The 57,671-nt window shown below is 50.0% G+C and carries 51 protein-coding genes (2 of these 51 only partly in view); 22 read left to right on the forward strand and 29 right to left on the reverse strand.

Annotation, left to right across the window (positions count from 1 at the left end; translation table 11 throughout):
- From rhaT to LQ777_RS03815, 9 genes are all read right to left on the reverse strand, one after another.
- Nucleotides 1-173, reverse strand: the start of a protein-coding gene (rhaT, locus tag LQ777_RS03775; RefSeq protein ID WP_232561189.1) for an L-rhamnose/proton symporter RhaT. It extends 862 nt beyond the left edge of the window; only the first 173 of its 1,035 coding nucleotides appear in the window; its start codon is at nt 171-173; its stop codon lies beyond the left edge, outside the window.
- A 342-nt stretch (nt 174-515) separates the two neighbouring features.
- Nucleotides 516-1,799, reverse strand: coding sequence for a serine hydrolase domain-containing protein (locus LQ777_RS03780; protein ID WP_232561190.1), 1,284 nt, complete (start codon nt 1,797-1,799; stop codon nt 516-518).
- Nucleotides 1,800-1,989: 190 nt separating this feature from the next.
- Nucleotides 1,990-2,550, reverse strand: coding sequence for a GNAT family N-acetyltransferase (locus tag LQ777_RS03785; protein ID WP_232561191.1), 561 nt, complete (start codon nt 2,548-2,550; stop codon nt 1,990-1,992).
- Entirely contained in the window at nt 2,551-3,684 is a 1,134-nt protein-coding gene (locus LQ777_RS03790; protein WP_232561192.1) for a mandelate racemase/muconate lactonizing enzyme family protein, read from the reverse strand.
- A 124-nt stretch (nt 3,685-3,808) separates the two neighbouring features.
- Nucleotides 3,809-4,927, reverse strand: coding sequence for an amidohydrolase family protein (locus LQ777_RS03795; protein WP_232561193.1), 1,119 nt, complete (start codon nt 4,925-4,927; stop codon nt 3,809-3,811).
- Between the two features lie 20 nt (nt 4,928-4,947).
- Nucleotides 4,948-5,427, reverse strand: coding sequence for a 2-C-methyl-D-erythritol 2,4-cyclodiphosphate synthase (gene ispF / locus LQ777_RS03800; RefSeq protein WP_232561194.1), 480 nt, complete (start codon nt 5,425-5,427; stop codon nt 4,948-4,950).
- Nucleotides 5,424-5,813 carry a HEPN domain-containing protein gene (locus LQ777_RS03805; RefSeq protein ID WP_232561195.1) on the reverse strand — a complete coding sequence of 130 codons (390 nt, stop codon included), beginning with the start codon at nt 5,811-5,813 and terminating at the stop codon, nt 5,424-5,426. Before LQ777_RS03805 ends, ispF begins: the two co-directional genes overlap by 4 nt.
- Nucleotides 5,810-6,118 (reverse strand): nucleotidyltransferase domain-containing protein, encoded by a 309-nt coding sequence (locus LQ777_RS03810; protein WP_232561196.1) that lies wholly within the window; start codon nt 6,116-6,118, stop codon nt 5,810-5,812. The genes LQ777_RS03805 and LQ777_RS03810 overlap by 4 nt, the downstream gene beginning before the upstream one ends.
- A 21-nt stretch (nt 6,119-6,139) precedes the next feature.
- Nucleotides 6,140-7,375: a M16 family metallopeptidase gene (locus LQ777_RS03815; RefSeq protein WP_232561197.1), complete on the reverse strand. Its 1,236-nt coding sequence runs from the start codon at nt 7,373-7,375 to the stop codon at nt 6,140-6,142.
- A gap of 109 nt (nt 7,376-7,484) precedes the next feature.
- Here LQ777_RS03815 and LQ777_RS03820 point away from each other — a divergent pair, with 109 nt between their 5' ends.
- A complete protein-coding gene (locus LQ777_RS03820) occupies nt 7,485-8,588 on the forward strand; it encodes a hypothetical protein (RefSeq protein WP_232561198.1) in 1,104 nt (367 codons plus the stop codon).
- 83 nt (nt 8,589-8,671) lie between these two features.
- Here the strand turns inward: LQ777_RS03820 and LQ777_RS03825 are convergent, their stop codons facing one another.
- A complete protein-coding gene (locus LQ777_RS03825) occupies nt 8,672-10,579 on the reverse strand; it encodes a DNA polymerase III subunit gamma/tau (protein ID WP_232561199.1) in 1,908 nt (635 codons plus the stop codon).
- Nucleotides 10,580-10,780: 201 nt separating this feature from the next.
- Here LQ777_RS03825 and LQ777_RS03830 point away from each other — a divergent pair, with 201 nt between their 5' ends.
- From LQ777_RS03830 to LQ777_RS03850, 5 genes are all read left to right on the forward strand, one after another.
- On the forward strand, nt 10,781-12,097 hold the full coding sequence (locus LQ777_RS03830; RefSeq protein ID WP_232561200.1) for an extracellular solute-binding protein: 1,317 nt from the start codon (nt 10,781-10,783) through the stop codon (nt 12,095-12,097).
- Nucleotides 12,098-12,150: 53 nt separating this feature from the next.
- Nucleotides 12,151-13,002: a carbohydrate ABC transporter permease gene (locus tag LQ777_RS03835; protein WP_232561201.1), complete on the forward strand. Its 852-nt coding sequence runs from the start codon at nt 12,151-12,153 to the stop codon at nt 13,000-13,002.
- 63 nt (nt 13,003-13,065) lie between these two features.
- Entirely contained in the window at nt 13,066-13,875 is an 810-nt protein-coding gene (locus LQ777_RS03840; protein ID WP_232561202.1) for a carbohydrate ABC transporter permease, read from the forward strand.
- A gap of 3 nt (nt 13,876-13,878) precedes the next feature.
- Complete coding sequence (locus LQ777_RS03845; protein WP_232561203.1) at nt 13,879-15,231, forward strand: hypothetical protein; 1,353 nt, start codon at nt 13,879-13,881, stop codon at nt 15,229-15,231.
- A gap of 15 nt (nt 15,232-15,246) precedes the next feature.
- Nucleotides 15,247-16,362 (forward strand): ABC transporter ATP-binding protein, encoded by a 1,116-nt coding sequence (locus LQ777_RS03850; protein ID WP_232561204.1) that lies wholly within the window; start codon nt 15,247-15,249, stop codon nt 16,360-16,362.
- Nucleotides 16,363-16,432: 70 nt separating this feature from the next.
- On the opposite strand, the gene LQ777_RS03855 is transcribed toward LQ777_RS03850, so the two are convergent.
- On the reverse strand, nt 16,433-17,764 hold the full coding sequence (locus LQ777_RS03855) for an MFS transporter (RefSeq protein ID WP_232561205.1): 1,332 nt from the start codon (nt 17,762-17,764) through the stop codon (nt 16,433-16,435).
- Between the two features lie 366 nt (nt 17,765-18,130).
- Between LQ777_RS03855 and LQ777_RS03860 the strand changes: the two genes are divergently transcribed.
- Nucleotides 18,131-18,841 carry a GNAT family N-acetyltransferase gene (locus LQ777_RS03860; RefSeq protein WP_232562792.1) on the forward strand — a complete coding sequence of 237 codons (711 nt, stop codon included), beginning with the start codon at nt 18,131-18,133 and terminating at the stop codon, nt 18,839-18,841.
- Nucleotides 18,842-18,917: 76 nt separating this feature from the next.
- Here LQ777_RS03860 and LQ777_RS03865 read toward each other — a convergent pair whose 3' ends face one another.
- The 4 genes from LQ777_RS03865 to LQ777_RS03880 all read right to left on the reverse strand — a co-directional run bounded on the left by LQ777_RS03865 (nt 18,918) and on the right by LQ777_RS03880 (nt 25,707).
- Nucleotides 18,918-19,904: an NAD-dependent epimerase/dehydratase family protein gene (locus tag LQ777_RS03865; protein WP_232561206.1), complete on the reverse strand. Its 987-nt coding sequence runs from the start codon at nt 19,902-19,904 to the stop codon at nt 18,918-18,920.
- A gap of 205 nt (nt 19,905-20,109) precedes the next feature.
- Entirely contained in the window at nt 20,110-20,874 is a 765-nt protein-coding gene (locus LQ777_RS03870; RefSeq protein ID WP_232561207.1) for a DUF4397 domain-containing protein, read from the reverse strand.
- A 62-nt stretch (nt 20,875-20,936) separates the two neighbouring features.
- Entirely contained in the window at nt 20,937-22,460 is a 1,524-nt protein-coding gene (locus tag LQ777_RS03875; RefSeq protein ID WP_232561208.1) for a SusD/RagB family nutrient-binding outer membrane lipoprotein, read from the reverse strand.
- A gap of 79 nt (nt 22,461-22,539) precedes the next feature.
- Nucleotides 22,540-25,707: a SusC/RagA family TonB-linked outer membrane protein gene (locus tag LQ777_RS03880; RefSeq protein ID WP_232561209.1), complete on the reverse strand. Its 3,168-nt coding sequence runs from the start codon at nt 25,705-25,707 to the stop codon at nt 22,540-22,542.
- Nucleotides 25,708-26,085: 378 nt separating this feature from the next.
- Between LQ777_RS03880 and LQ777_RS03885 the strand changes: the two genes are divergently transcribed.
- Entirely contained in the window at nt 26,086-27,228 is a 1,143-nt protein-coding gene (locus tag LQ777_RS03885) for a pyridoxal phosphate-dependent aminotransferase (protein WP_232561210.1), read from the forward strand.
- 82 nt (nt 27,229-27,310) lie between these two features.
- On the opposite strand, the gene LQ777_RS03890 is transcribed toward LQ777_RS03885, so the two are convergent.
- Together LQ777_RS03890 and LQ777_RS03895 are read right to left on the reverse strand one after the other, a co-directional pair.
- Complete coding sequence (locus tag LQ777_RS03890) at nt 27,311-28,219, reverse strand: manganese catalase family protein (protein ID WP_232561211.1); 909 nt, start codon at nt 28,217-28,219, stop codon at nt 27,311-27,313.
- 148 nt (nt 28,220-28,367) lie between these two features.
- Nucleotides 28,368-29,627, reverse strand: a complete 1,260-nt coding sequence (locus LQ777_RS03895; protein WP_232561212.1) for an MFS transporter — start codon at nt 29,625-29,627, stop codon at nt 28,368-28,370.
- Nucleotides 29,628-29,724: 97 nt separating this feature from the next.
- Between LQ777_RS03895 and aroB the strand changes: the two genes are divergently transcribed.
- Entirely contained in the window at nt 29,725-30,765 is a 1,041-nt protein-coding gene (aroB, locus tag LQ777_RS03900) for a 3-dehydroquinate synthase (RefSeq protein ID WP_232561213.1), read from the forward strand.
- 121 nt (nt 30,766-30,886) lie between these two features.
- Nucleotides 30,887-31,420 (forward strand): DUF4136 domain-containing protein, encoded by a 534-nt coding sequence (locus LQ777_RS03905; protein WP_232561214.1) that lies wholly within the window; start codon nt 30,887-30,889, stop codon nt 31,418-31,420.
- A 146-nt stretch (nt 31,421-31,566) separates the two neighbouring features.
- Here LQ777_RS03905 and gldA read toward each other — a convergent pair whose 3' ends face one another.
- The gene (gene gldA, locus LQ777_RS03910) at nt 31,567-32,487 is read right to left on the reverse strand and encodes a gliding motility-associated ABC transporter ATP-binding subunit GldA (protein WP_232561215.1); all 921 of its coding nucleotides are present in this window, start codon (nt 32,485-32,487) and stop codon (nt 31,567-31,569) included.
- Nucleotides 32,488-32,686: 199 nt separating this feature from the next.
- Between gldA and LQ777_RS03915 the strand changes: the two genes are divergently transcribed.
- Nucleotides 32,687-34,369, forward strand: coding sequence for an amino acid permease (locus LQ777_RS03915; RefSeq protein ID WP_232561216.1), 1,683 nt, complete (start codon nt 32,687-32,689; stop codon nt 34,367-34,369).
- Here LQ777_RS03915 and LQ777_RS03920 read toward each other — a convergent pair whose 3' ends face one another.
- The 4 genes from LQ777_RS03920 to LQ777_RS03935 form a co-directional block, all read right to left on the reverse strand.
- Entirely contained in the window at nt 34,370-35,191 is an 822-nt protein-coding gene (locus tag LQ777_RS03920) for an energy transducer TonB (RefSeq protein WP_232561217.1), read from the reverse strand.
- Between the two features lie 62 nt (nt 35,192-35,253).
- Nucleotides 35,254-36,039 (reverse strand): hypothetical protein, encoded by a 786-nt coding sequence (locus LQ777_RS03925; RefSeq protein WP_232561218.1) that lies wholly within the window; start codon nt 36,037-36,039, stop codon nt 35,254-35,256.
- 76 nt (nt 36,040-36,115) lie between these two features.
- A complete protein-coding gene (locus LQ777_RS03930; protein WP_232561219.1) occupies nt 36,116-36,838 on the reverse strand; it encodes a hypothetical protein in 723 nt (240 codons plus the stop codon).
- Between the two features lie 109 nt (nt 36,839-36,947).
- Nucleotides 36,948-38,156 carry a saccharopine dehydrogenase family protein gene (locus LQ777_RS03935; protein WP_232561220.1) on the reverse strand — a complete coding sequence of 403 codons (1,209 nt, stop codon included), beginning with the start codon at nt 38,154-38,156 and terminating at the stop codon, nt 36,948-36,950.
- Nucleotides 38,157-38,355: 199 nt separating this feature from the next.
- On the opposite strand from LQ777_RS03935, the gene LQ777_RS03940 reads away from it, so the two are divergent.
- The 3 genes from LQ777_RS03940 to LQ777_RS03950 all read left to right on the forward strand — a co-directional run bounded on the left by LQ777_RS03940 (nt 38,356) and on the right by LQ777_RS03950 (nt 40,161).
- On the forward strand, nt 38,356-38,787 hold the full coding sequence (locus tag LQ777_RS03940) for a WapI family immunity protein (protein WP_232561221.1): 432 nt from the start codon (nt 38,356-38,358) through the stop codon (nt 38,785-38,787).
- Nucleotides 38,788-38,932: 145 nt separating this feature from the next.
- A complete protein-coding gene (locus LQ777_RS03945) occupies nt 38,933-39,376 on the forward strand; it encodes a WapI family immunity protein (RefSeq protein WP_232561222.1) in 444 nt (147 codons plus the stop codon).
- A gap of 164 nt (nt 39,377-39,540) precedes the next feature.
- Entirely contained in the window at nt 39,541-40,161 is a 621-nt protein-coding gene (locus LQ777_RS03950; RefSeq protein ID WP_232562793.1) for a TetR/AcrR family transcriptional regulator, read from the forward strand.
- Nucleotides 40,162-40,243: 82 nt separating this feature from the next.
- Here LQ777_RS03950 and LQ777_RS03955 read toward each other — a convergent pair whose 3' ends face one another.
- Nucleotides 40,244-41,539, reverse strand: coding sequence for an aminopeptidase P N-terminal domain-containing protein (locus LQ777_RS03955; RefSeq protein WP_232561223.1), 1,296 nt, complete (start codon nt 41,537-41,539; stop codon nt 40,244-40,246).
- 134 nt (nt 41,540-41,673) lie between these two features.
- Here LQ777_RS03955 and LQ777_RS03960 point away from each other — a divergent pair, with 134 nt between their 5' ends.
- Complete coding sequence (locus tag LQ777_RS03960) at nt 41,674-43,266, forward strand: S8 family serine peptidase (protein WP_232561224.1); 1,593 nt, start codon at nt 41,674-41,676, stop codon at nt 43,264-43,266.
- Nucleotides 43,267-43,448: 182 nt separating this feature from the next.
- Here the strand turns inward: LQ777_RS03960 and rfaD are convergent, their stop codons facing one another.
- Entirely contained in the window at nt 43,449-44,414 is a 966-nt protein-coding gene (gene rfaD, locus LQ777_RS03965) for an ADP-glyceromanno-heptose 6-epimerase (RefSeq protein WP_232561225.1), read from the reverse strand.
- A 268-nt stretch (nt 44,415-44,682) separates the two neighbouring features.
- On the opposite strand from rfaD, the gene LQ777_RS03970 reads away from it, so the two are divergent.
- Nucleotides 44,683-45,099, forward strand: coding sequence for a 6-pyruvoyl trahydropterin synthase family protein (locus LQ777_RS03970; protein ID WP_232561226.1), 417 nt, complete (start codon nt 44,683-44,685; stop codon nt 45,097-45,099).
- Between the two features lie 112 nt (nt 45,100-45,211).
- On the forward strand, nt 45,212-46,336 hold the full coding sequence (lpxB, locus tag LQ777_RS03975; protein WP_232561227.1) for a lipid-A-disaccharide synthase: 1,125 nt from the start codon (nt 45,212-45,214) through the stop codon (nt 46,334-46,336).
- A gap of 8 nt (nt 46,337-46,344) precedes the next feature.
- On the opposite strand, the gene LQ777_RS03980 is transcribed toward lpxB, so the two are convergent.
- Both LQ777_RS03980 and hisB read right to left on the reverse strand, forming a co-directional pair.
- Nucleotides 46,345-46,911: a 1-acyl-sn-glycerol-3-phosphate acyltransferase gene (locus LQ777_RS03980; RefSeq protein WP_232561228.1), complete on the reverse strand. Its 567-nt coding sequence runs from the start codon at nt 46,909-46,911 to the stop codon at nt 46,345-46,347.
- Nucleotides 46,912-47,199: 288 nt separating this feature from the next.
- Complete coding sequence (gene hisB / locus LQ777_RS03985) at nt 47,200-48,348, reverse strand: bifunctional histidinol-phosphatase/imidazoleglycerol-phosphate dehydratase HisB (protein WP_232561229.1); 1,149 nt, start codon at nt 48,346-48,348, stop codon at nt 47,200-47,202.
- Nucleotides 48,349-48,602: 254 nt separating this feature from the next.
- Between hisB and LQ777_RS03990 the strand changes: the two genes are divergently transcribed.
- From LQ777_RS03990 to LQ777_RS04005, 4 genes are all read left to right on the forward strand, one after another.
- Complete coding sequence (locus tag LQ777_RS03990; protein WP_232561230.1) at nt 48,603-49,625, forward strand: NYN domain-containing protein; 1,023 nt, start codon at nt 48,603-48,605, stop codon at nt 49,623-49,625.
- A gap of 2 nt (nt 49,626-49,627) precedes the next feature.
- Entirely contained in the window at nt 49,628-50,953 is a 1,326-nt protein-coding gene (gene pabB, locus LQ777_RS03995) for an aminodeoxychorismate synthase component I (protein WP_232561231.1), read from the forward strand.
- Between the two features lie 240 nt (nt 50,954-51,193).
- The gene (locus LQ777_RS04000; protein WP_232561232.1) at nt 51,194-54,052 is read left to right on the forward strand and encodes a TonB-dependent receptor domain-containing protein; all 2,859 of its coding nucleotides are present in this window, start codon (nt 51,194-51,196) and stop codon (nt 54,050-54,052) included.
- A 42-nt stretch (nt 54,053-54,094) separates the two neighbouring features.
- Nucleotides 54,095-54,838: a GLPGLI family protein gene (locus LQ777_RS04005; RefSeq protein WP_232561233.1), complete on the forward strand. Its 744-nt coding sequence runs from the start codon at nt 54,095-54,097 to the stop codon at nt 54,836-54,838.
- Here LQ777_RS04005 and LQ777_RS04010 read toward each other — a convergent pair.
- A complete protein-coding gene (locus LQ777_RS04010) occupies nt 54,835-55,446 on the reverse strand; it encodes a GNAT family N-acetyltransferase (RefSeq protein ID WP_232561234.1) in 612 nt (203 codons plus the stop codon). The genes LQ777_RS04005 and LQ777_RS04010 overlap by 4 nt on opposite strands.
- Nucleotides 55,443-55,811: a DUF7674 family protein gene (locus LQ777_RS04015; protein WP_232561235.1), complete on the reverse strand. Its 369-nt coding sequence runs from the start codon at nt 55,809-55,811 to the stop codon at nt 55,443-55,445. The genes LQ777_RS04010 and LQ777_RS04015 overlap by 4 nt, the downstream gene beginning before the upstream one ends.
- Before the next feature lie 294 nt (nt 55,812-56,105).
- Between LQ777_RS04015 and LQ777_RS04020 the strand changes: the two genes are divergently transcribed.
- Nucleotides 56,106-56,813 (forward strand): hypothetical protein, encoded by a 708-nt coding sequence (locus LQ777_RS04020; protein WP_232561236.1) that lies wholly within the window; start codon nt 56,106-56,108, stop codon nt 56,811-56,813.
- Nucleotides 56,814-56,849: 36 nt separating this feature from the next.
- Here LQ777_RS04020 and LQ777_RS04025 read toward each other — a convergent pair whose 3' ends face one another.
- A protein-coding gene (locus LQ777_RS04025; protein WP_232562794.1) for a protein kinase family protein crosses the window boundary here: on the reverse strand, nt 56,850-57,671 show its 3' portion. The gene runs 219 nt beyond the window's last position; 822 of the gene's 1,041 nt are visible here — the last part of the coding sequence; its start codon lies beyond the right edge, outside the window; its stop codon occupies nt 56,850-56,852.

The raw sequence follows: 57,671 nt of genomic DNA on the forward strand, positions 1-57,671 counted from the left end.
CCGTTGACCGTCAGGCCGCCCATAACCCAGGGGACAATGATCCACGACGCAAACCCGCCCACGATCCAGGCACTTTCCCACGACCACTGCTTTACGTTACGGAAGGGCAAATAAAAACTGCCGGAAGCAAACCCGCCGACAGCATGATAGAAAACTCCCAAAATGGCATTCATAGAGTAATGGTTTAGGAACTACAATTAGTGACCTCTTGACAGGCCGACCGTGATTTGTAAAGATGAGGGTCAACGATGACAGAACTTTCCTGCTCTCTCCTGCGCCTGGAAAGTCAGTACGCTTCGTCAATCGGTCAGATAAGAATCGCAACGTGGAAGCCTACTCATCGGATTGCGCAACAGTGGATTTGCTTTTGGGGTACTAAAAAACAAAAGCTATCGATACGCTCGGTACCAATAGCTTTTTCGGATTTGATGGTCGTCGTTGTGGGGCTACGTAGCCGTGCGTTTCGATTCCTGAACTGCTTTACCCATCAATTCACTAAGAGACAAATCAGGCATTTATTCCAACGCCTGATAAACCGCAATACGGAATTTCTTTACAAAATCACTGTAGTACGCGTACGGCTGAACGTTCGTGAAAATCAAAAGAATGAGTTCTTCTTTCGGATCGATGGTGAACTCGGAACAATACATGCCGCCCCATGTAAACGAACCCGGCGTCGCCTGATCGCCGTAGTGGGAGTTGTCGGTAATGAGCTGAAAACCTAAACCAAATTTGTCGTTCCGGTCCCAGACTTCAGCCGCGCCAATCTGATTGCGCGTCATCAGTTCAATGGTTTTACGCCCAAGAATCCGTTTGTTATTGAATGTGCCACCGTTGAGCAGCATCTGACAAAGTTTCGCGTAATCTTCGACCGTACTAATCAAACCCGCACCCCCCGAAAAATACGTCTTTGCGCCCGTCGTTGCCGAGTGTCGGTAGGCTTCGTTGGTGTGCAGGGTTAAGGGTTTATCCAGACTCGCTTTGCTGTACAGTTCGACCAGACGGCTGGCTTTGTTGCTGGGTAGATAAAAATACGTATCGTTCATGCCGAGTGGGTCCAGCACGCGTTCGCGCATGGCAACGTCAAGCGGTTTACCCGACAAAATCTCAACCAGCCGCCCAATAATGTCGGTGTTCAGGCCGTAGGTAAAGCCCGCGCCGGTTGAGTCCGTGCCGGGGTCGCGCAATAACGGACGTTTGGCTAGCTTGTTGATCACGTCTTCGAGCTTGTCGGGAGCCGTCGAGTTGAAAAAAGGGACCTTGAATTCGGGTCGCTGGTCAAGCGGGTGCTCGTACGGAATGCCGGAGTTATGGCTTAGCAACTGGCGGATGGTGATTTCGCTCTTGGCAGGCCGTGTATCGTAACTACCGCCCACCGGATCTTTTTTGTCGTACTTGACCAGCACTTTCGGATTTTTGAATGCCGGAATGTATTTCGAGATGGGATCGTCCAGCAAAAACTTCTCTTCCTCGAACAAGGTCATTAAGGTTGTCGTCGTGATGGCTTTCGACTGGGACGCAATCCGGTACATGTCGTCGCGCTTCAACGGCGTTTTCTTTTCCAGATTGTTGTACCCGAACGCTTTGTAGTGGACGATTTTACCCCGGTGCGCCACGAAGGTTACGGCGTTCGGAGCAATATCCTGGTCGATCAAGCCTTGCAGCCAGCTATCGAGCCGTTTGAGCCGGTCCGCCGAAAAGCCAGCATCGGCAGGTGACTTTGCGGTCGAAAAGGTTTGGGGTACCGATTGGGCAAATAGTGAGGACGTAACTAGTAGGAGGAGTACAAGGAAGCGCATGGATAAGGGTGGAGTTTACATAACGGAAATTACAAGTTATATCAAGTAAGCGTGGGGCATGTTTTTGTCATCCCGACGCAGGAGGGATCTCTGGGGCAACTTCCGAAGATCCCTCCCGCGTCGGGATGACAAAAGAATCTTTACTCATACTTACGAACGACAAAGCTATAAATCAAAAATTGGGTACTTTTTACTTTTGCCAGTCCCACAGAACAACCACCCAGGTTTCACCGATAGCTGGATCGTGGAACTCGTGCAGTGGTTCGAAACCAACACGGGCGTGGGCGCGTAGGGACCGGCTATTATTAGCCGAGATATCGGTGATGAGTAGCTGGTAGCGGTTGCTGTACACATCGCGGTGATGTTGGTACATCCGGTCGAATAGCTGCTGCCCCCGATAGCCTTCGGCCACGCAAACCTGCCCCATCACGTAATACGCGTACTCCCGAACCGGCTTACCGTTGTAGTCGAGCGCATCAATCAACGAAAAGAGAGGAACCAGTTCGGGAACGTCAGCGCCGAATTCGGGTAGCATGGTTAGGCAGTAGCCTACGACGGTATCATCCGCTTTGGCAATGACGCTGGGTGCGGCCTGATTCATATGGGTTAGTACCGTCGGGTCATGTTCAACGGTCACGAATCCTTGGTTAGCCTGTACCTCGACGGGAACATTTTTACGAAGATTTGCTTGTTGCAGAGCCAGAATGCCCTGTACGTCTGCTTCGGATTGGACGGTGGTAATGGAAATCATCTAGGCAATGGTTTTACGTTCCGACTGAGCCAGAAAAGCAGCATCTACTTCGGCCCCAATGCCGGGGGTATCGGGTAGTGTAATCTGGTAACCGTTGTAGGTAATGCCTCCATAAATTGGGTCAAGAGCGTGTTCGAAACAGCCGTCCAGGTCGTAGAAACGTACGTTTTGGCGGGCAGCTGCAAAGTGGGCGTTGGCGGTTAAGGCCAGCCGCGACTCCGACATACAGCCGATCATGCAGGGAATGCCAGCCGCTTCGCCAATCGCGTTGATGTTGAGTGCTTCAAAAATACCCCCGCTTTTTGACAGTTTGATGTTGAAATAGTCAACGGCTTCTTCCCGCACTAATCGAATCGCGTCCGTCGCGTCGAACAGACTTTCGTCAGCCATAATGGGGACATTACCCTCGGATTTAAGTTTAGCTAAATGATGTAAATCCTGCTTACGTACTGGCTGTTCGCAGTATTGAAATTGATGGTCAATAAAACGAGTTTGATAGAGGACTGCTGAAGCCGTAACATAATCCCAGCCTTGGTTTGCGTCAATTCTATAAGGTACTTTATAGTAATCTCGACTATCATCGCCAAGCTCCATTAAAGCTTTTTCAATAGCATACAATCTGTCAATGTCAGCTTTAAGAGTCGTACCGAGTTTGATTTTGATAGCTTGAGCCCCGTTTTTGTAGATCCGTACAGCATCCTCAACCATCCGTTCGGGCGTATTGATGTAAATCGTTTCGTCGGTCACCAGCGTCCGTTTGGAGCCGCCCAGGAACTGGTAAAGCGGCATCCGGGCAGCTTTAGCGGCAATATCGTACAAGGCCATATCGAAAGCCGAGCGCGTCGTCGGGTGACCGGGTAGGTAGCGCGTCAGGATCGTCAGACAACCTTCGATGTCGAGTGGGTTTTGACCGATCAAAAGCCGGGCCATGTCCTCAGCAGCCGCCAGACCCGATGCCTGCGTTTCCCCGACGATCATCCAGAACGGCGACCCTTCGCCCCAACCCGTAATGCTTTCGTCGGTCTGAATTTCGATCAGGATGTTCCGGGCGTGTTCAATCGTGCCGAGAGAAATGGTGATGGGTACTTTGAGCGGAATGTTGAACGGATAGATACGTATCTGCGTGATTTTCATGGCAGGGAGTTAAACACAGAGAAACAGAGGTTTCACGGAGAAAACAGAGAAACGGTCTGATGACACGAAGGAAAACCTCAGTGACCGCTGTGTATCCTCCGTTTCTCTGTGTTCAAACCAGAACTTACTTTGGAAACTGACTCTTATCGAGTCCGGGAATAAGGCGCAGGGCGTTTTTATAGTATACCTTTTTCAACACCTCATCGGGAAGTCCCATGCCGTACATGCGCCAGAACGCGTGGTATTTTTTGTGATAAGGAAAATACTCGTCGTCGGTTTCGAGAACGCGGAAGTAAGTCGCATATTCGGAAGGCACCCAACTGTCTTTGCCAAATAGAATCCGGTCTTGATATTTCTCGAAAAACTTGCGGGCTGCGCGGGGTTGGCGACCTAGCTCCGCGATAACAGCGCCAATCTCAACGTTCATGTTTGGAAAAACCTTCATCAAACTGTCCAGCTTGTCCAGGTCGTTCGGAAACCAGCCCATGTGAGCCGCAATGAACGTTGTTTTGGGATGCTTCCGAAACACATTATGCTGCTCGGCAATGAGTTGTTCCCAGGGGACAGGATCGTTCGGTGAGCGTTTGCGGCCACCGTGGAGTTTCAGCTCAAGCCAGCGTTCGTTGTACCGGTCCATCGGGTCCCAGAACGATTTAGGGTCGGCAGTATGAATCAGTACCGGAATGCCTAATTCACCGCATTTGTCCCAAATCGCGTCCAGACGCGAATCGTCCACGCGAACGCGCTGGCCCGATTCGTCTTTGTTATTGATACCGAGGTTTTTGTAGATTTTCAGCCCACGGGCTCCTTTCTTAACGTCTGCTTCCAGCATCGTCACGGCGTCTTCCGTCCAGCCTTTTTTACCGATATCGTCGAAGTTAAGATTCGTAAACAGCACCAACCGTTTGGGATTGGTTTTGGCGGTGTTCGCTAAGGCGTTATCGAAAAACTTGGTTCCCTGTTCTACGTTGCCGAAACCGCGTCCGCTCAGGTTCACCATGATTCCCATGTTCAGACTGTCCATCTGGGCCAGGAGGGGACGTAAGTTCGCGTTGTCCATGTTCCACTGGTGGTTATGAACATCAATGAACGGGTACTTCGAGCGGGTGATTTTGTGCTCCGCCACTTTCAGGGTCGAAACGGGATCGTATTCTTCAAAGCCAAGCGGTTCGGCTGGTTTTGACTGACCAAAGGCAACGATTCCCATCAGCAGGAGCGCCGGAAGGTAAAGCAGTTTTTTCATAGACAGGTTGCGTTTACGAACTAAGCCTTAAAGATAAGCGCCACACAATGAGCCGCAATACCTTCACCGCGCCCGACAAAGCCGATATGCTCGGATGTGGTGGCTTTAATCGAAATATCGTCCTCGGGAATAGCCATTACATCGGACAGACAGGTTTTCATGGCCGGGATGTGCGGATTGAGTTTCGGTTCCTGCAAAACAACCGTCACATCGACGTTCGAAATCTCGTAACCCGCACCGCGCACCATGCGAAGTACCTCGGCCAGCAGCAGTTTACTATCCACTCCTTTCCAGCGCGGGTCTTTGTCGGAAAAATGGTAGCCGATGTTGCGCATGTTTGCCGCGCCCAATAGTGCATCGCACAGCACGTGGCAAACCACATCAGCGTCGGAATGGCCTACGGGACCAAATGTGCTTGGAATCTGAATGCCCCCTAGCCAGAACGGACGTCCTTCTTCCAGGCGGTGAACGTCATAACCTTGACCTACTCGTATTTTCATAAGGGAAAGCCGTTTTCTCGTAAATACGCTTCGGTTCGAAGCAAAAAGTCAGCAGCTTGGTGAACGGCTGATTGAGCATCATCAAGCGTGATCTCAAAATCGATTTCGTAATCACCACCTTGCCGTAAATTAAACAACTCTGAAATCGCCACACTTATCGACTCCGCAAACAAGCCTGTCTTTATGAATTGCCTACGAAATTCGGTGTGCGCACCCGTATGTGTCTTGGGTATGGGATGATTGGTGAAGTGCAGCAGGGCCAAAATAGTATGAAACAATGAATAGTAAGCTCTATTGCAGGTACCATCAGGATAGTTTGCTGACAAGAGAGTTTGTGCTTCTCCCAAATCTTCATGGGCAGATACCATCTTTTTGAACGGCTTCATAAAAGGAAGTGTGCCCCCAGCGAGGGGGGAAAGACGGATATATCAACGTCATATTTCAACGATAAAGGACCACTAACTTGCGACATCAACCTGACTTCTTGGCCCGCTTTCACCTCCGGATCGTTCAAAACGACCAGATAGTCGACGTCGGACTCGGCATGGAAGTCGCCCCGCGCGTAGGAGCCGTACAGGATCACCCGGTTCAGGCGGTCGCCGTACAGTTCCGTGAGCGCTTGTTTGACTTCCTGCGACAAAGCGTGCAGTGCGTCGGGCGTAAGGGCTTTCGGTTGATAAGTCGTTTCCATAGCCGAGTCCGATAAGGGTGGTTAAGCCGCCCGGTAGTACAGTGTCGAAGCGTTGTCTTTGCGCAGCACATTACGCGCTGCGGCCTGAATGGAGTCGGGTGTGGCAACCTGTATGTGGTCGGCCTCCTGATTGATTAGGTCCGGGTTTCCGGCATTGGCCGCATAGGCCAGATTCATTGCCCGGTTGAGCAGTTCCACCTCCGAGAACGCAAGCGTCGCTTCGGCCTGGTTTTTTACCTTCGCCAGTTCCTCTTCGGATACGGCCTGATCAATAAACTCCTGAACGATACTTTCAACGGCAGCATCCGCTTCTTCAAGGGCGACTCCTTGGTTCAGGGTTCCTTGAATAACTAGTAAACCGGGGTCAATCGATGAGGTGATGTACGCACCAATGTTACTAAATAATGGGTTGTCGCGCAGTAGTTTCTGATACAAACGCGAGGATTTACTCCGGCCCAGCATATCGCTCAGCAAATCGGTGGCGTAAAAATTGGTATCGAAACGACCGGGCATGTGATACGCTTTGTAAAGTCCATTCAACGGAACTTTCGCCGAAGCTTCCAGTTTCCGGGCCTCGGTCTGAATGGGTTCGGCGGGCAGTTGGCGAATGTATTGCTCCCCCGCCGGAATGGGTTCGAACCACTTGGCACAAAGCTGTTTGACCTGTTCAACCGTTACATTGCCCGCTACAACCAGAATGGCATTGTTGGGCAGGTAATACTTGAAGAAAAAGGCTTTAACGTCGTCCAGCGTGGCGTTTTCAATGTGACTGATGTCTTTGCCAATCGTTGCCCAGCGGTAAGGATGTTCTTTGTACGCGAGCGGACGCAGCTTGAGCCAGACATCACCGTAGGGCTGGTTTAGATACCGCTGCTTAAATTCTTCGATGACCACTTTCTGCTGTACATCAAGCACTTGTGGATCGAAAGAAAGGCTCAGCATTCGGTCCGATTCGAGCCAGAAAGCTGTTTCCAGATTAGCCGCCGGGAGGGTGATGTAGTAATTGGTAATATCGGGGCTGGTAAACGCGTTATTCTCACCGCCTACCTTCTGCAACGGTTCGTCGTAGCTCGGTATGTGCCGCGATCCACCGAACATCAGGTGTTCGAACAAGTGAGCAAACCCCGTGCGGGATGGATCTTCATCGCGGGAGCCAACATTATAAAGAATATTAACAGCCGCAATCGGCGTCGATTCGTCTTCGTGAACAAACACCCGTAGGCCATTGTCCAGCACAAATTGTTCGTAGTGAATCATGGATAAAACTTTTGCGTGTAACCGTTACTTGACAACACGCTGTTAACAAAAGTACGTTCCTGCTTGTATAGAATCAAACGCTTATTCGGACCACCAACTATACTGAATTTTGAAAAAGGCCTTTTTACTTGTTCTGCTCATCTTGCCCCTGTTTGTACGCGCTCAGGTTTTAACTGACCCTAGCGTGCAGCAAACGATCCTCCAGGCGATGGATAAGATCTACAATTGTGAGTTTAGCGAAGCGGACGGTCTGGTTCGGCAAATTCAGACGCGCTATCCGCAGCACCCGATTGGGCCTATCCTGCGGGCTACTCAGCTGGAGATTCAATACCTACCGCTTCATGAAAACAAAGCGGCTACGGCTCAATTCGTTCAGGCAGCTGATCAGGCACTTGGTCTGGCCAAGAAAATGCTCGATAGAAATGAAGAGGACCCCGAAGGAATCTTTTTTGCCCTGACTGCGCATAGCTATCTGGCTTCCCTGCATAACAGCAAAGGCGAATCGGTGAAGGCCGTCGGGGAATCGAAAAAAGCGTATAGTTTTCTGAAAGAAGGCTTCGGGCTGGTCAACAAAAGCCCTGATTTTTATTTTACGTCCGGCCTCTACAACTACTACATCGAACGCTACCCGATGGATCATTCAATTGTGCGACCGTTTATGTTTTTCTTTCAGGACGGCGATATGGAGCAGGGACTGAAACAAATTGACATAGCCTCTAGAAAAGGAATCTTCATGCGCCCGGTTGCCAATTACTATTTGGCGCACATTTACATCAAGCACGAAATGAATCCAAGCCGGGCCACGACGTACACCAAATACCTGACGGATAAGTACCCAAACAACCCGCTGTTCGGTATGATCAATGCCGAAGCGTTGCTATTAGCCGGACGGTATGGTGAAGCCCGTCCGTATGTGCAGCGGCTCAAGCAACAATCGAACAAGCTGGTGCCCCTGGCGGTCAACACTTTCGACGGAATCTTAGCCGAGTACGCTGACAAAAACGATAAGCAGGCTGCCCAATACTACGAGGCTGCGTTGAAATTACCATCCAGCGAGTCGTATACCAAAGAATACCACGCCTTTGCCTATGCCGGTATTGCGCGCATTGCCGCCCGCGCTAACGACCGTAACCGCGCTAAACAGTTTTACAAAAAAACCTTGGCCGTTGCCGAATACAAAGCACTGATTCGGGAGGCCAAGGCGTATAATTAAGCGGGGTCATTTGGCTTGATTAGCCTGATCCTTTTCTATGACAAAACAAATCAGGCTAATCACTAAAATCACGCAAAGCCGGGTTAGTAATCGACTTCGAGGTTTAGGGCTTTTCTTAGTTCGTGGAGAGCTGGGTTTTTCTCGGCCATATAATTAAATTTATCCAGCGAACTGTAAATCATCTTCTTGACTTCCTGCACCTGCACCGTGTGTTCCAACTGAATCTGGCTGTTCTGTAGCTCTCTGCGTAGATAACCTAGTAGGTCTGGTCTCAACTCCGTCAGGAATCCGACTTGCAGCGTGTTGTCCAGCGTTAGGCAAATCGTCGTACCGTTGAGCGTCAGCTCCCGGTTAAGAACCACCTGCTCCGACGTAATGTCGTTCTGCTGTCGGCGGAGTCGGGCAAACGTCGCCCAGGCATCCTGCAATTCTTCCAGCGTAAACGATTTGTCGGGCCGGGCCGGAGCCGTTACGACAGTTTCTTCTGGCGTAGCAGCCGAAGCCTGAGCCGGACCGCTTGTGAGCGCAACCGTAGAACGAAGCCGACTGGTAGCCGGTCGTGTTGGTGGCGCTATCTGTGGCTTCGCTGGTGCAGTAACCGGTGGGGCCGCTACTGCAGTGGCTACCTCGCTTTTCGCGCTGGCATAACCGTTTCCGTTGGGCTCGGCGGGAGCCTTTCCGTTTGTGCCGTTCGTTGGTAGTCGGTAGTCATGGACCGGCTCGCTCGTGATCGGTTGCGATTCGGTTAGCTGACTGCCGTTGTCAGACGAGGGCTGGGGAGGGCTGGGTATCGGTTCGGCGTTTTTTTTTTCGGAAGATGCCTGTTCAGCGATCCCATTGTCGGCGGTTTGCGCACCATTGAGCGGTAACTCAGGCAACGCTTCCCAGTTGAGCAGATTCCGAAGATTAGCCAGCTTCATCAGCCACAGTTCGGTGTGTAACCGCTGATCTTTGGCTTGCTTGTAGTTCATGTCGCATTGCCCACCCAGACTAAGCGCCGATAGCAGGAACGACATGGGAGCCCGCGCTGACTGGTCGAGGTACTGCCGCCGTACGCTTTCCGTTACCTGCAACAGCTGAACCGTCGCGTTGTCTTTACAAACCAGCAGATCGCGGAAGTGACGACACAGACCAACGACGAACTGGTGGCCATCAAAACCCTTGCGCAGAATTTCGTCTACCGTCAGTAAGCTCTGGGGCAGATTGCCCGCCAGCAACAGATCCGTCAGTTTGAAGTAATAATCGTAATCGAGGATGTGCAGGTTGTCCAGCACCTCCTTATAGCGAATCACCCGATCCGCCGAGAACGTCACGTTCAGGTCGAACATCGACAGCGCATCCCGAAGGCCGCCGTCCGCTTTTTGGGCGATCAGGTCGAGCGCTTCGCTTTCGGCGGTGATGCTTTCTTTCTGCGCAATCCTTGCCAGATGGTCCGCGATATGCTGCGGCTGAATCCGGTTGAAGTCGAAAATCTGACAGCGGGATAAAATCGTCGGCAGAATTTTGTGCTTCTCGGTCGTCGCCAGAATAAAAATTGCGTAGGAGGGCGGTTCTTCCAGCGTTTTCAGAAAGGCGTTGAAAGCTGCCGACGAAAGCATGTGCACCTCGTCAATGATGTAAATCTTGTACTTACCCGACTGGGGCGGATACCGAACCTGATCGATCAGGTTCCGAATATCTTCGACGGAGTTGTTCGAAGCCGCATCCAGTTCATGAATATTAAAGGAAGCACTTTGGTTGAAGCTCACGCACGACTCACAAGTGTCGCAGGCTTCGCCCTCGGCAGTTAAATGTTGACAGTTGATTGTTTTCGCCAGAATGCGGGCGCAGGTGGTCTTGCCAACCCCACGCGGTCCGCAAAACAGAAATGCCGACGCTAAGTGGTTCGTCTTGATGGCGTTCTGAAGCGTAGTGGTGATATGCTCCTGGCCGACGACGGTGTCGAAGGTGGCAGGGCGGTACTTGCGGGCCGAGACCACGAAATTTTCCATACTCAAAGTTAACAAGGCGGGGGCGGATTTCAAACGGCGGTTAGGGCAGTTCGGTGCTTAAATCGTGTGCGAATTGGTCCGTGAGCACTTAGTTGCCGTTTTTAATTTTCTCAAAAGATAACGGTCCGAAGCGCCGTGCCGATGCAAATACAATTGTTTATAGGTTTATTTGCATTTTAGGCTGTAGTAGGTGGTGTAACGATGAGAAGTATCCGTAAGCTGCGACAGGTTGTACGTCTTGGACTAGGCGCTTTGCTGCTGGCGGGGTGTACGCAACGGATGGACACCGACCGTTCGCTGACATTCTGGTGCTCCAACAACGCCGGAGAAATTGCCTTTGCGAATGAGTTTGTCCAGCGCTGGCAACAGCAGCGACCCGATAAGCCACTGCGCTACCAACCCATTCCCGAAGGACAGTCGAGCGAAGAAATTATTCTGGCGTCGGTTGTCGGAAAAACCACGCCCGACATATACGCCAATATGTGGCAGGGTAGTGTCGAGATGTACGCTAAAGCCGGTGTGCTGGTGCCGCTGGATACGCTGAAAGGATTCCGGGAGTTCATAACGGCCCGGTGCGATAGTGCCGTTATTGGGGAAATTACCTCGTCGGATGGGCATATTTATCAGGTGCCCTGGAAAGTCAACCCGATTATGTTGCTGTTCAATACGCGTCTGGCTAATGCGCTCAACGGGCAAAAGCCACCGTACACCTACGCGGGCTATCTCGATGCGGGCAAACAAATTCAGCGCGACAACAACGGCGATGGCTACGTTGATCAATGGCTTGGCTACACAGAGGTCAAAGCGATCTGGTACGAACGACTGTTCAATTTTTACCCGCTGTATCTGGCCGCTTCGAACGGTGCTCCGCTGATCAAACGAGACGCCAACGGACGGATGCGGGCCGCCTTCGATAATCCGTCCGCCGTTGGGGTGTTTCGATTTTTGCAGACCTTGTACCGCGACAATTACTTTGCCCGTGAGCGACTATCGGCCACCCGCGATCCGTTTATGGCGCAGCGCATTGCGAGCCAGTTCACCGGTCCCTGGACAATTGGATTTGTGGAGAAATTTAAAGATCCCGGCTTTGAATACGGTACGTACACAATGCCTGTCCCCGATACTCACCAGGGACCGATTTACACGTATGGCGATCCGAAAAACATTGTGATTTTCAACACGTGCCGCGATCCACAGGCTGCCTGGGAGTTTGTCAGAACACTGGTTGACAAGGCTGGCGATTTACGACTTATGGAGTTGACCGCTCAGTTTCCGCGCCGGAAGGCTATCGACAGCGATCCTTTTTTTAAGGTTTTTCTCGCTCAGAACCCCCGCCTGGTGCCGTTTGCCCGACAAACGCGCTATATTAAAGGTGTAGATAACAGCGAGGTGATTGTCGAAGTGTTCGATATTATTTCGCAGGAGTACGAAGCCTGTGTCATCTTTAACAAAAAAACGCCCGAAGCGGCCATCCACGATGCTGCTGAAGCGGTCAACGTCTTATTAATGAGTGAATAAGTGAACGATTGGCCGGGACTTGGCCTAAATTTTTCATTCACCAATTGCTGCCTATGAAAAAATGGACGCCTTACCTGCTCGTTGCGCCTTACATCCTGCACTTTATGGTGTTTGTCCTGTTTCCGGTGGTGTTCTCGGTCGTGCTGACGTTTCACAGCTGGAACATCATTGCGCCGATGAAATACGTCGGGTTGGCGAACTACACACACGTATTTCAGGATCGGTTGTTCTGGCAAGCCGTCTGGAATACGCTTCGGTTTCTGATCGTTCATATTCCGTTGCAGATTATCGTCGCGTTGGGGCTGGCCGAACTGTTGAACCGAACCGTGAAAGGCGCGTCGTTTTTCAGGGCGGCTTTCTTTTTGCCCGTCATTGTGTCGGGCGTGGTCGTCACGATTTTGTGGCAGCAACTGCTTAGTTTCAATTCGGGAATCCTGAACCGCATGCTGACCGCCTTAGCCTTACCACGTGTGGCCTGGCTCGACGATCTGGCAATCGCCATGTATTCGATTGCGGTAATGGCTACCTGGAAAAACGTCGGTCTTTACATCATCCTGTTTCTGGTGGGTTTGCAGTCGGTGCCCACGCAGTATTACGAAGCGGCTGATCTGGAAGGGGCGTCGAACTGGCAGAAATTTCGGTATATCACGCTGCCGATGATCAACCCGACGATGTTTACGGTGGTGGTTCTTTCGACCATCGGCGGCTTTTCGCTTTTCGTTGAACCGTATATCATGACCCAGGGTGGCCCGATGAACACGACGCTTTCGGCGGTGATGTACATTTACCGGCAAGCGTTTCAATATTACCACATGGGTTATTCGGCCACGCTGGGCTTTTGTTTCGCCTTGATTATTCTAATGGTGGTCGTCCTTCAACGGCGGTATGTCGAGCAGGAAGTCTAGCGTGTTTCGGTCAACCGGCTTCCTAAACGGAAAATCATAAACAGTAACCTTTAAACGAAAGGCATGTCTTCTTTTTTGCGGTATGGTCTTCTCATGTTGGCGGCATTATCGTTTATCTATCCGTTTATCTGGATGGTTAGTGCATCGTTGTCGTCGGAGCGGGGATTGAGCGAGATGACCTTACTACCCATCGGCTTCACGCTTAGCAACTACGCCACCGTATTCACAAAGATTCCGCTCGACCGGGCGTTTCTGAACAGCGCGTTCGTAGCCCTGCTGACAACGGGTTTGGTTTTAGTGTCGGGAGCGATGGTCGGCTATGCGCTGGCCCGGATGGAATTTGTTGGGCGAAGCCTGATCTTCTACCTGATCATTTTTACAATGACGTTGCCGTTCCAGATCACGCTGATCCCGAATTACATCACCATGGTTCGGTTCGGCTGGGTCGATACGTATCTTGCGCTCATTGTCCCGTTTGCGCTTAATTCCTTGTCGATTCTCTTGTTTCGGCAGGCGTTTCAAAGCTTACCACAGGCACTTATCGACGCTGCCCGCATCGACGGAGCCGGGGAGTTACGAATCATTTTTCAAATCCTGGTGCCGAACGTACTACCGACGGTCTTGACCATTACCATTTTGACATTCATGGGCTTGTGGAACGAAGCGTTGTGGCCCCTGATCGTTATTCGTGATGAAGAAACGATGACCATGCCGCAGTTGGTGACACTGTTTTCGGTGGGCGGACGGGCCGAAGGGCAGTTAGGCGTTAAGATTGCCGCTGCCGTTATGCTGGCCATTCCGATCGTGATTTTGTACCTCTTTTTTCAGAAACACTTTATCCGGAGCATGGCGTCTTCGGGTTTGAAAGATTAATTCATGCGCTTATTCTTACTCGTTCTGCTATCGTTTGTCTCGGCGGACCTGATCGGGCAGCGTTCTGTTGGGCAGCATCCTGTCGGGCAGCGCTCTGTCAGGCGGCAAGCCGTTGCCCGGCGTCCGTTTCCGAAGCGGTACGTGAATGTCAGTCACCTCAATCACCTGTACCAGCCGTTTACCCTGGCTAACGGTACCGAAGTTGGAACGGTATTTATTTACAGTGAAGCCCCGACTTACACGCTGGTGGCCGACTCCGATGAGGGGTTTACCTGCGTGGACGACGTGGCGCGGGCGGGTCTGTTTTTGCTCCACGAACCGGATCTGCCGACGGACACCGACAAGCAGAATAAATTGATGAAACTGACCGAAATGGTCCTTCAGATGCAGGCGACGGAACCGGATAGCGTTGCCGGATATTTTTATAATTTTCTATTCAAACGATCCGTAGAGCCGATCAATAAACGATTTCGCACCAGCGTGGCCAGTCCTAATTTCTGGTCGTGGCGGGCGTTCTGGTTTTTGACGGAAGTCTACTCGTACTTCCATAGAACCAGCCCGGCGCTGGCCGACCGTATTGAGCAGGCTAACCAGCGGTTACAGGCGGTTATGCTGCGCGATTTTGGCAGTAAGCCACGCACGTTTGTAACAGTCCGAGGAGTTCAGGTTCCTACATGGTTACCGTTTGGATCTGGTTCGGATCAGGCGGCTATCATGCTGCTTGGCTTGCTGAACCGCTACCAGCAGAAACCCGATTCAGCTGTAGTTCACTTGATTGAACAGCTTGGCGACGGTATTGTGGCGATGCGGCAGGGTGGTCCGGGGCAGTTCCCGTACGGAGCTATTCTAAGTTACGAAAATAACTGGCACGCTTACGCCAGTGATCAGTCGTATGCCCTGCAACGCGCCGGAAAAATCCTGAATAAACCGGAGTGGCAGGCCGTAGCCCGCCAGGAGATTAACAACTTTTACCCTTACCTGCTGAAACAAGGATTTCTCGAATCGTTTGAATTGAAACAGGTTGGTAACGAACGTCGGTTGTTCAAGCGGGGGCAGTTCCCGCAGATCGCCTACGGCATACGACCGATGATCTGGGCTGCTCTGGAAGCCTACGAGCAGACTAAAGAAATGAAATACGCCGATCTGGCTGGTCGATTGTCCAGCTGGTTTCTAGGACGGAATGCTGCCAAAACGCCCCTGTACGATCCGGCGACGGGTAGGGGGTATGACGGTATTATATCGGCGGGGAAACTCAATCGCAACTCGGGAGCCGAATCGACCATTGAAGCACTTTGGGCTTTTCAGAAACTTGAACAATACCCGGCTGCGATCAAGGCGTTGGAAAATTATAAATAGGACGAAATTACAGGTATGGCCGAAGTTATACTGCGTCACATTGCCAAAGCCTACGCCAGCGGGCCAAAGGTGATCAAAGACGTTTCGATAGACGTAAAGGATCGGGAATTCGTCGTGCTCGTTGGCCCATCGGGTTGTGGTAAATCGACACTATTGCGGATGATCGCTGGTCTGGAAGAAATAACCGACGGTGATTTGCTGCTTGACGGACAACGGATTAACGACCGCCCGCCGAAAGATCGCGACATTGCGATGGTGTTTCAGAACTACGCCCTGTATCCGCACATGACCGTTTTTGATAACATGGCGTTTGGGTTAAAGCTGCGCAACCTGGCGAAGGACCAGATTCGGCAGCGCGTCACGCAGGCGGCTAAAATTCTGGAAATCGAAAATTTGCTGGACCGAAAGCCTAAAGACATGTCGGGTGGGCAACGGCAGCGGGTTGCGATTGGCCGAGCCATTGTGCGTAATCCGAAAGTGTTTTTGTTTGATGAGCCACTTAGCAATCTGGACGCCAAACTACGCGGCCAAACTCGCATTGAATTGCAAAAGCTCCACCGCGATCTTCAGGCGACGATGATTTACGTGACGCACGATCAGGTGGAAGCCATGACCCTCGGCGACCGCATTGTGGTGCTTCGGAATGGTGATGTGATGCAGTACGATACCCCACTGACGCTTTATAATCAACCCGCTAACCTATTTGTCGCGGGGTTTATCGGGACACCACCGATGAATCTTCTACCTGGTCGGATAGTGAGTAGCAACGATAAACTGTTCTTCGAAAGCGCAGGGGGTAGCGTTCAACTGGATCTCGAAGGGATTGCTCAGGCCAATGCGCTGAAACGATACGAAGGCCGCGAGATCGTGTTTGGCATCCGCGCCGAAGCGATTCATCTTCAAGTGGAGGGTTCGTCTCCTGATTCTCAACTACCCAACATGGGCGTAACAATTGAGGCTGTCGAACATATGGGAAGCGAGATTCTGATCTATTTTACCGTTGAAGCGCGTCGACTGGTTGCTAAGTTACCAGGAACCACGTCTGTAAATTTTGGTCAAACGGTACAGTTGAGCTTGGCTATTGACAGCGCACATTTTTTCGATGCACAAACCGAACTGGCGATACGCTGAATGATCTAGCCTGGGCTTTCTCTTCGCTCTCTGTACTAACGGAGCTACTACGTATGAACTACGATTAGTTTCAGGATGGTTGTTCGCGTGACGTTGAATAATAGCGCAAGGTAGCGAAGGCGCAAAGCAACGCTATACCCGCTAAGCCACCCGCCAGCAAACCAATGGTCGGAGCCTGAACGTACGTTAGCGCGTGACCAGCTACGTACGATCCGGCAATGTCCGACAAATTGACGAAGGCCATATACGTTGTGAACTGAGAGCCTTCAACACCGGGTCGGCAGATGGCCATCAACACGGGCATGGCAGCCACGCTAATGCTGGGGTCCATAAAATACAGCGCGACCAGACCGGTTTGCGCCAGCGTCGGTTTACTCCACAGCGCGTCAATTAGGTTGAAGCCAATCAAATAGACGGTCACCATCGCGAGGACGATAATAAGCAAACGGCGTGGGCCAATGCGGTCGGCAATATAACCCCCGATCAGGGCTGCAGCCGTAGCGACTAGCATACCATACGTACCGGTCAGGAGTGAGACAGACGTATCGGCCCAGCCCAGCCGCTGGATTAAGTGGTAGTTGAACGCGCGCGAAAAAAGACTGACGCTTACGTAAGCCGCAGCCGTCGCTCCGAACAATAGCAGACTTCGTTTCGAGAACAAGCCTTTGAATAATTCAGTAAACAACCACCGAAAATCGTGGTCGGGTGTTACTTGCTGTTCATCAACTGGTTTGAACGACGCTGGAACAGCAATGTTCCCAAAGGGCAGCAGCCGATCCCCTGGTTTCTCCCGGATGAAACAGGTTAGTATCGTCAGGGTCAGGAGGCAGAGGGACTGCGTGAGAGCGGCATCGAAAAAGCCGTAATTGCGCAGTATCTGCGAAAAGACAGCGGCTCCTACGCCCGTCCCGATCAGGAAGCCACCCCGCATAAAGGCGTTGACACGCCCTCGTTCGTCGTCCGGGATAACCGTAATGGCCATCGCGTCAACGCTGGCGTCCTGAATAGCCGCAAAAATACTATGGCCGAAAAAGACCCACCCAAGGGCTTGTATTTGCGTCAGTGGATTATGGATGGAAAGAATTCCCAACGATGCCAGAAAGGCCATGAACTGTGCACCAACCACCCACGGTTTCCGCCGACCCATCGCTGAACCCTGGTACCGGTCAATAAGGGGTCCCCAGACAAACTGAAATGCCCAGGGCAAACCGACAACAGCGGCAAATGAGCCAATGGCTGCCGGTTTTATGCCTTCCGCCGTGAGGTAATTGGCCAGGGCCGTCAGCGAAAAACCGGCTGGGATGCCCTGCATGACGTACAGATAAAAAAAGACAAAATAGCGTAGTGGGCGGCTCCTGCTTAGCGTCAACGGATAAGAAGAGGAGGGTAGCATAGAGATCATACAGGAGTGGCATTTCGCCAACGTATAAGGAAGGTTCAAGAGGTAGATGTATATGACTGACCGATTAATAATAATGTTTTCATGGTTGCTGAAACTATATCAAAAAAAAACCGTTATTCTATTGCAAGACACAGAGAAACTCTCTAACATTGCTCCGCGTTTCCAACGCAACACCGATGGCTAAGCTCGTATACATACCGACCTTCTTCCATACTACGCCATTTCGGTTTAGGTCCGAAAGGACTACATCATTTTGTTTGCCTATGTGGTAAACCTTTCCGTCTTTTTCTCGTTTTATTCATCTTAACAAACAGCACGGATTACGCCGTCTCCGTTTGCGGTTAACTAACCGCCGTATTAATGACGATGATTACGCCCGAAGTAGTAAACGATCAATATATTGTTCAGGTCGCCAACGAAAATCACCTGCGGTTGGCAGAGACCATTTGCCGTGAAATGGAAGAAAGCGCGAAAGCCCGTGGAACGGGTATCGCTAAGCGCTCACCCATTTACGTTATGGAGAAAATGCTTGAAGGAAAAGCAATTATCGCCATGACGCTGTCAGGTGAATGGGTTGGATTTTGCTACATTGAAACGTGGGAGCACGGTAAATTTGTTGCCAACTCCGGCCTGATTGTTCATCCTGAGCACCGCAAAAGCGGGATTGCTACGCGCATCAAAGCGAAAGCGTTTGAACTGTCCCGAACGATGTTTCCGGCGGCCAAAATCATTGGCATTACTACCAGCTTGGCCGTGATGAAAATTAATTCCGATCTGGGCTATCATCCGGTGACACTGAACGAGTTACCAGGCGATGATGCTTTCTGGAAAGGATGTTCAAGCTGCACGAATTTTGATATTCTGACCCGTACGGGCCGCAAGCATTGCCTGTGCACGGGAATGCTTTACGATCCCGAAGAACATAAGAAAGAAGAGAAAAAAGAGAAATGGAATTTTCTCAAAGAATCAAGTCTATACGAACGTTGGATGCGCATCAAGAAACGTATTTTACTTCGCATAAGTCCATCGGAGCGTTCTCGTGGCCGCAAAACGGAACGCGAGCTGGAAACGGCATAACGAACCGATAACGATTAAAGATAGAAGCCCTCAACGACCTAGTTGGGGGCTTTGCTGTTTTACAGGAAATCAAAAGTCAAAGATCGGTATGTTGGCGAAACCAGTCGAACGTCTGCCTGACCGCGTCCCGAATCGGGGTTTGTTGCAAATCCAGTGCTTGAATTGCTTTCGTAACGGTAAAGTAGTGCTTGTCATTAGCCACACGAGCCATGGCCCCATTAAGTCGAGCCGGTCGGCCAAACAAGCGATAAGGCAGTTCGCTTAATTGACCAATTAGCGAGGCCGCTATCGGTGGAATGGACAATGCGGGCGGGCTAACGTTTGTTTCATCGGCAACCAGTGAGAAAAACTCGCGATAGCTTAGATTCTCGTGGCCGAGAATGTACGACTGCCCCACTGTTCCTTTTGTCAACGCATTGACGGTTGCCTTGGCTACGTCCGTGACGTGAACGTAATTTTTGCCACCGGCGGGAATACCCACCATCTGTCGTCGAAAGAGGGCCAGCAGTAAGGCGTTGGATGTAACTCGGTAATCCAGCGGACCAAGCATAAATGTCGGATGGACGAGTACCGCAGGTAGTTCATCGTTACGAACAGCGTCGAGGACCAGGTCCGTGGCGGCTCGTTTACTATCCATGTAATCCAGACCGTAGCGCGCACCCGCGTACGGAGAGTTCTCGTCACCAGGCTTACTTCTGGAACCGAAGCCAAAAACGTTGGCCGTGCCTACAAACACCAACCGTTCCACATTGGCCTGTATAGCAGCGGCCAGAACAGCCGCTGTCCCTCCGATATTAACGTCGACTACTTTCCGCGAACGGGCCGGATTGACTTGCGCTAAAGCACCGGCATGGATCACGTAATCGCAGCCATAGGTAGCGGCCCGGACATTGGCGGCTTCCCGAATATCACCCGTCCAGATGTCTACTGGCAAACCGTCGAGTGCCCGATTGTCGCTATCCCGGCGAACAAAAGCGCGAACGGCATAATTACGGTGGAGCAATTCACGACATAAATGTCCGCCTAAAAAGCCGTTTGCACCTGTTAGTAATACCGTTTTCATACGCTCTGTCCTTGCATGACGTTGCAAAGTGCTCAACTCTACTTACGAGATAGTGAATGGATGAGATTGCTTTGACGACTCTGTCATGTATCGGATGAGTAATAATAACACTAATTACAATAGTAAAGCCCATTAAGAGCCGAGATTAAATAAAAAGGTCTTCATGCGTAGCGCATAAAGACCTTTCTTTATCTATCACCTGTTTTTAGCGATTCGTTGAAATGGTTAGATTAGGGGCTCTGGTTCCGGTACCGCCTACTACACCTCGCGCAATGAATGTATAAAAACGACCGGCATACGGCTGGATGGTGTAGGCCGTTCCTACAACGGTTGTGGTGCCTGTCAGTCTGAGCTGAGCGGGTACAGCGGTGGTCGCGAAGGCAATCGATGGGATCGCTGTGAAGGCTGCACTACCTTTCAAAGGAGCAATGCCCGATGCCACCACGACACCGTTAATCGCTAAATCGTAGGTAGCGCTGGCATCGGCCCCTGATACAAAGTTAATGAGCCGGACGTACGCTTTCGTGGGGTCAGCAGCGGTAAGATTGTCGGTGAGTACTAAGCTGTTGTACGTTGGCGAATTTCCGTAAAAAAACACAGAGGTGTACGTATTATCCTGAACGGTAAGATCTGTCGTCGCCAACGTAGCGTCCGAACTAGCCGTTGTACTGGCGGGAGCGACAGCGCGTACTTTAGCCGTACCCGGTGTTATGGTTGCGTAATCCTGGTTTGGAAAAGAATTCGTGTAACTCAACGGAAGCGACGTGGCCGGGGGCACCGTATTGACACCCGAAAACTTTTGATCGTTTACGTAGATATCGATACCCGCAGCATCGGGGGCTAGGTGATAGAATTTCACCCGGGCGCCCGTTGCGGGAGCTACTGAATTCAGGAAGTTCGCTTCATCGCCACAGGCGAGCAGGAGCAGGCCAGCGCTAACGAGCAAAAGTGTTGTTAGAATAGATCTCATTGATGGACGGGGTCTTTGGGTGCTTGTGTGCTGGCGGTTCCTGAGAACCGCCAGCATCGTCTTTATTTCAGAGAAAACCACTGTTCGACAGTGTGATAATCAATTGCATTACCGCCGTATTTATCCAGTGAAGCCCGGTTCCAGACATACTCGGAATTGTAGCGGGGCCGCACCCGATACACCAGTTTACCGTTGTTGTCGGGATAAAGCTGCTCGGTTGATGGGGGTGTAAAACCGGTATAAACACTTGATGAGTAGTGATACCGACGCAGATCTACCCAACTTTCGATGATCCCGTGACCGACCAGCGCCAGGTACTTTTGCAGCATAATATCATTGATCTTCAGCGCGCTGGCCGATTGCGCTACGGCGGCACTCGCCAGATACTTTGCCTTGTCGGCTCCGGATACAGCCGCGTAGTCGAGGGCTGCCCCGATGCCCGCCTGGTAGGCGCTTAGTGCTGTTGCTTTGTCGCCCTTGATAAAAGCGGCTTCCGCTTTAATAAACTGAATCTCGGCGTAAGTCAGGATTGGGAATGAAGCGCCGTCTCGGTAGATGTACTTACCGGGTGTTGTGCCCGATACAACCAGGTTAGCCACTTCGCCCCAGACCGTTGGAATGCGCTTCGTATTGTTATTTACGTTGTTTGGGTCACCCTGTGTTACGGTTACACCCCTGTATACACCATCGGGAGAGGCCGATGTTAGAATCGACTGACGAGGATCGACTACACCGTTGAAAACACGACCGTCCAGCAGGCTCACCAGAAAATCAGTTTGCCGATAGGTACCCAGGTTGCTGCGGGAAGGACCAAAGAAATTAGCCAGCGATGAGTTGCCCCCTGCGGTAAACGGTACGTTGAAGTTGTCGGCATTGCTGGCCAGCGACTTGTTGCAGAAGTCAATAACCGCATCCGGGTTGTAGGTGCTTTTGTTGCTGAGGTGGTTGGCATTGCGGGCCAGTACACCATACACAAACTTAATCCATTTGCTGCGGTCGCCACCGTAGGCCAGATCACCCCGCGCCAGCGATGCCTGTGAGACGGCCCCATCGGTGCGGTTAAGATCCGTCAGTGCGTCGTTGGCTAACTGACGAACGTACGCGTAAACTTCCTCCTGCGTGTCGTAATCGAATACGTAGCGGTTAGGCTCGAAGGCTTGTTTCAAGATCATTTCGCCGTGGTAATCGGTCGTTGTCTGCCAGCTCCAGGCAAAGATCGCTTTGGCCGCTCCGCTGTAGTCCCATTTCTGTTTAGCCTTGGCATCGTCCAACACCAGACGAATATTCTCGCCCAGGTTCCAGTAATGCGTCCGCCAGATGTTACCGGCATTGTCGGAACCCGGTGCGTAACCCATCCGGTCCCAGGTATCATTGGCCGTAGCTTCGCCCCAGTTCTGAATGTATTTGCCGATAAAGCGCGAATCGAACTGTTCGCCGAAGGCCATATTGGCAAACATAGGCGGCAGCAGAACGTAACCCTCAGCAACCTGTGGATTGGAAGGATCACGGTTTATGTCGAGGTATTTTTCACAGCTACTGAGCGTAAACAAACCCAGTAAGAGTGTGAGTATTGTGATTCGTTTCATTGATACTAGAAGATAGGTATGATAGATCAGCAGGAGACCGCTTCTAACGTGTATGGGCGACCTCATGCGTTGTTTCTAATTAGAATCCAATCCGGAAACCGGCAGACAAACCGCGAGGAACAGACAGTGTACCGTAGTCGATACCTCCCGCGCCAACGCCCCCGGAGGTTGCCGTTGTACCGTTTACGTTCGGGTCAGCGCCCGTGTAATTGGTCAGCAGGAATAGATCCGTACCGTTCACAAAAACGCTGGCCTGCTTAAATACCTTATTGCCATTCAAAAGCGAAGAAGGTAGTACGTAGCTGATCGTCACATCGCGCAGCCGCAGCCAGTTGATGTCTTTTTCGACGAACTCCGATTCGGGAATCGAGTTGTAATAATCGGCTGAGCGAAGAGATGGAATAACCTGTATCGTGTTGGCCGTTGGCGCGTCGGTATCTTCTTTGCCGTCGCGTAGCACGCCTTTGAACGTTACGGGTGTATCGCGGTCGAGCGATTTCTTGCTTAAGCCATTCCGCCAGAGGTACATCGCTGTACCATTGAACACGTCGCCCCCTTTCCGAATGTCGAGCAGGAACGACAGGCTCAGCGATTTGTACCGGAACGAGTTTGTCAGACCAATCGAGAAATCGGGGTTCCGATCGCCGATGGGCAAGAAGTTCGTGTTGGTGATGGGCAATCCGTTGAGCGGATTGATCAGGATGTCGCCGTTTTTGTTCCGCGCGTAACTGTAGCCCCCAATCGCTGTAGCCGAACCGCTGCCCCGTTGATAGTAGTCGAAGTTGTAGCTTCGGTACGCTGGGTTGGTACTGGGGAAATAATTCGGCAAGTTGTTGACAAACGCACTAGAACGAGCGTTCAGGTACACCCAGGTGTCGGAGTTATAATATTCCGGTACGTCAGCGGGCAGGTTTTTTACGTCGGTGTTCAACTTCGTAAAGTTCAGAATCACGTCCCAGCCATAATCGGCTTTCTTAATCGGCGACCCTTTCAATTGCAGCTCAATCCCCTGGTTATTGAACGTACCGCCGTTGAGCAGCCCGAAGATGTAGCCCGTGCCGTAGCTCAGCCGTTGCGTAACGATCTGCTGTGACAGCGTTTTGTTGTAGTAGGCAAAGTCAAGACCGAACCGACCGCCCCAGAACATCAACTCGGTACCGAATTCGTAGCTTTCGCCCCGCTCTGGTTTTAAGTTTGGGTTGCTCCCGTAAAAACCGTAGGCAAAACCACCGCCCGTTGTCGTCTGCGGAACCAGCGTCGAATTAACCTGATACGGTGGTGCATCGCGTCCGGTTTGTCCGTAACTGGCTCGTAGCTTACCGTAGTAGAATGTGTTTCCCCGGTTTTTCAGAGCAGGCAGATCCGAGAAATTGAAGGCCAGGGAAGCGGCTGGGTAGAAGAAGCTCCGGTTGGCAGCTGGTAGCGTCGACGACCAGTCATTACGTCCTGTCAGGGTCAGAATTAGCAAGTCGTCGTAGTTCAGCGTCAGACTTCCCAGCACGCTCTGCAAGCGCTGCATGGTCTGTGTGTATTTGTTGCGTTGTGTAGTCGGGTCTGTATTGTTAACCGAATTAAAGTCAGGCAGATACAGCTTTTCGCCGTACGCCGTCGTAACCTTGTAGTTACGGTCATCGACGGTAGTACCCAATAGTAGCGATGTACTCAGCTTGCCGAAGTTTTTCTTCAGCGTGGCCAGGAAGTTAGCGTTCAGTAGCTGGCTGTTTTCGAGCGCATTTTCAACTGACCCTCGGGTCGAATAACCGCCGAGCGTTACGTCGGTTCCCTGCCACGATTCAGGACTCAGAAACAAATTGCTCTGAGTCGAATAAATGTCCGCTCCGAAACGCCCTGTCAGGCTTAACCACGCCGTCGGATTGTAATTGAGCTGAAAGTTGCTGATGGTCCGGTTTGTAATATCGCCGTTTCTATTCTTGTTGACCGAGAAGAAGGGGTTGTCCGCTTCGCCCTGGTTGATACTTCCCAGCAAAATCCGTCGTGTTCCATCGGGGTTCAGGTAATTGGTGATGTCGTCGTTGGCTGGCCAGCTCAACAGACCCAGCAAAAAGCCGTTATTTCCGCGAATGGCCTTGTCAACCTGCGTATTTACGTAGTTGAACGAACTCATCACGTCTAGCTTAGGCCCAATTTTAGCCGTTCCGGTTAGTCGTACTGACAGACGTTTGTAGCCGGTAGTGGGTACTACGCCCGATTGATTGGTGTAATTGGTCGATAAGCGGTACGTTGCGTTGTCACTTCCCCCTTCGATACCCAGATTGTGAACCTGCGTAAACCCCTTTTTGAAGAAGCTCCGCACGTTGTCATAAATGGGCGCATCAGCTGCGTATCTTGGACCGAAGTACGTCGTCGCGTTTGCGTTGCTATAGCTTTGTGTACCTCGTCCGTATACAGTTTGCGCTTCGGGAAAACGATATACTTCTGTGCTCTGAAAGCGGTTGTCATACGTTACGCGACCGGGACCTTTCGTTCCTTTTTTCGTTGTGATAACAATGGCTCCCGACGAGGCATCGATACCGTAAAGAGCGGCTGCTTCGGGGCCTTTGAGGACCGTAATGCTTTCAATGTCGTTAGGGTTAATGTCAGCCGCCCGGTTCAGGTAATCGTTGTCGCGGTTGGGCCGGTTCGACACCAGCGCGCCTTGATTAAACGTGCGGTTATCAATGGGTAGACCGTCTACTACGAATAAAGGTTGGTTGTTGCCGCCAATCGAGCTGGCACCCCGCAGTTGAATCGAGGCCGATGCGCCGGGGGTTCCCGAGGTGGTGGTCATGGTCAGACCCGCCACGCGTCCCTGCATCCCGACCAGAAAATTATCGCGCTGGGCATTGGAAATATCGGCACCCTTTACTTCGCCAACCGAGTAGCCCAAATTGCGTTTTTCCTGGCGGATACCCAATGCCGTTACTACAACTTCGTTTAGTTCTGACGACGATTCTGCCAAACTAACGTCTACCTGATTCTTGGAACCAACGTCAACGGTTTGGCTTATCATACCAATCAAGCTGACAACCAGCGTTGCGTTTGGACCGACCGAGATTTTGTAATTCCCGTTCCCGTCCGTTGTCGTTCCCCGGCTTGAGCCTTTAACCTGGATGTTTGCTCCGGGTAATACTGTACCATCGGTGGCTGACGTGACCTTCCCCGTGATCATCCGATCTTGGGCATAGGCACCTGTCATCACTGATAACCCAATCAACAGCAGCAAGAAACTGCGTATAAATGATTGCATAAGCAGAAAAGGTTAAGAAAATAGTAAAGAAAATTACCTCAAAATTGACCTAAAAAAGACAAAGACGCAACTAACTGGTAAGAATTGGCTTACAGAAATCTTTTTTTGACTTATATAATGAAAAAATAGACTTTCATCTTTATCGGTAATTTTACTTAATATGTATTTGGTAGAATTTTATTGCGTATAAAAATATTAAATCAGAATAATATTTGATTTTTTAAGTAGTTATCTATCTTTGTTGCGTTGGTGTTTATGCCTTTAGGCAAGCTTTGCGAACAGATTTATAACTGACTGATCGCAGACTATGCCGCCAATTAATCAACGTATTCATACATAGTTTCAACATCCCTTTTGTCTTACTATCAACGCTCACTTATGTCAATCAACCGTCGAGACTGGCTCCGCGCCAGTGTATTATCGGGACTAAGTCTGGCTGCTGCTCCGGCTGCCTTCTGCGAACCAGAATTAGAAGTACCTGCGGGCTACGCTCCCCCCAAAAGTGGTGCATTGAAGGCGCGGCTTTCGGCAAACGAGAATCCGTATGGTCCTTCGCCCAAGGCGCTTAAAACCATCACGGAAGCGGCTCCCGATGGATACCTGTACGCGATGGAGTACGCCCGGCAATTTCGCAAGATGGTAGCTGATACAGAAGGCGTTCCGGAGGAGTATGTGTTACTGGGTGCTGGCTCGGGTGAGTTGCTGACGGCGGCTGCGCTTTGGGCAGCTTACCGACCAAATGCTGGTCGCACGATTGTTGCCCCCGATCCGACGTTCGATGCGCTACCTCGTTCGGCGGTAAAGCACGGCATCACGATGGATCGAGTGCCGCTCGTGGCTGCCGATGGGTACGACATCAACCTGAACAAGCTGAACGAACGGGTGGGGAGCCAGACCGGGATGGTTTACCTCTGCAATCCTAACAACCCAACGGCCATCACCGTAGACCCTGCCAAACTACGGGCCTTCTGCGAAGCTGTAGGAGCCAAAACGCCGATTCTGGTTGACGAAGCCTACATCGACTATACTCCCGACCCAAAAGCCTACACGATGGTGGATATGGTCAAGAAAGGGAGCAACGTCATTATTACCAAGACCTTCTCGAAAGTACACGGTTTTGCTGGTCTGCGGACGGGGTACATGATTGCCAAGCCTGAGCTACTGGAGCAAATCAGCAAGTTTGCGACGGGGGGGGGCTGCCTGAGCATGACTACCTTGCGGGCAGCCATGGTTAGCTTACAGGACAAAGATTTTATCAAATTCTCGCTGGGAAAAACGCAGGAGTCAAAAGATTATCTCTACGGTGTGTTAAAGCAGCATAACTATGAGCCGTTGCCGTCGGGCGCGAACTTCGTTATGTTCCCAATTCGGATGAAGGGCGAGGATTTTGTTGGTCGCATGATGGACCAGGGCGTAAGTATCCGTCAATGGAAATTTGACGGGCAATATTGGTGCCGGGTTAGTCTCGGGACGATGGACCAGATGAAATCGTTTGCGGATGGTTTGAAAACCATCTCGTAGCTAGTAGATACAACGAAAGGCTGGAATCGAGAAGGAGGCATAACCCTCTTCCTTGATTCCAGCCTTTTCTATAGTCTGACACTTAGTATTTATAATCGATTCCCATTTTTTTCGCCATATCCGCAAACATCTGCGGATCGAAGTCGTCGGCGCCGGGAGCGTTGAGTTGCGGTTCTTCGTCCAGATCGGGTGGTGTATGGCCGGGAATAGCTCCTTCGATAACGACACACTCCTGCCCATCTTCCGGGTGCGGACCATTCCAGATCAGACCCGCCTGCTTGTAATCGTTCTGGCTGAAGGTATACAGTTGCAGGTGCAACTTTTGCTCCATGAATTTCTTCGCTTCTGGAAACTTGTCATTACTCAAGTCCGGAATGGGCAGCAATTTAGTCACCTCCACACCAGTCAATTTCTCCAGCGCTTTGGCGTAAGCAACTACGTGCAATCCTCCCCGAACCAGCAGATAACCGACCATCGTTCGGGCCGTTGGGGTATCGACCATTTCGTAAACCCGCATTTTGTTGGCCCGCGCTCCGCACTCCAGAAAGAAATTGTGCAGTAAGTCCAGCTTGAGATTACCGCTGTTGAACACGTTTTCACCAGACCAGAATCGTCCCATCGAATCCATCGGAAGGGCTGACTGACCACTGGCAATGAAATGGCTTGTGTTACGCGCATCCACACCGTTCGCCAGTGGGGTCGTCGTCGGGTCCATACCTCGTTTGCTGGTACCTGTCAGCAGCAGGTTGGTTGTGTAAGCTACGACTTCAATATGCCCGTATTCTTCCCCGGCAATACTACAGATCAGATCGTAGAAAGGCCGCAGCTTCTTCCGACCCCGAAAATTGAACGACTGAAACGTGTAGTTCATCAGGGTCGACATCTCGCCAAACTTGCCACCCAGTAATTCTTGAACAGCCGCTGCGTTATTGGCAGAGGGATTAGTGGGAACTGGTAGCTCGATAGGGAGCTGATCCATTTTTAGAATCATAGCCTTGTGGTTTTAGGGAGCGATTTGCTTTCCTAAATACCAACCCAATCTATAGAGATTAGTTAGATTAAACGGTTAATGAGTGAAGGTTGTAAGTAAACGGCCTTAAACCGAATAATAATCAGCGTTTTACAAACAATATGGGGTGTTACGCGTTTGGCTCGCTTTTTACGAGGGTTACCGGTTTAGTAGGATCAATCCGGAGCCAGAGCAGGGCGCTTACCAGCAGACAACCCGAGATCATGAAGAGTGGGTAATTGAAATTCTTTGTTTGCTCGACGATGATGCCAAACAGGATGGTGATGAAAAAGCCACCCAGTTGCCCGGCAAAGTTCATGGCACCGGCCACAATACCTGCGTTACGCTGCCCGATATCGACGCATACGGCAAACGCAACGGGTAACGCCAGATCTTTGAGCAATACACACAGAGCGAGCAAGTAGGCGGCTGTTTGGTTATTGGTGGCGAGTCCAGCCAGCAGAAAGAATAAACTCGACAATCCCAGGCCACCGATACCGACGACCCGACGCCCGAATTTCAATCCGTAATGTTTGCTCAGTAAATCGCTCAGCGCGCCACCCAGCAGGCAGCCTACAGCACCCAGGAAATAGGAGAGCGAGATAAACGTCTTTGTGTCGGATTCGGTCAGGCCACGACCTTCCTGAAAATAAACCGACGACCAGTTCGTAAAAAAGTACGATCCGTAGAAGAACAGGTGACACATTAGCATCAACGCCCACAGGTCGGGGTTTCGCAGAATCGCTTTCCAGGGAATCTGGTGATCCGAATATTTGATCTTACGCCCCTTCTCAATTTCCCGAACTTCTTCGTCGCTGATTCCAGGCTGGGCCGCTGGTTCATCGCGGAAGGAAATAAACCAGCCAATCGCCCACAAAACGCCGACAACACCCAGCATAACAAAAGCCCAGCGCCAACCCGCCCAGTGTACCAACGGGATGACAATCAACGGCGTCAAGGCCCCGCCCAATCGTCCGGCAGCCCAGATAACCGACTGCGCCCGGCCTATCTCAACAGTTGGAAACCAGCGGGCAATGACGATGGATGCGTTGGGATAGGCACCGGCTTCACCCGCACCGAAAAGAAATCGAATTACCAGAAGATACAGAAAGTTGAAGGCCGTACCGGTAAGTGCCGTAAAAGCCGACCACCACACCACCACTCGTGTCAGAACCCGGCGCGGACCAATCCTGTCTCCGAGAGAACCCGTTGGCATTTCAAACAAAGCGTAGGCCAATGAGAACGCGCCTAGAATGTAGCCAAATTGTTGGTTATCAAGATTTAAATCGGCTTTGACGTATTTGCTTACCACGTTCATACAAACCCGGTCGAGGTAAGTAATGGTAGATAGCAAGAACAGGCCGCTCAGCACACGGTGACGGAACTTCATGAATAGATCGATGTAGGTTAAGTTTATTAGGAGTTACAAAGCTATAATTTCGGTTGAGATTAAAAATACTTACCGTTGGCTACCGTATTTTTACAGCATGTCAACTGTAACGATTGCCCCACTCGCTGAAAGCCTCCCTGCTTTCTTAGACGCTAACGATTTTTCGGCCATTGCTGTCATCGCCGACAACCATACCTTCCGTTTCTGCTATCCCGACCTAAAAGCGGTGCTACCCAAGCACACACTCGTTCGGATCAAGGCCGGGGAAGAACAAAAACACATTGCTACCTGTGAATTGATCTGGGATGCATTGACGCGCGCTAATTTTGACCGTCATGCGTTGGTCATCAATCTCGGTGGCGGTGTTATTGGGGATATGGGCGGCTTCTGCGCGGCTACTTACAAGCGCGGTATTGCCTTCGCGCAGGTTCCTACAACGCTGCTCTCGCAAGTTGACGCCAGTGTCGGCGGTAAACTCGGTATTGATTTTCGCGGTTTTAAAAACCACATCGGGGTATTTCAGCAACCCAATACGGTACTGATCGATACGGCGTTTCTGGCTACGCTGCCCGAACGCGAGCTTCGTTCGGGCTTTGCCGAGATTATTAAACACTGTCTTATTGCCGATGCGGCCATGTGGGACGAAATTCGTCGGCGCGATCTCGACGAACAGGACTGGTCGGCTCTGGTCGCTCACTCGGTTGCGGTAAAGCAGCGGGTAGTGGAGCAGGACCCGACGGAGAAGGGACTACGTAAAATTCTGAACTTCGGCCATACGCTGGGTCATGCCGTCGAAACCTACTTTTTGACCCAACCCCGGAAGCGGCTGTTACACGGTGAAGCCATTGCGGTGGGTATGGTCGCCGAAGCGTACATCGCTTTTCACAAAAAGATGATCGACGAAAATTTGCTGACTCAAATCGAAGAATACGTGTTTGCCGTATATGGAAATATCCGACTAACTGATGCAGACATTGAACCGATTCTGGCGCTTACGTTGCAGGACAAAAAAAACCGGGGAAATCAGGTTCGCATGGCCCTGCTGGATGGACCCGGCAGTTGTGCATTCGATGTGTCGGTTACCGCTGCCGAAATGCGCCGTGGGGTCGAGTTTTACCGGGGGGTAAATAAGCATTAAAATTTGGCAATATCCAGTTGCTTACCAAACATTTACGATTATATTTGGGTTCGACCAGAAGATTGATTCCGCTACTAATTATTCCTAGTATTTCATTGAAAAAACTTTTACGAGCTGGTGTATGAAAAAGTGCGTTGGTGTTTTGTTTGTACTAGCTATTGTGGCTATGGCGGGCTGTTCGCCCAGTAGGTTGTTTGTGGAGCATGATTATAGCTACGAGGGCCATTTCAAGAACTACGAATCGTTTAATTTTTTAGAGTGTGAATTTGTCGATTCAACGTTGCTTTGCTCCGATATCCAGGATGCAATCCGTCACCAGATGGAAGCACGTGGCTACCGGGTCAGCAACCGCAATCCGAACCTGCTAATCTCGTATAACATCTTCCGTTCCGACCTGCGGTTCCGGGGCTATCAACAGCCGGTTATCAAAGACTGGGTGGTTCGGGAAGATGATGATGCAACGTACAAGCGTATTGATTACAACCTGGATGAAGGAACATTGATGATTTCGTTGATCGACGCAGAGTCGTATCAGGTTATCTGGAAAGGCTACGCGTCGAAGATGATGCGTAATCCGAACTTCAAGAATAATTATTTCAAAGGGATCGTTCGATCTATCTTCGACCAGTATCCTTTGATGGCAACGGTGAAATAAGCAACGCGAACAGAGTGTTCGTATATCGATAACAAACGAACGGCGAGACACACTGTCTCGCCGTTCTGCATTCCATACGCTTACTCGTTCTTCTATAGGACAGTTCTTCTATTGCGGACAGGATGTCGGTATACCACGTCACCGCGTTACTTGGTGAGTTCTTTAAAGATTCCTTCCAATGAGTTTTCCTGTTGACGCAAGCCAACAAGTGTTAGGTTCTGGTCGGCGGCCAGTCGAAAAATTGATGCCCGTAGATCGGTGTTCGCGACGGCTGTAATCCGGTATTGTCCCTGGCCTAGCGGCTCTACCCGTTGCACTCCCGTGACAGTCGTCAGTACATCAGAACTGGCTAATTCATCTTCAAACTCGGCAACGACAACGATTACACCTTCTCCCGCTGATGCGCTTCTCAGCTGATTCAACGAGCCATCCGCGACAATCTGACCCCGGTTGATAATGACGACACGGTCACAAACGGCTTCGACTTCCTGCATGATGTGCGTGGAGAAAAGTACGGTTTTGTCGCGACCGGCTTCACGGATCACCTGACGAATCTCAGCTAGTTGATTTGGGTCCAGACCCGTTGTTGGTTCATCTAGGATTAGTACGGGTGGGTTGTGAAGCAGGGCCTGGGCTAAGCCAACCCGCTGCCGGTACCCTTTTGACAGTTGTCCAATCTTTTTATGCTGCTCGCGTCCTAAACCAACCAGGTCGATCATATCGGAAATGCGCCGGGTCAGGTTTGCGCCATGTAGACCGTGGAGGGAACCCGCAAAGCGCAGGTACTCCTTGACGTATAAATCGAGATAAAGTGGGTTGTGCTCGGGTAAATAACCTACACTCCGACGGACGTCCATCGGGTTCGTTCGCACGTCAAAGCCATTCACTTCGACCGTGCCATCGGTTGGGGGCAGGTAGCCAGTGGCAATTTTCATGGTGGTCGATTTTCCCGCACCATTGGGTCCCAGGAAGCCGACAATTTCGCCCGGCTGTACGGTCAGCGAAATCTGGTTGACAGCCCGCTGGCTATTGTATTCTTTCGTAAGGTTCTGAACTCGAATGGACATGGTATCGCTGAATTATTGGACAACTGACCAAGGCGGATGCTACAGACAGGACTGTTGCCGATAGTATGTGTATTGTCCAACATCCTGTATCTAACGTCCAAAGTCCTGTATTGAATGTGAAAGCAACGTACAAAAAACCGGAAAGAATTTCTATTTTTAGCGTTTAACGGGAATAGACACCGTTTTTTATAACCTGTACATGTCCATTTTTCGCAAAAAGACCGTCCGGCAAATTTTGAGCGATGCCGAAGAGGGCGAGTCGAGCAAGCTGGTAAAGACACTGGGTGTTCGTGATTTGACGTCGTTTGGTATTGCCGCTATCATTGGTGCTGGTATTTTCAGTACAATCGGGTTGGCCAGCTACAACGGCGGACCCGCGGTGTCCCTGCTTTTTGTTTTTACGGCAATTGCCTGCGTGTTTACGGCGCTTAGTTACGCACAGTTTGCCAGCACAGTACCCGTGAGCGGTAGTGCCTACACCTACGCATATGTCGCGTTCGGTGAGATTTTTGCCTGGGTAATCGGTTGGGCGCTGATTCTGGAATATGCGGTTAGTAACATGGTCGTGGCGATTTCGTGGTCCGAATATTTCACGTCCATGCTCAGCGGTTTCGGTATTACGTTTCCTAAATATTTGGCGACCGATTACGGCTCGGCAACTGCCGCGTTCGAACTGGTTCAGCAGGCAAAACAAAGTGGTACGGCCCTGAGCGAGATCCCTGAAAATACACGGCTGCTGGCTGATGCGTACCTAAATGCCCCCGCACTCGGTAGTTTGAAACTGATCGCTAATCTTCCCGCCGGAGCCGTTACCGTCCTGATTACGGCGCTGGTTTACATCGGTATTAAAGAATCGCGGACGGCCAGCAATATTCTGGTTGTACTGAAGCTGGCGGTTATCGGACTGGTAATCGGCGTAGGGGCTTTTTACGTGAAACCCGCCAACTGGTCGCCCTTTGCGCCAAACGGCATGTCGGGTGTACTGAGTGGGGTCGCATCGGTATTTTTCGCCTTTATTGGCTTCGATTCCATTTCAACGACCGCCGAAGAGTGTAAAAATCCACAACGCGACATGCCCCGCGCTATGTTGTACTGTTTGACCATCTGTACGGTTCTGTACGTGTTAATTACGCTGGTCTTGACCGGTATGGTCAATTACAAAGAGCTGGGGGTAAGCGATCCTCTCGCGTACGTGTTCCAGAAAGTCAACCTCGATTTTGTGGCCGGTATCATATCCGTAAGCGCCGTCGTTGCCATCACCAGCGCGTTGCTTGTGTATCAGCTCGGCCAGCCGCGCATCTGGATGACCATGAGCCGTGATGGTTTGCTCTGGAAACGATTTGCCACTATCCACCCCAAGTTCAAAACCCCATCCTTTGCGACCATCATTACGGGCGTTATCGTTGCTATTCCGTCCATGTTCATGGATCTTAAGTTTTTTGTCGATCTGACGAGCGTAGGGACGTTTTTCGCGTTTATTCTAGTCTGCGCAGGTATCCTGTTTCTGGATGCGAAAGGATTATCGGCACAGTCCAAGTTCAAGGTTCCGTACGTAAACGGGAAATACATCATTGGTTTGGTTTTGCTAGCCGCCTTCACTTATTCGCTGACGGGGTCCAACTTGCTGGAAACCCTCGAAAGCAAACCACTCCTGTTTGTGTTCTGGGGCGTGTGGGTGGTGCTAGCCGTGCAGGGATTCCGGCATAATTTTTCGCTGCTTCCTGTGATCGGCATTTTAACGAACCTGTACCTGATGACCGAACTTGGCGCAAGTAACTGGCAGATCTTCGGAATCTGGCTTGCTATTGGCTTGGTCATCTATTTCTCGTACGGATTTCGAAGAAGCAAGCTGGCGAAGCAGGAAGATAGCGTCGGTGTGTAATCATTCCAGTGTAAAAGCGATGGGCAAGTTGTACTTAACCCGGACCGGGCGGCCCGACTGTTTCCCCGGTTTCCAGCGGGGCATCTTCTGAACAACCCGAATGGCTTCTTCATCGCAGCCGAAGCCAATTCCTTTCAGAAGCTGTACGTCCGTGAGACTACCGTCGGAATTGACCACGAAGCTCACGAAAACACGACCCGAAACACCTGCCGAAGCCGCCGAGCGAGGATACTGTAAATTTTTTGATAAAAAGCTACGCATCGCTTCGAGGCCGCCGGGGTATTCGGGTTGCTGCTCGACGCCAATAAAAATTTCCTCTGTCTTTGGGGCGACTTCGAGTGCGTGTTCAACGATAGTAGGAGCGCTGGCTTCGGGAGCGGTAATCACTTCCACATCACCGGTTCCCTCGGCGGTTTGGGTGCCAGACGTTGCGTTCTGAAGCTCGTCCGTTGTTGGGGGTAAGGTTTCCTCCACGACCTCTGCCTCGGGCATGACCACCAGTGGCAAATTACGAACCGTATTCACGGCGGGAGCCTGCTCCACGGGTGGCAATTGAATCGGCGGTTCGACGGGCGGCTCCGCTAGTTTTGTCAGCGTAACTTCCGTTTCTACGTGCTGATCAGCCAGCAGATTTTTTGGCCAGAACCGGTTGTATAAAACGGGAGCCGACAAACCGATTACAAACAAGCCAATACCGACCCCCAGCGCGCGGGTAAGCGTTGATCGGTACGTCTGGCGTAAGTTGAAAGCGCCGTATGCCTGGTTGCGAGTCTGAAAAATGATCTCGTCGAATGTAAGTGCAGTCGCATTGGATTGATGCATGACCTTGTGCGGTTTGGTGTATACCGCATAGATGGCCAGCTATACTGAATTCCATAACAGCTCTACAGACTGTCGTACTGCTTCATCACGAGCACTGCATCCGCTTCGGTATTGACAGAAAGGTTTTCGGCCTTCACATAAGCTTTTAACGCGTTCTTATGGTCGCCCAGCGAATCGAGCAAGGCTTTCTGTGATAATTTGATTTTACTCAGCGTTTGGTCAGGTTTCAGAATGTAATACGAATAAACATCCTTGAATGAGTCGTAGCGTACTCCGGTCGAATAAGGGTCTTTATAATCGGCTTGCTTAAATCGCTTCAGAACCCGTTTCAGAAGTGCGCTTTTACCCTGGTACAGAACTAGGAAATACCCTTCCTTTAATGTTTCATCATCGGTTTTAACGGCTGGCAAGCGTTTGAACAGGTACGATTGACCATCATTATCGTTTAATCGGAACGACTTCACCTGATCCGCGTTGACAATGATTGAATCGTTACCGACCCACGTCCGCAGCAGGATCAAATGCTGGCGAAAGGCGTCAAACTTAATCGGCACTTCCGTGTAGTTCTGCCCAGCTGTCATTTCAATTTGCCCTTTGTGCCACGCTGGCAAAAAATACGGCGTTCCGCGTAATCCTTCGTATCGATGATCGATGGTAATAACCGTTGTTGGCCCTGTTCCAGCACCAACAATCTGATCACTATTGGAGAAGGTTTCGTAGCCGTTGCGCCGGGTATTTGGGTTCAATACTACTACACCCCGATTTTTTGTTTTTGTTGTATCGCGGATCTGGGCGTCTGCATTTGTGTACAGAAGCGCAAGCAACATAGGGAACAGCAACAATTTCATGGGGATAGGAATAATTACTGTTCAATATAACTAATCAGTAAATAAATAGCAATTAATAAAGCCGAGTTAGCCTATTTTATAAACTATCGTACTGCTTAACAAGCGTTATCGCGTCTTCTTCCGATTTGAAGCTAAGCTTTTGCTGATCGATAAACGCTTTGAGGCCGCTTTCTTTGTCGCTCAGCGCGTCGAGAAAGGCTTTTTTTGAGAGTTTAATCTTGGTTAATGTCTGATCCGGTTTGAGCAGATAGTAGGAGAACGCGTCGCCGTACGAATCATACCGTATGTCTGCCGAGTAGCCGCCTTTGTAATCAGCGGGCTTGAATGTTTTTGCAATTCGCTTAAGCAGGGCTGTTTTTCCTTCGTACAAGATTAGAAAATAGCCGTCTTTTACGTCATTGTCAGTGACTTTAGCTGATGGGTATCGGCTAAACAAATACGGTTGTCCGTTGGAAGTGGTCAACAAAAACCGGTTTACGGTCTGGCGGTCGATAATGATCGAATCATTACCCGATTTAGGTCGGAGGAGGAGCAGCGCCTGCCGGTAAGCATCAAACTTAAGCGGTACATCTTTGTACTGGCGACCATCGCGCAGGCTAACCTGGCCGTTGGACCAACCGGGCAAAAAGTAAGGCGACCCGTGCTGACCCTCGTAGCGGGCATCGACCTTGAAGATCAGCGGTCCGGTAGACGGGTTGTTCAGGTTGTTAAGACGCAGGTCAACAGTAGGGTCAGTGACTGCCTGCGCCCGGGCGACTTCGCTTAGCACGACCAGAAAGCAGATGGATAGATAGTTCATACGTTACAGCGCAGTAGCGTTCGAAATGATAATAAACAGAAAGCCGTGCCAGGCTTCTGATGTCACTCAAAATAACCATAGCACGGCTTTCAATGCAAGCGATCAGGCACTAATACTCGTGCGGCAGCGGTACATCGACGCGCTCATTGACCGGTAAACCTTGCTTGTTCATTTGCTCGATGAACGGATCTGGGTCCAGTTCTTCGCAGTTCCAGACGCCGGGTTTCAGCCAAACGCCTGTAACGATCAACATAGCGCCGATCATGGCCGGGACGCCCGTCGTGTAACTAACGGCTTGGCCCCGCACTTCGCGGTAGGTTTCAGCATGATCGCAGTTGTTCCAGATGTAGTACGTGCGGTCAGCACCGTCTTTTACGCCTTTGATCTGGCAGCCGATGCTGGTCTGACCCGTATAGTTTTCACCAAGCGTGTCGGGAGCTGGTAGAACCGCTTTCAGAAATTCAAGCGGTACGATGTCCATTCCGTTGAATTTCACCGGGTCGATGCGGGTCATTCCCACATTTTGCAGCACTTCGAGGTGGGTCAGGTAAGCCTGTCCGAAGGTCATCCAGAACCGCGCCCGTTTCAGCGTCGGAAAATTTTTGACCAGCGATTCCAATTCTTCGTGATACAGAACATACGACTCACGCGGACCGATTTCGGGGTAATCGATTGGCTTGTGAATGCTCATGGCTGGAATCTCGACCCATTCACCATTTTCCCAGTAACGACCCGGTTGTGTAATCTCGCGAATGTTGATTTCGGGGTTGAAATTCGTCGCAAACGCTTTTCCGTGATTACCGGCGTTGCAGTCAACAATGTCCAGGTAATCCATCCGGTCGAAGTGATGCTTGTTGGCATAAGCCGTGAACACCTGCGTAGCGCCGGGGTCGAAGCCACAGCCCAGCAGGGCCATTAAGCCGGCTTGTTCAAACCGCTCTTTGTAAGCCCACTGCCAGCTATACTCAAATTTAGCGACATCTTTAGGTTCGTAGTTTGCCGTGTCCATGTAATGAACACCCGCTTCCAGACAGGCATCCATGATCGGTAAGTCCTGATAGGGTAGGGCTACGTTGATAACCAAAAACGGGTTAAACGACCGAATGAGCGATACCACTTCCGCAACGACATCGGCGTCTACCTGAGCCGTCTGCACCGTTACGCCGTGCATCTCCTGAATTTCGGCTGCAATTCGGTCGCATTTGGACTTGGTGCGACTAGCCAGCATTATATTCGTGAAGACTTCGTTGTTCATTGCGCACTTATGCGCAACGACACTACCAACTCCGCCCGCTCCAATAATGAGCACATTTGCCATATTGTTATGATCAGATTTTTGGCCGCAAAGATAAAGAAAGTCGGGCAGAGAGTCGGTTAATAGATTGTGATCTCGCACAAACCGGACTAGCGGACGACTTCACTCTACCTCTAATTACTCGCTGACGAATTTGTCGGCAAACAAACTGCCGGTTTATTTGTTTATTAACTTACTAAGCTGTTGTAAGCTGCTCTTTATTATGAAATTTATCTCTTCTGCCGGCTCTTTCGAATTTTCCATAGTGGGTTATGGTGCCAAGACCACAAACTGGCGCGAACGTAACAATTTGCAGTGCCAGGTATCAACGATCTGGCGGCAGCACCACGATTCGCAGGCGACCCCGTTGCAAACGTGGGAGGTTCAGCGTCTGCTGAGCGGCTTGCGTTCGCTCTCGCACAAAGCAGCCAATCATATTACCCTGACGTTCTCTCAGTCTGGGCTAAGCCTTGACGCGACGGCGTTGCCCGGTGATAAATATCGGTTGCAGATTCAACTGGACCATGCTTTGACGCCAGCCTGGCATCCTTACCCCGATTTTCCGCTGGAAATGGATATGGTGCTCAACCGAAAACAACTGGATGAAGCGATCCGGGATCTGTCGGGACAGCTGGCTACGTATCCGGAGCGGTAGACCAAACTGCCCAGAGAGAAACCTTTTTGTAAGTACGCGAGCTTGTTAAGTTTTGCTTTCTATACGTTCGGATCTACTTTTGACGTATATACATGGCGTTAGATACGCTCATGTTTTCATGTCTTGCTAAATAGACCCTGAGCTTATGCTTTTGGTTGGCCAAAGCAGCTTTTTTGAGCTAAATCTTTTAAACTACAGCAATCCTTCTACCAGCGTTTCGGTTGCTGATCGGAATTTGTTGCAGGTAGCCGTTCGGTCTGGTTGGCAGCATCACCGATCAGTATCTACCGCTGCTATTATCTACACCTACGAAATTGACTTGCTGATCAAGTGGTTACGGCATCTGCACAAAACAGGACGGCCTGAGCCACGGCTGCTTTTTTCCCAGCCTTCTCTGAGCATCGAGTGCCTTTCGGCAGGTACTAATGAGTATTTACTTCAGGTCAAGCTGGCCCACGATGTGGCTCCGGTATGGCATCACGACCCTTATTCCCCTTTTTGGCTCCCCGTAGTAATCCCCAAACTCAAAGTTGCTGAGGCTGTCAGGCAATTAGAGCAACAATTTTCGGAATTTCCTGTACGTTGGTAAGATTATTGCTTGGTAACATCATTAGTTATTTTCATATTTGTCGCCAGATGGAGAATTCAGTAGATTTCTTTGTTGGTCTCTTCGCGAAATCCAACGACATCTTTATCCCTCTTTAACACAAAAACTTTAACGAAATGAAAATTGTCAAGCGTAGGAACCGTCAGATGACTATGGAGCGCATCTTGCGGGCGATGGGTGATGTAATGGCCGAACGGGGAACCGAGAAGGCTGGTATTAACGCTGTAGCCGAAAAAGCAGGTGTTAATAAAGTGCTCATCTACCGGTATTTTGGCGGTTGGAATGGATTGTTAGAAGCTTATGTCCAACGCGGCTTCTTCCTGTCAATGTTCAACGAGAAGTTTATGGAGTCTGTACCCGAAAAACTTCCCGCTGAAACGCGTAGTAAAATATGGTCGGAGTATACGATCCAGTTTATGCGGGAGTTTCGCACTCGCAAGCCATCGCAGGAGCTTATCCGTTGGGAGATGAGCAATGGCGAAACTGAACTGGCCCGTCGACTGGCTGAATTTCGTGATAATTCGTACAAAAAACTGGTTGATCGCCTGGCACCGTACTCCGACTATGACCCTATCGCTATAACAAGCCTGATGGTTGCCGCCGTAACGAACATTGTGCTGACCAGCACCCAGCGCGACCACATTGTTGATATCGACTTAACGTCCGACGCGGGCTGGGAACGTCTGGAAACCGCAGTCCGTCGTATTTATTCGAGCTTGAGTATTGCACTCGAGCTGGAAGAAACCAAAAAAGTGGAAGCGAAATAGCTTTACTGTTTGTCGTTTATACGGTATGAACGCTTGGTTAACAAACACAGGACATACCGTATAAACGACAAACTAAGCAACATTACGCATTCATCAATTCCTCAATTTCCGCTGCTTCAACCGGAATATTCGCCATCAGGTCTACGTTGCCTGATTCGGTAATCAACACATTGTTTTCAAGCCTGATGCCTAGCTTTTCGCTTGGAATGTAAATGCCTGGCTCAACGGTAAAGACCATACCCGGCTCCATTCGGCGGTATTTGTTGCCGACATCGTGTACATCGAGTCCCAGAAAATGAGATGTGCCGTGCATGAAATATTTTTTGTACAACGGTGCGTCGGGGTCCTGCTTTTCTACTTCACTACGGTCAAGCAAACCAAGGCCAATCAATTCCGACTCCATGATTTTGCCCACTTCACGGTGGTATTCATCCCAAAGATTTCCCGGACGAAGCATCTGTGTCGCTTCTCTCATAACACGTAGTACGGCGTCGTACACTGCCCGCTGGCGTTGCGTGTATCGGCCATTGACAGGAACGGAACGGGTCATATCGGCATTGTAATTCGCGTATTCGGCACCAATGTCGAGCAGAATCACATCACCGTCCTGACACTGCTGGCTGTTGTCGATGTAGTGCAACACGCAGGCGTTGGCTCCCGACGCAATAATCGGTGAATAAGCGGCCCCCCGCGATCGGTTGCGCAGGTACTCGTGCATCATTTCGGCCTCAATCTCGTATTCCCACACCCCCGGCTTGATAAAACCAAGCAACCGACGGAACATTTTGTCCGTAATGTCAATGGCTGTTTGGATAAGTGGTAACTCCTGCGGCTGCTTGATAGCCCGTAGATAGTGCATCAGCGGAGCCAACCGCTCCAGATGGTGCAATGGGTATTTCTGTTTAAATTCTTCGATGAAGCGGGCATCGCGGGTTTGCACGTCCACGGTAGCACGGGTGTGTTCGTTTGTGTTCAGATACACATGTTCGGCTTCGAAGATCATTTGCTGGAAGATCTGCTCAAACTGATGCGTCCAGTAAACTTGCTTTTGCGAAATACCCGATGTTTGTTCGGCTTCCGCTTTGGTCAGTTTATGCCCTTCCCAGATTTCAATCAGCTCGCTGGTTTCGCGCAGAAATAAGACCTCCCGAAACTTCGGGTCCGGGTGCGTTGGGAACAAAACAAGCCGGGTTTCTTCCTGATCAACGCCGGTCAGGTAAAATAAATCGTTGTTTTGGCGAAAGGTCATCGTGCCATCGGCATTGGTCGGCAGGATGTCATTGGCATTCAGTACCACCAGCGATTTTGGTTTCAGGAGCTGGGCAAGCCGCTGGCGGTTGTGAACGAATAGTTGGTTGTCAATGGGCAAGTATCGCATATGGGGACGTTGAAACTGCTTTTCTAACTAAATTGCAAAGAAAACTCAAAGCTATAAGAGTTTTCGCGTGTTTTTGCGTTTAGCTTTCTATACAACGCTTACTACAAAACACGTTTAACGGCTTTCATTCGTTCATGACGTTTCGCTTAACCTCATTCATTTGCCTGGTTGCCCTGTTGATTCAGGCGAATTCGGGGGTGTCGTCGCCCCAACCAACTGGACCAAACACGAGTAAACAAAACTCCGATAAACCAAAGTATTGGATTCTGTTCAACGCTAAAGATCAAGGTACTCAGCCCGCCTTATCGGAAGCCGCTCTATTACGGAGACGGTCGCAGAATCTACCGCTGGACGATACAGATCAACCGGTTTCTGCTCATTACGTTAGCCGTTTACAACACGAAGGTATTCAGTCGATTACGCAATCACGCTGGTTAAACGCGGTGTCGGCCCGGCTTTCGGCTGACGAGTACGCTCGGGTAGCGGCCTTACCTTTTGTCGCAGGCATTCAGGCGATTGATCCGGCAATTATCATTACATCAATAGGGGGGCAGGACCAGGGTATCAGCCCGCACATGGCACCAGTGATGACGCAGATTCAGGCACCTGATTTTATGCAGGCTGGATTGACAGGCCGTTTCGTGAACGTTGGTGTTATCGACGCCGGATTTTTTGGCGCTGATTCGGCGAATGCGCTGAAGCATGTATTTACGCGTGACGGGGTAAAGCGAGTCCGCGATTACGTGAATGACAAAAAGACGCGCGGTGACTTATTTCATACGCTCGAAACCATGTCCGATTTTCACGGTACGGAAGTATTGGCCGCCATTGCGGGTAATGATCCTATTGAAAAAACGCAGTACGGTCTGGCTACCGATGCGACGTTTTATCTGGCGAGAACCGATCAGGGCAATCGCGAATACCGAGGAGAAGAGGATAACTGGGTAGCTGCGATGGAATGGATGGATAGTCTTGGCGTTCGGCTCATCAACACATCGCTGGGCTACGCCAAAGGCATGAGCAACCCAAAGGAAAACTACCAGCCGAGTCAGATGGACGGTCACACAAGCCTCATTAGCCGGGCCGCGCAGATTGCCGCTGATAAGAAAGGAATTTTAATTGTCGTGTCCGCTGGTAACGAGGGCGACGACCGCTCGTGGCGCATCATTAGCACACCCGCCGATGCGCAAGGGGTATTAGCGATTGGCGCTACTAACGCCAAGCTTTGGAATCGTATTGGCTACAGCAGCATTGGCCCGGAGAGTCTACCTTATCTGAAACCCAATGTTTCGTGCTTCTCGCTTTATGGAACGTCCCTGTCGGCTCCGGTGATTACGGGTTTTGCGGCTTGTATCATGCAGGCAAATCCCAAACTGACGAATAAGGAAGTGATGGCTATTATCGAGAAGTCGTCGCACTTATACCCGTACGGCAATAATTATGTGGGGTATGGCGTCCCTCAGGCTTCGCGGGCTATTGCTTTACTGCGCAACCAACCCTTGCCACCCACGGCCCGATCCGTGAAAGCGTCGGGTAAATCGTTCTCGTTACCGGTTTCTACCGATGACACTGTTGTGTCCGTTTTTCACAAAAAAGATGCGACGCATATCTTGCAGCAGGAAGCCATGAAAGTTAACAACGGGAAGCTGGCGCTTCGTCGGTCGGCAACGGAAAAGCAGACAACCGTGGATCTGAAAAAAGAAGTAATCGAAGTGATCTGGGAATAAAATCGCCCGAAGAGTAAAAGGCGTCTATTACCTCATCAACTAACTTTACGAGGCTAGCCTGAACTATTGCTTCACGCGCAGTAACCCAGGCTAGCTTGTTGCTCTATTGCAGAGCGTCTTTCTGTCTTGAAAAAAGTAAACCGAGGCTTCTATAAACAGCGTTGAGACAGCTTGGCGAATACTTATAAATACTTCCCTTCTTTCAGGTAATTTTTTACGTAGTCTGAAATGCCTTCCTCTAATGTACAGAATGGGCGATCATAGCCAATGGAGCGAAGCTTGGCCATATTGGCCTGCGTGAAATACTGGTACTTATCGCGAATATCGACGGGGGTATCGATGAATTCAATCTGTGGATCGCTACCCATCGCGCGGAAGGTGAGAGTCGCCAGATCGAGGAAGGTTCGAGCCTTGCCGCTACCCAGGTTATAGATGCCCGAGTTACGGCGGTGATGCATTAGGAATGAACAGACATTGATAACATCTTTCACGTAAATGAAATCACGCATCTGCCCACCGTCCGTGAAATCGGGATTGTGTGAGCGGAACAGCTTCATGTGGCTCGTCTGACCAATCTGGTTGTACGCGTGAAAGATTACGGACGCCATCCGGTCTTTGTGGTACTCATTCGGACCGTAGACGTTAAAGAATTTCAATCCGGCCCAGAAGAAAGGTTTACGCTCCTGTTCCAGCGCCCAGATGTCGAACTCGTTCTTCGAATCGCCGTAGGGATTTAGCGGTTTCAGGTGCGGGATTACAGATTCGTTGTCGTCGTAACCAAACTCGCCCAAGCCGTAGGTTGCCGCCGATGACGCATATACGAGGGGAATCTGGTAGTCGATGCAGCGATTCCAGATTTGCTTCGAATACTCGACGTTCAGGTGCTCGAAAATCTCCCGGTCAAATTCGGTCGTATCGGTACGCGCACCGATATGAAAAATAAATTCGACTTCCTGATAGTTATCGTCCAGCCAACTGAAAAACTCTTCGCGGTCAACCCGTTCCTGGATGCGTTTACCCGTCAGATTAGCTTCTTTAAGAGGGTCTGAGAAGTCATCGACAGCAATGATAAAATTGAAATTTTCCTGATTCAACTTGCTGATTAAACAGCTTCCGATAAAGCCAGCGGCCCCCGTAACAATAATCATAAAATGCTAGGAGTAAACGTATTAACTGCGATAATAAATTAAGTTTCGGCCGGGACGAAGTGAAAGAGGGTGTAAAGATACAGCATTTAAAACGAACAAAGGAATAGCGTTTTTTAGGATTAAATTGTATTTTTCTTATTTTAACCTAAGCGCTAAACTCGAACTCTTTCTGCTGGCAAATGGTTTTATAACGCCTAAAGAGTTCGTACCTTTGCGGCTTGTTTTACAAATCGGCGTTTCTGGCAACCGCCCCATCTAAACCAGAAAAATGGTCTATATCAACAGAATCGAACATTTCAACGCTGCCCACCGGCTCTACAATCCGGCCTGGTCTGAGGAGCGGAATAAGGAAGTTTTTGGTCCTTGCGCCAACATAAACTGGCATGGCCACAACTTTGAATTAATTGTGACGGTAAAAGGAGAGCCCGATCCCGACACCGGCTTCGTCATTGATTTAAAAGTGCTGGGCGATATTATTAAGCGCGAAGTCATCGAGAAAGTTGACCACAAAAACCTAAACCTTGATGTTGATTTTATGCAAGGCAAAATGGCCAGTTGTGAAATCTTTATCATGGAGATCTGGAAAATTCTCGAGCGGGCACTGGCTCCCGTAACCGAAGCGCATCTGCACCAACTTCGACTGTACGAAACACCGAAAAATTTTGTCGATTATTTCGGAGAATAGGCAATGATTGTCATTCGTGGTCATTGATCGTTACGGTCAGCAATGTGTTGTCAGTAACATTAAATGACTTTATGCCATATCAATGACTACCGATGACAACTTACGACTGTAGATGAAATACTATCTAATTGCTGGTGAGCGCTCCGGCGATCTACATGGAGCCAATCTGATCCGGGCTATTCGGCGTCATGATCCCGCTGCGCAGTGTCGGGCTTATGGCGGTGAGCAGATGGAGGAGGCTGGGACTGTGCTGGTCCGCCACTACCGCGAGATGGCGTTTATGGGCTTTCTGGAAGTCGCTAAAAATTTGGGTACTATCCGTCGGATCTTGCGCGAGTGCCAGGCCGATGTGCTCCAGCATCGCCCGGATGCGTTGATTCTAATCGACTACGCCGGGTTTAATCTACGCATGGCGCGCTTTGCCAAGAAGCACGGAATTCGGGTGTTCTATTACATTTCGCCAAAGGTTTGGGCCTGGAATCAACGGCGTGCGCTGAAAATCAAAGCTACGGTGGATCGGCTCTTCACGATTCTACCGTTCGAAACTGAGTTTTTTGCCAAGTACGATTACGACGTATCGTACGTTGGCAATCCGTTGCTGGATGCGCTTGCGGATTTCAAACCCAATCCTTCGTTTCGGTCAACGCTAAAGCTTGATGATCGGCCGGTTATTGCCTTGCTTCCCGGCAGCCGTCGGCAGGAAATCACCTCGATACTTCCCGTTATGCTGGCGGCAACGCGTCAGTTCCCGAATTATCAGTTCGTAGTCGGGACGGTCAGTAATCTGCCTTCGCCCCTGTACAGTAATTTGATGGCTGGTTATCCAACTGTTAAACGGGTCAATGATGCGGCTTACGATCTGCTTCACATTGCTACCGCTGCGCTTGTTACATCGGGTACCGCCACGCTCGAAACGGCGCTGCTAAACATCCCGCAGGTCGTATGTTACAGAACGACAACAATATCTTACGCCATTGCCAAAAGCCTGATTGCGGTACCGTTCATATCGCTCGTCAATCTGATCGCCAACCGGGAAGTAGTAACGGAACTGATCCAGAGCAATTTGAACACAGAGCGGGTTACCGATGCATTGCAGGCCATTTTACCGGGCGACAAACGGCGGGAAATACAATTGGCAGGTTACGCAGAAGTACAAGCGAAAATGGGGGAGCCGGGCGCGTCGGAGCGGGCCGGACAGCAAATGGTTGAGTTGGCAGAAGCGAACAAAAACGGATAGGAAGGCTATTACTGCATGACTCCTGTTTCTTCCCATTTCTTCAACCAGTCCTTCTTGATACCGTGAACCTGGGCGAAAAATTCGTAGAAAGGAATCATGTCTTTCTCGTAGTCGCCTGTCACGTAGATGGGATCGCCAAGAATTGCAAGTTTGCGGGGCCAGTCGAAACCAACCGGAATGATAGGTACGTTGGCTTCGAGAGCAATGTAATAGAAGCCCGTTTTTAGCTTTTCCACATTGCTGCGAGTCCCCTCGGGTGCAATGCAAATATGAAGTTGTTCGTTCTGGTTAAACACGTTAACCACCGAATCAACCATGTTACGCGATTTGTCGCGATAAACAGGTTTGCCGCCTAACAGGCGAAAAAGCCAGCCCGCATACCACGTAAAAAGCGAGCTTTTAGCCAGATATTGAATCCAGATGTGAATGGTAGGGCGAATCCCCAGACCAATCAAAAAGTCCCAGTTGGTCGTATGAGGAGCAACCGCCCAGATACCTTTGGGTAAATGCGGTATAGGACCAACTACCCGCCATCCGGCAATTTTAAATAACCAACGGGTTAGAGCACTTAGCATCAGTTGATGTGTGGTTTCCAATTTATAGTTTTCAGTGGGTGTCGCTGGCTGAAAACTATAAATTGAAAACGTATTTAGTACTTCCGGTCTTTGCGCTCTAACCAGCGACCCGTAACGAAGGCTGCTGAGAGTAAAACAACGTAGAACAGAATAGTTAGCGGAGTTGATAAATCCATGTCGGTATTCAGTTGAATTCGGATGCAAAAATACGATAGACGTTGGATATTAAGCACCGGGAGTCAGACAAAAAGTAAAAATCGTCTGCTGGGTTCTAAAATCAACGACTTATTACAGAACGCCCTTCGTACTCGGAAGGTTGTCAAGTTCTTTAATATCGCGTCCAACGGCCATTTTTATGGCTTTGGCAAACGCTTTAAAAATCGCTTCAATCTTATGATGCTCATTGTCACCTTCTACTTTGATGTTCAGGTTGCACAAGGCCGCATCGGAGAATGATTTAAAGAAGTGAAAGAACATTTCGGTTGGCATATCGCCGACTTTTTCGCGCCGGAATTCGGCCTCCCACACCAGCCAGGGCCTGCCCGAAAAGTCAATAGCTACCTGAGCAAGTGCTTCATCCATAGGGAGTAAGAAACCGTAGCGGCTGATTCCCCGTTTGTCGCCCAGCGCACGTCGGTACGCTTCGCCCAGCGCGAGGGCCGTATCCTCGATGGTATGGTGTTCATCAATGTGCAGATCGCCTTTTACATGAATGGAAAGATCCGCCCCTGAATGCTTGGCTACCTGATCGAGCATGTGGTCGAAGAAGCCAAGACCCGTATGCATGTCGGCCTGACCCCGGCCATCAAGGTTTAGATCGACCCGAATCTGCGTTTCTTTTGTATTGCGTTCAACGGTAGCGACGCGGGCGGGCAAGCGCAAAAATTCGTAAATCTTATCCCAATCGTCGGTTGTGAAGGCAATCACCTGTTTCATTTCGTCGGTTAGGCCCGTAACATCGGCAGCTTGTACCGTGGCTAATCCGTTCGGCGGCAAAAACAGAATGGCTTTAGCCCCCAGATTAACGGCTAGTTGTACGTCGGTCAGGCGGTCGCCGATAACGTAGCTGTTGGCAAGGTCGTATGCATCGCTTAAATACTGCGTGAGCATTCCGATACCGGGTTTGCGGGTAAGCGAGTTCTCGTGGGGAAAATGGCGGTCGATGTGTACCGCAGAGAACGAAATATTCTCGCTCGAGAACGTAGCCAGCATTTTGTTATGTGCCGGCCAGAACGTATCTTCCGGAAACGAACTGGTGCCGAGGCCATCCTGGTTAGTAACCATCACCAACTCATAGTCGGTCTCCTCGGCAATTTTACGCATCGCCGAAATCGCTTTAGGAATATAATCGAGTTTCGCTAGGGAATCGACCTGCTGATCGGGTTGAGGCTCAATAATAAGTGTACCGTCACGGTCAATGAATAATATTTTTCGCATAAAAAGAATATCTGGCTGACAAAGATACCTTACCGACCGTATTGTAAGCGAAAACCTATTAATTTTGCGGTGTCTTAGCGTTTTCGATACTCTTACAAAAAGGATTCTGTTACACCCTCTCTGGTTTTATACGTTTAAAGTCCTATCAGTTCGTAACTCGCTTTACTGGTAAAAAAGTAAGCTATCTATCCCATCATAGAAAACGATATTAATAAAAGTGCATTTCGTACCATACATATACTGCAAGATAAACTATGCCTACAACAGCATCCAGATTGACCCGTATTGGGGTTTTTTATGACGGAAACTATTTTTTACACGTAAGCAATTATTATAATTATTCTCACGAACGACGTAGTCGAATCAGTATATCCGGTTTACACGCATTTATACGCCGTCAGGTTGCCGAAGAAGAAGGGGTCAATGAGCGTTTATGTCAGATTGTAGATGCGCATTATTTTAGAGGACGCCTGAATGCCCACGAAGCCAACCAGCGGGGGAATCAATTATTCTACGACCGTTTATTCGACGACATTCTGATGTCGGAGGGGGTTGTTACGCATTATCTGCCCGTAAAAACCTACCAGGGGTATCGCCAGGAGAAAGGCATCGATGTCTGGCTGGCTCTCGAAGCCTTTGAATTGGCGCAGTACAAGAAGTTTGACGTAGTTGTGTTGATAACTTCCGACGGCGATTATGTGCCGCTGATCCGTAAGCTGAATACGCTTGGCTCACGGATTATGGTGCTGAGTTGGGACTTTGAGTTCCTGAACGAGCAGGGCGAAAAGCAGGTAACCCGTACGTCGCAGGATCTGCTCGAAGAAGTATCCTATCCGGTAGCTATGCACGGCCTGATCGACGACCGGAGCCGTCGAAACGATATCGTTATCCAAAACTTGTTTGTCAAGCCGCAACAGCAGCAGGCCCGCCCGACATTCACGGCAGTAACCAGCAATAGTGGAAGCTACACCAATGGCTTCAGCGGTGGGATTCCCGAAGAAGGATACGACGATTATTTACAGTCCGATGAGCCTAATTATAACATCGCGGACGGCATAGACCCCGATCCGGAAGGTCGTAAAATCAGTACCATTCGTAGTTTAAAGACGGGTTACGGTTTCGTGAATTTTCCGCCCAACAACTTGTTCTTTCACTACACAAGCCTGATTGATACCGATTTCAACGAATTGCAGGTAGACGACGAAGTTGAGTTCACCGTTGGTCAGAACGCCGAAGGGAAAGATATCGCGGTTGACGTACGGCTATTACGCTCGTAAGTATGAACACAAAGCGCGTGGCCATTGATGATGCACTGGCGTTTCGGTGGAAAGCACTAGCGTGGGCTTTGGACCAGCAGGCGCACCAGCACGGCTTCGTGGCTTTTCTAAACAGTAATAAGATTGCTTATCCCAATGACCCGTTTCCCAATCGACTGTTTGTCGGGGCGAAACGGGTCGTTTCATTTTCAGATACGGACACGTTTCAGGAGTTGTACAAAGCGTACACGGAGCAGCCAGGATTTTTGGTTGGTTACTTAGGGTACGACCTGAAGAATGAGCTTGAAACGCTAGGCAGCCGTAATCCGAACCGACTGGGTCTGCCTAATGCTTATTTTGTCGAACCCGAGTGGGTCATTGATTTTGAAGAAGATGGCATAATCGTCTGGGGTGGCAATGATCCTGATTCGCTAATTGAAGCGATCAAGCTTACGGGTTTCCAAAAAGAGTACGCAGACAAGACAGCTCAACGCACCAGCAAGGGTGTCCAATGCCGTGTTTCGCCTGAAGAATACCAGGCGAATGTCCGTCGGATTCAGCAGCATATTCGAGCTGGTGATGTGTATGAACTAAACTACTGCATCGAGTTTTTCGTCGAGCAGGTCCTACTTGATCCTTTAACTGTCTACCGAGCGTTGAATGAACGGTCGCCCATGCCGTTTTCAAGCCTACTCAAACTAGGCGATCAGTATAGCATCGGTGCTTCACCGGAGCGATTTTTAAAGAAGCAGGGACCAAAAATTCTGTCGCAGCCCATCAAAGGAACCATTCGGCGGGGGCGTAACGCGCAAGAAGACGTCATGCTGCGCGAGCAGTTGGTTCATTCCGAAAAAGAACGGGCCGAAAACCTGATGATTGTCGATCTGGTGCGTAACGATCTGGCCCGTAGCGCTCAAACGGGTTCTGTACAGGTCGATGAACTCTTCGGTATTTATGGCTTTCAGCAGGTCTATCAGATGATCTCCACCGTTTCGGCAACCTTACGCGATACAGTTACCTGGGCCGATGCTATTCGCCACGCTTTCCCGATGGGTAGTATGACGGGTGCACCCAAAATTCGGTCGATGGAACTGATCGACAAGTTGGAAGTCAGTCGGCGGGGGCTCTACTCGGGGGCCATTGGGTTCATCACGCCTGAGGGTGATTTTGATTTCAGCGTTGTCATTCGAACGCTGTTGTATGATGCCCAGCGTCAGTACGCATCTTTTTCGGTAGGAAGCGCAATAACCTACGATGCGATCCCTGAACAGGAATGGGAGGAATGCCTGCTAAAAGCACGAGCCATTCGAGAAGTAGTCGAGAGCTATCTGCACGCCAAGCGCACTTAGTCAAGCAGCTACCGTTTAAAATATTATTGCCTTTTCCGTGTGGAATCCACCCAAATTTCGCTCCTTCTTCTATGAGCAAAGTGCCGTTTTTTAACAAAATGCGCTTGTTGTAAGTCCGGTATACCGCTTACTAAATACGCTACTATAAAAATAGTTAAAAAACGTTAACCGTATAACCGGCCATTCGAAGCCGGTTATATTTGCCCGTAATACACCCGTTCAACCTTTACCTATTCCCTAATGAAAAACCTTTTCGTCATGGCCGTGCTATGGCTATTTGCGGCCGTTGTCTACGCCCAAAACCCGGCAGCACCGTCGCGCTTTACGTTACAGGGGCAAGCCGTTGATACCGCTGCCGCTCCGCTACCTTCGTCAACAGTCATGTTGCTAAGCCCCAAAGATTCGTCGCTTGTTAATTTTACCCGAACCGACGAAAAAGGGGCTTTCTCATTCAAGAATGTTAAATCGGGGACGTACGTGCTGAAAATTTCGTTCGTCGGCTTTATCCCCTACAATCAGGTGATTAAGTCAGGCAGTGAATCGGTTGTCAACCTGGGCGCGCTAAAGCTGAAACCGATCACGAAAGAGCTATTCGAAGTAGTCGTCAGAACGGCCAAGGCTCCACTCACAATCAAAGGGGACACGATTGAGTATAATGCCAGTTCGTTTAAAGTGCCCCCCGGTTCGACCGTCGAAGATTTGCTGCGTAAACTGCCGGGCGTGCAGATCGATCAGGATGGCAATATTCGGGCGCAGGGGGAGGAAGTAAAAAAGGTGACGGTTGATGGGAAAAGTTTCTTTGGCAATGACCCGAAGCTGGCTACCAAGAACTTACAAGCCGAATCCATCTCGAAAGTTCAGGTGTTCAACGATAAAACCGAACAGTCCAAACTGACGGGCGTACAAGACGGTAAAAAGGAAAAAACCGTAAATCTGGAACTGAAAGAACAGTTCAAAAAAGGAGGGTTCGGAAAGTTGACCGCTGGTGGCGGACCGGCATCCAACGATGTATCGGCGCGCGGGGAAATCAAAGGCAATTACAACAAGTTTGATTCGAAGCGGCAGTTTTCGGTTATCGGACTCGCCAACAATACGAATCAGGACGGTTTATCTTTCAACGATTATCAGGACTTTCGGGGTAGCAATTCGTTCAACTGGAACGACAATGCCGACTTTGGATTCGGAGGAAGTGGCCGGTCTATTTACTTTGGCAATGACGATGAAACGCTCGGAATACCCGTCGGCGGGGGCGATGGTCGGGGTTTTTCAAACAATGTGGCGGGGGGCGTCAACTACAACTACGACACAAAAAAGACCAAGCTCAGTACCAGTTATTACTACAATCAGAGTCGAATTGAGCTGGATGCGGAGCGCAACCGGAGAAACCTTCTGGAAGCTAGCTCGTACCGGACCGAAGAGAACAGCAACCAGATCAACTTCAATGGCAATCATCGGGTAAGCCTGCGTTACGAACAGATGCTCGATTCGACTAATACGCTGGTTGTGTTGAGCAATGCTCGTCTAAACAACGGAAACACGAATCTGCTGACGTTTCAGGATCTGTACCGGAGCGCCGGAGCCAACGGTGGAGAAGCGCTTTCGACGCGCAACCGAACCAAGAACTTCAGTACAGCGCGGCAGTTTGGTATGGCGAATACAGCGCTTTACCGCTTGAAATTTAAGAAAATGGGGCGTTCGTTTGCCGCCAGTGCTACGTATCAGATCAATACGAACGATGCGACGCTTGATCTCGATGCGCGCAACGAGTTCTTACAGGCAACGAGCGTAAACGACATGTTGCGGGTGATTCGGCAGGACCAGAATACCAATAGCCTGCGTAACGAGTATAAGGTTAGCTTGCAGTACGTAGAGCCGTTTGCCAAAAAGTTTTTCTGGGAGACGTTTTACAATTTCAGCCTCCGGTACGATGAAGTTGATCGCAACGTATTGAACGTAGGTGATGCCGGTATGAGTCGCAATGACTCGCTGAGCCGCTATTACAAAAATAATTACCTCTACAACCGGCTTGGCTCCAGCATCCGCTATTCGTTCAAAGGAATGAACGTATCGGCCGGTTTGGCTGGTCAGCAATTTACACTCGACGGGGAGTACGCGCCGGATCAGACATCGACTCAATTTAACCGGATCAATCGAACCTTTACCACCTTGGTGCCGAATCTGTCGCTCAACTATGACATGAAGAAAAATCGGTACCTCTACGGTGGTTATGGGCTCAACGTCCGTATTCCTTCGTCGCGCGATCTGCAACCGATTATCAACAACAGCAATCCTTTGTTTATCAACGAAGGAAACCCTGACTTGCTGCCTCAGCTGGAACATAACCTGAACGCAGGATTTTATTACTTTAACCCCGGAAACTTTACCAACGTAAACGTCAACCTCTACGGATCGTATTTCGAAAATCAGATTGTCTACAGCCAAACGGTAGATCCACAGACGCTGATTACGAGAACGCGGCCCGAAAACCTCACTGGTGGCCGTAGCATTGGTTCGTACCTAAATTTTGGCTTCCCCCTCAAGAAAACCAAAGCGACGCTGAACCTCAACACACAACTAAACTTCGGGAAGAATCTGACGAGAATCAACCAGGTGTTGAACGAGACAAATAATCAGAATTACAACATCGGTACGCGGCTGGACCTGACGCCCACCGAATGGCTAACCTTTTACGCGAACGCCAATTGGGGGATCATCGATACGCGCTACTCGATCAACACAGCGCAGAACCAGATTATTATCAATAACAACTACCGGGGCGACTTAAACCTGAAGCTGCCCGCTGATTTTTACGTGAACACATCGCTGAACTACCGGACTTACAGAAACGACCGATTGGATTTCCATCAGCAAATCCCCATCTGGAATGCGTCTGTGTACAAAATCATGGGTAAGGCTAAGAAAGCAGAAGTGCGTTTGACGGCTGTCGATATGCTGAACCGAAACGTAGTGGTGTCGCAGTACGCGGGGCAAAACTATGTGCAGGATGAACGGATTGCGACGCTGGCCCGGTATTTTATGCTCAGCTTTACTTACAACATGCGTGGCGTTCAGGCAAAGATGCGCCGGGATGGATATTAACGACTACGAACCCTGAAGCCATAAACCCAAACCGAAATAATTATGAACCGCCTTCTTGTTTTACTTTTTGCTATACTGGCTACGGTAACAGCCCAGGCCCAGAAAACCGAGGGTATCGCGACGTACGAACGAAAAACGTACTGGACTAAACTCATCAATCGCATGTCGTTTTTGAGTCAGGAAGAGAAGGATCGGGCCGCTCAAACCTGGAAAAACGATGATGAATCCAAAGAAAAAATGAAGCTGGCGTTTAACGCCAACGAAAGCATCTACACATACAGCAGTGATGAGCCTTCCGAGAGCGGTTACTCATGGCGCAGATCGGAGTTCTTACTGTATCGAAACTTCGAGAAAGACAAGAAAACCGACATCATCGAAATGCTTGGTAAAACGTACGTTATCGACGATTCGCTGCACACCCCAACCTGGAAAATTGGTAACCAGATCAAAGAAGTCGCTGGTTATATCTGCATGAAAGCCGAAGCCGAAGACCCTATCAAAAAGCAGAAAATTGTAGCCTGGTTCGCGCAGGATATTCCGGTTCCGGCAGGCCCCGAGCGCTACACGGGGCTACCGGGCCTGATTCTGGAACTGAATGTGAACGATGGCGATGTTGTTGTCGAAGCAACGAACGTCAACTTCAAAACGTTGACGCCCGAAGACTTGAAACTCCCAAAAACAAAAGGCAAAAAGATAACTGACGCTCAGTACGATACCATAATCCGCCAGCATATTGCCGAAAGCATGACCGCTCATCGTAATCCGTACTGGACAATCCGGTATTAACAAAGACCGTCAACCCGTGGATTGGATGCCGTTGCCGGGTCATATAACATACCGGTGCAGAGGCAATATTTTCGATCCGTTCTGGCCAGAATATCGCAGTTTTGACAGGATGAACACTGATTCCAGAAGCGTTCATCCTGTGGTAATTCGCTGAAGGCAACGGGGCGAAAACCTAGTTGACTGTTAAGATTCATCACCGCCTGACCCGTTGTAATGCTGAATAGTTTCGCGTTTGGAAAAAGGCAGCGGCTTAAGTCAAACAAGGCTCGCTTGGTGTGCTGCGCAACACCGTGTCGGCGAAAATCTGGTGCCACGATCAGACCGGAATGCGAAATGTATTGACCATTTTCCCAAACGTCCAGATAAGCAAATCCAGCCCACTGGCCGTCTGGCAGCAGGGCGATGATGGCTCTACCATCCTGTATTTTCTGGCGCAAATAAGCCGGAGAGCGCCCGGCAATACCCGTTCCTCGGGCGTGGGCGCTCTCGGCTATTGTACGACAGATCGATTCTACGTGAATCAGGTGGGCATCCGATGCAACTACAACCGTTAAGCCACTGGCCACCGTTGCGTTTTCGTTGATTCGGCTATCTGAAAAGGCTATCATGGAATACAGGCATTTAGTTGGCGATGGTATTCGGTGCGTAGACTGCGTGGCAACAGGTAGTGAATCACTTCCGAGCGGTCGTCCCGTTTATCCATCAGCATAGCCAGTCGGTAGATGAAAACCGTACAGACTGCGTTGCTTACTTGTTTGTCGCCATCTTTCAAGAGTTCTTCAGCGGCCAGCAAACAGCGTTTTACGGCTCTGAACTTATTCTGGTGGGCCAAGACGGAAGTGACTTCGCAAAGTTTATGCAGTGTTGTATAGATACTGGTTTCGCGCGGTAAGCACATAAATTCTCGCCGGGCTTCTGGTATCCGATTGATCAGTAGGTTGAGCAAATCGGCTTTACTAATCACATCATTCATAGCGATGATTATTGACGTTCTTTCCGACTAATTAGCAATTTCGTGCCACATTATTTAGGCTTAAGAGCACCGTTGATAATCAACCAATTACTGGGAAAGCGAACTTAGGATGCTAATAATAGTGCGTCATTCTGATAAAATGGCTTATCATAATAGAAGGGTATGTCCTCCAAAATAGCTAAATAGGATTGGATAGGGGATGGGAGGAGTATGGCTTTCGCTAGCCGGATGCCAACAGAGCTCGTGAACCAACGTTTTATGTATCTTGGAGCTGTGCCAATTTGCTAGTAAGGAATGAAAATTAAGCTTAGAACTACTGCCGTTTTTTTTATCATTGGTGCTGCGGTACCCTACCTTCTTTTGGCTTTTGGGGGGCGGCTAATTGGTCCTTTTCTCTTTGCCTTTCTATTGCTTCTGTCGCTCATCCTATTGATTCTTTCGGCGATCAGACTTACCATTACAGAAACGGGTAATCCCCATAGATTCTACTATCTACCGATAGCGATAGGTGCTATCGTGTTGTTTTGGTACAGCCGTGGCTTGCTGGCTCACATAAGTGATTTTATTTATTTTAAGCTTAACGAGAGTGCGCTGAATAAGATGGTCAGCGACATAAAAAGCTATGGGAAAATCGAAAAGATGTCAGATGGACAGCGATCCTGGAAGATCCTTAACGGTACGGCTTATGAGTTCAATAGCAAAGACACCGTCCGCGAATTCGAAACGTCTCCCAAAAAATACCTGCTCAACGAAGCATTGGCTCGGGAAGGCGTTGATCGACAGCATTTTGAAGCCATTCGGCAAGGTTTGATTGAAACGGAGTACATGAGTTTTGCCATTTTGCCAGATGGAACCATCTCGTTTACAGAGGATGGGCTGATTGACAACTGTTACGGTATAGCCTATTCAGAAACCGGAACGATGCCTACCTACAACGATTGTGGCGAACTGATCCGATGGGCCAAGATCAGTGGCCATTGGTACGCCTGGGGCACAACCTGAAAAAGAGTAAGGCGGCTTTCAAAGCCGCCTTACTGATCAAATGCCTAACGCTCTGAGAATTTTATCGGCGTCGAAGGTTTCGATAGACGGGAAATACGTTTGGTAGGCTTCCCGCTGAAGTTTCGTGGCGTAGGTGCGGTGAAAGAAATACCGACCGTACTTAATGACGTAGTTGAGAATAAAGAAGCGGTAAACTTCGGGCAGAAAGCGGATTTCGTTTTCCGTCAACGGATATACCTTGTGATATTCTTGTAGAAACATCAGGAAACGGTCTTCCATGAGTGGCCCAATGACGTAACTAAATACCGTACGGTCGCCAATGTTGGAGGTAACCCGACTGAAAAAGTAAAAATCCATCACGCGATAACTGATTCTGAACCAATCGTAATCCCAACGGGAATACAACTCCAGATTCTCCGTTACCGAGAAATTACCGATATTCCAGTCAACAAACACAGGCATGGTTTCAACCGTCTTGGCGACCAGCTTTTGCCGGTTTTCCAGAAACAGATGACACTGCCTTTTTAGCTCCTCGATGTGCAGCCGGTGTTCAAACTGGCCGTTTTCCGTTTCCAGCATATCCAGCAAATCCCATACGTCGGAGCGCAAGGTTTTCGACGATTGGGGCAGGACCGTGCTAACGCGTGAACAGGCTTTATGAAATTTAGCGATCTGCGACCCCATCTTTCGGATATGCTCCTCTTCCAGCCGACGCGGTAATTTGTACTGACTACGGATTGGATTGTAAAACACGACCCAGGCGTCGACCATGCCTTCTTTGTGGCGATACGTATACACCTGACCATCACGCACCAGCGATTTAGCGAGCACATTCTCAAACGGATATAGTAAATTGTT

It is taken from the genome of Spirosoma oryzicola (genome assembly GCF_021233055.1).
Lineage (GTDB): Bacteria > Bacteroidota > Bacteroidia > Cytophagales > Spirosomataceae > Spirosoma > Spirosoma oryzicola.

Coding starts and splice junctions, on each gene's coding strand:
- LQ777_RS03990 (WP_232561230.1), top strand. CDS start 48,603: ATGCCTACAACAGCATCCAGATTGACCCGTATTGGGGTTTTTTATGAC.
- LQ777_RS03785 (WP_232561191.1), bottom strand. CDS start 2,550: ATGATTTCCATTACCACCGTCCAATCCGAAGCAGACGTACAGGGCATT.
- LQ777_RS03945 (WP_232561222.1), top strand. CDS start 38,933: ATGCTTTTGGTTGGCCAAAGCAGCTTTTTTGAGCTAAATCTTTTAAAC.
- LQ777_RS04000 (WP_232561232.1), top strand. CDS start 51,194: ATGAAAAACCTTTTCGTCATGGCCGTGCTATGGCTATTTGCGGCCGTT.
- LQ777_RS03895 (WP_232561212.1), bottom strand. CDS start 29,627: ATGAAGTTCCGTCACCGTGTGCTGAGCGGCCTGTTCTTGCTATCTACC.
- LQ777_RS03815 (WP_232561197.1), bottom strand. CDS start 7,375: ATGATTCACTACGAACAATTTGTGCTGGACAATGGCCTACGGGTGTTT.
- LQ777_RS03805 (WP_232561195.1), bottom strand. CDS start 5,813: ATGAAGCCGTTCAAAAAGATGGTATCTGCCCATGAAGATTTGGGAGAA.
- LQ777_RS03845 (WP_232561203.1), top strand. CDS start 13,879: ATGCGCTTATTCTTACTCGTTCTGCTATCGTTTGTCTCGGCGGACCTG.
- LQ777_RS04005 (WP_232561233.1), top strand. CDS start 54,095: ATGAACCGCCTTCTTGTTTTACTTTTTGCTATACTGGCTACGGTAACA.
- hisB (WP_232561229.1), bottom strand. CDS start 48,348: ATGCGAAAAATATTATTCATTGACCGTGACGGTACACTTATTATTGAG.
- LQ777_RS03865 (WP_232561206.1), bottom strand. CDS start 19,904: ATGAAAACGGTATTACTAACAGGTGCAAACGGCTTTTTAGGCGGACAT.
- rfaD (WP_232561225.1), bottom strand. CDS start 44,414: ATGATTATTGTTACGGGGGCCGCTGGCTTTATCGGAAGCTGTTTAATC.
- pabB (WP_232561231.1), top strand. CDS start 49,628: ATGAACACAAAGCGCGTGGCCATTGATGATGCACTGGCGTTTCGGTGG.
- aroB (WP_232561213.1), top strand. CDS start 29,725: ATGTCAACTGTAACGATTGCCCCACTCGCTGAAAGCCTCCCTGCTTTC.
- gldA (WP_232561215.1), bottom strand. CDS start 32,487: ATGTCCATTCGAGTTCAGAACCTTACGAAAGAATACAATAGCCAGCGG.
- LQ777_RS03875 (WP_232561208.1), bottom strand. CDS start 22,460: ATGAAACGAATCACAATACTCACACTCTTACTGGGTTTGTTTACGCTC.
- LQ777_RS03930 (WP_232561219.1), bottom strand. CDS start 36,838: ATGAACTATCTATCCATCTGCTTTCTGGTCGTGCTAAGCGAAGTCGCC.
- LQ777_RS03980 (WP_232561228.1), bottom strand. CDS start 46,911: ATGCTAAGTGCTCTAACCCGTTGGTTATTTAAAATTGCCGGATGGCGG.
- LQ777_RS03880 (WP_232561209.1), bottom strand. CDS start 25,707: ATGCAATCATTTATACGCAGTTTCTTGCTGCTGTTGATTGGGTTATCA.
- LQ777_RS03925 (WP_232561218.1), bottom strand. CDS start 36,039: ATGAAATTGTTGCTGTTCCCTATGTTGCTTGCGCTTCTGTACACAAAT.
- LQ777_RS04020 (WP_232561236.1), top strand. CDS start 56,106: ATGAAAATTAAGCTTAGAACTACTGCCGTTTTTTTTATCATTGGTGCT.
- LQ777_RS03915 (WP_232561216.1), top strand. CDS start 32,687: ATGTCCATTTTTCGCAAAAAGACCGTCCGGCAAATTTTGAGCGATGCC.
- LQ777_RS03850 (WP_232561204.1), top strand. CDS start 15,247: ATGGCCGAAGTTATACTGCGTCACATTGCCAAAGCCTACGCCAGCGGG.
- LQ777_RS03790 (WP_232561192.1), bottom strand. CDS start 3,684: ATGAAAATCACGCAGATACGTATCTATCCGTTCAACATTCCGCTCAAA.
- LQ777_RS03940 (WP_232561221.1), top strand. CDS start 38,356: ATGAAATTTATCTCTTCTGCCGGCTCTTTCGAATTTTCCATAGTGGGT.
- LQ777_RS03870 (WP_232561207.1), bottom strand. CDS start 20,874: ATGAGATCTATTCTAACAACACTTTTGCTCGTTAGCGCTGGCCTGCTC.
- LQ777_RS03885 (WP_232561210.1), top strand. CDS start 26,086: ATGTCAATCAACCGTCGAGACTGGCTCCGCGCCAGTGTATTATCGGGA.
- LQ777_RS03960 (WP_232561224.1), top strand. CDS start 41,674: ATGACGTTTCGCTTAACCTCATTCATTTGCCTGGTTGCCCTGTTGATT.
- LQ777_RS03950 (WP_232562793.1), top strand. CDS start 39,541: ATGACTATGGAGCGCATCTTGCGGGCGATGGGTGATGTAATGGCCGAA.
- LQ777_RS04015 (WP_232561235.1), bottom strand. CDS start 55,811: ATGAATGATGTGATTAGTAAAGCCGATTTGCTCAACCTACTGATCAAT.
- LQ777_RS03855 (WP_232561205.1), bottom strand. CDS start 17,764: ATGATCTCTATGCTACCCTCCTCTTCTTATCCGTTGACGCTAAGCAGG.
- ispF (WP_232561194.1), bottom strand. CDS start 5,427: ATGAAAATACGAGTAGGTCAAGGTTATGACGTTCACCGCCTGGAAGAA.
- LQ777_RS03840 (WP_232561202.1), top strand. CDS start 13,066: ATGTCTTCTTTTTTGCGGTATGGTCTTCTCATGTTGGCGGCATTATCG.
- LQ777_RS03780 (WP_232561190.1), bottom strand. CDS start 1,799: ATGCGCTTCCTTGTACTCCTCCTACTAGTTACGTCCTCACTATTTGCC.
- LQ777_RS03890 (WP_232561211.1), bottom strand. CDS start 28,219: ATGATTCTAAAAATGGATCAGCTCCCTATCGAGCTACCAGTTCCCACT.
- LQ777_RS03830 (WP_232561200.1), top strand. CDS start 10,781: ATGAGAAGTATCCGTAAGCTGCGACAGGTTGTACGTCTTGGACTAGGC.
- LQ777_RS03810 (WP_232561196.1), bottom strand. CDS start 6,118: ATGGAAACGACTTATCAACCGAAAGCCCTTACGCCCGACGCACTGCAC.
- LQ777_RS04010 (WP_232561234.1), bottom strand. CDS start 55,446: ATGATAGCCTTTTCAGATAGCCGAATCAACGAAAACGCAACGGTGGCC.
- LQ777_RS03955 (WP_232561223.1), bottom strand. CDS start 41,539: ATGCGATACTTGCCCATTGACAACCAACTATTCGTTCACAACCGCCAG.
- LQ777_RS03935 (WP_232561220.1), bottom strand. CDS start 38,156: ATGGCAAATGTGCTCATTATTGGAGCGGGCGGAGTTGGTAGTGTCGTT.
- LQ777_RS03795 (WP_232561193.1), bottom strand. CDS start 4,927: ATGAAAAAACTGCTTTACCTTCCGGCGCTCCTGCTGATGGGAATCGTT.
- LQ777_RS03970 (WP_232561226.1), top strand. CDS start 44,683: ATGGTCTATATCAACAGAATCGAACATTTCAACGCTGCCCACCGGCTC.
- LQ777_RS03835 (WP_232561201.1), top strand. CDS start 12,151: ATGAAAAAATGGACGCCTTACCTGCTCGTTGCGCCTTACATCCTGCAC.
- LQ777_RS03920 (WP_232561217.1), bottom strand. CDS start 35,191: ATGCATCAATCCAATGCGACTGCACTTACATTCGACGAGATCATTTTT.
- LQ777_RS03860 (WP_232562792.1), top strand. CDS start 18,131: ATGATTACGCCCGAAGTAGTAAACGATCAATATATTGTTCAGGTCGCC.
- LQ777_RS03905 (WP_232561214.1), top strand. CDS start 30,887: ATGAAAAAGTGCGTTGGTGTTTTGTTTGTACTAGCTATTGTGGCTATG.
- LQ777_RS03825 (WP_232561199.1), bottom strand. CDS start 10,579: ATGGAAAATTTCGTGGTCTCGGCCCGCAAGTACCGCCCTGCCACCTTC.
- lpxB (WP_232561227.1), top strand. CDS start 45,212: ATGAAATACTATCTAATTGCTGGTGAGCGCTCCGGCGATCTACATGGA.